Origin of the sequence: Mesorhizobium sp., from assembly GCF_004962245.1 — a bacterium.
GTDB lineage: Bacteria > Pseudomonadota > Alphaproteobacteria > Rhizobiales > Rhizobiaceae > Mesorhizobium.
Genome location: NZ_SUHQ01000016.1, coordinates 55,455 through 109,683, shown reverse-complemented (window position 1 = coordinate 109,683; position 54,229 = coordinate 55,455). Strand labels below are relative to the sequence as shown.

Annotated in this window: 56 protein-coding genes, 1 tRNA gene and 2 pseudogenes (1 of these 59 running past the window's edge); 25 read left to right on the top strand and 34 right to left on the bottom strand. The window is 62.9% G+C overall.

All coding sequences use genetic code 11. The annotated features are described in order from the left end of the window. Positions 1-801: 801 nt before the first annotated feature. Complete coding sequence (locus tag E5X88_RS18440) at positions 802-1,077, bottom strand: nucleotidyl transferase AbiEii/AbiGii toxin family protein (protein ID WP_206518441.1); 276 nt, start codon at positions 1,075-1,077, stop codon at positions 802-804. Continuing rightward, the gene (locus tag E5X88_RS18435; protein WP_206518440.1) at positions 1,074-1,361 is read right to left on the bottom strand and encodes a hypothetical protein; all 288 of its coding nucleotides are present in this window, start codon (positions 1,359-1,361) and stop codon (positions 1,074-1,076) included. The genes E5X88_RS18440 and E5X88_RS18435 overlap by 4 nt, the downstream gene beginning before the upstream one ends. A gap of 224 nt (positions 1,362-1,585) precedes the next feature. Between E5X88_RS18435 and E5X88_RS18430 the strand changes: the two genes are divergently transcribed. The 3 genes from E5X88_RS18430 (at position 1,586) to E5X88_RS18420 (ending at position 3,343) form a co-directional block, all read left to right on the top strand. Then, complete coding sequence (locus tag E5X88_RS18430) at positions 1,586-1,837, top strand: AlpA family transcriptional regulator (protein ID WP_127403658.1); 252 nt, start codon at positions 1,586-1,588, stop codon at positions 1,835-1,837. A 64-nt stretch (positions 1,838-1,901) separates the two neighbouring features. After that, complete coding sequence (locus tag E5X88_RS18425) at positions 1,902-2,153, top strand: DNA-binding transcriptional regulator (protein ID WP_245459697.1); 252 nt, start codon at positions 1,902-1,904, stop codon at positions 2,151-2,153. Further along, positions 2,153-3,343, top strand: a complete 1,191-nt coding sequence (locus E5X88_RS18420; RefSeq protein ID WP_127403657.1) for a site-specific integrase — start codon at positions 2,153-2,155, stop codon at positions 3,341-3,343. The genes E5X88_RS18425 and E5X88_RS18420 overlap by 1 nt, the downstream gene beginning before the upstream one ends. A 107-nt stretch (positions 3,344-3,450) precedes the next feature. Here the strand turns inward: E5X88_RS18420 and E5X88_RS18415 are convergent. Beyond that, a tRNA-Ile gene (locus tag E5X88_RS18415) sits at positions 3,451-3,526 on the bottom strand. Positions 3,527-3,785: 259 nt separating this feature from the next. Between E5X88_RS18415 and E5X88_RS18410 the strand changes: the two genes are divergently transcribed. Then, on the top strand, positions 3,786-4,496 hold the full coding sequence (locus E5X88_RS18410) for an SIMPL domain-containing protein (RefSeq protein ID WP_292163745.1): 711 nt from the start codon (positions 3,786-3,788) through the stop codon (positions 4,494-4,496). A gap of 266 nt (positions 4,497-4,762) precedes the next feature. On the opposite strand, the gene E5X88_RS18405 is transcribed toward E5X88_RS18410, so the two are convergent. Next, positions 4,763-5,116 carry a hypothetical protein gene (locus tag E5X88_RS18405; protein ID WP_292163743.1) on the bottom strand — a complete coding sequence of 118 codons (354 nt, stop codon included), beginning with the start codon at positions 5,114-5,116 and terminating at the stop codon, positions 4,763-4,765. Positions 5,117-5,447: 331 nt separating this feature from the next. Further along, positions 5,448-5,894, bottom strand: coding sequence for a YcgN family cysteine cluster protein (locus E5X88_RS18400; protein ID WP_292163821.1), 447 nt, complete (start codon positions 5,892-5,894; stop codon positions 5,448-5,450). A 210-nt stretch (positions 5,895-6,104) separates the two neighbouring features. Here E5X88_RS18400 and E5X88_RS18395 point away from each other — a divergent pair, with 210 nt between their 5' ends. Next, the gene (locus E5X88_RS18395) at positions 6,105-8,099 is read left to right on the top strand and encodes an OmpA family protein (RefSeq protein WP_292163820.1); all 1,995 of its coding nucleotides are present in this window, start codon (positions 6,105-6,107) and stop codon (positions 8,097-8,099) included. Between the two features lie 363 nt (positions 8,100-8,462). Then, positions 8,463-8,978 (top strand): TIGR00645 family protein, encoded by a 516-nt coding sequence (locus E5X88_RS18390; RefSeq protein WP_292163741.1) that lies wholly within the window; start codon positions 8,463-8,465, stop codon positions 8,976-8,978. Between the two features lie 120 nt (positions 8,979-9,098). Here E5X88_RS18390 and E5X88_RS18385 read toward each other — a convergent pair whose 3' ends face one another. The 3 genes from E5X88_RS18385 to E5X88_RS18375 form a co-directional block, all read right to left on the bottom strand. Beyond that, on the bottom strand, positions 9,099-9,965 hold the full coding sequence (locus E5X88_RS18385; protein ID WP_292163740.1) for an NAD(P)-dependent oxidoreductase: 867 nt from the start codon (positions 9,963-9,965) through the stop codon (positions 9,099-9,101). Positions 9,966-10,078: 113 nt separating this feature from the next. Then, positions 10,079-10,732 (bottom strand): helix-turn-helix transcriptional regulator, encoded by a 654-nt coding sequence (locus E5X88_RS18380; protein ID WP_292163739.1) that lies wholly within the window; start codon positions 10,730-10,732, stop codon positions 10,079-10,081. 8 nt (positions 10,733-10,740) lie between these two features. Then, positions 10,741-11,613, bottom strand: a complete 873-nt coding sequence (locus tag E5X88_RS18375) for a S1C family serine protease (protein WP_292163738.1) — start codon at positions 11,611-11,613, stop codon at positions 10,741-10,743. A gap of 265 nt (positions 11,614-11,878) precedes the next feature. Here E5X88_RS18375 and E5X88_RS18370 point away from each other — a divergent pair, with 265 nt between their 5' ends. Next, the gene (locus E5X88_RS18370) at positions 11,879-12,826 is read left to right on the top strand and encodes a trypsin-like peptidase domain-containing protein (RefSeq protein WP_292163737.1); all 948 of its coding nucleotides are present in this window, start codon (positions 11,879-11,881) and stop codon (positions 12,824-12,826) included. Here E5X88_RS18370 and E5X88_RS18365 read toward each other — a convergent pair whose 3' ends face one another. Both E5X88_RS18365 and E5X88_RS18360 read right to left on the bottom strand, forming a co-directional pair. Beyond that, a complete protein-coding gene (locus tag E5X88_RS18365; protein ID WP_292163735.1) occupies positions 12,827-13,627 on the bottom strand; it encodes an arginase family protein in 801 nt (266 codons plus the stop codon). It lies immediately after the preceding gene. 220 nt (positions 13,628-13,847) lie between these two features. Next, positions 13,848-14,270 (bottom strand): VOC family protein, encoded by a 423-nt coding sequence (locus E5X88_RS18360; protein WP_292163733.1) that lies wholly within the window; start codon positions 14,268-14,270, stop codon positions 13,848-13,850. Positions 14,271-14,336: 66 nt separating this feature from the next. On the opposite strand from E5X88_RS18360, the gene E5X88_RS18355 reads away from it, so the two are divergent. Continuing rightward, positions 14,337-14,969, top strand: coding sequence for a TetR/AcrR family transcriptional regulator (locus tag E5X88_RS18355; RefSeq protein WP_292163731.1), 633 nt, complete (start codon positions 14,337-14,339; stop codon positions 14,967-14,969). Here E5X88_RS18355 and E5X88_RS18350 read toward each other — a convergent pair. After that, complete coding sequence (locus E5X88_RS18350) at positions 14,896-15,858, bottom strand: LysR family transcriptional regulator (RefSeq protein WP_292163730.1); 963 nt, start codon at positions 15,856-15,858, stop codon at positions 14,896-14,898. The genes E5X88_RS18355 and E5X88_RS18350 overlap by 74 nt on opposite strands. 110 nt (positions 15,859-15,968) lie before the next feature. Here E5X88_RS18350 and E5X88_RS18345 point away from each other — a divergent pair, with 110 nt between their 5' ends. Beyond that, positions 15,969-16,604 carry an FMN-dependent NADH-azoreductase gene (locus tag E5X88_RS18345; RefSeq protein ID WP_292163729.1) on the top strand — a complete coding sequence of 212 codons (636 nt, stop codon included), beginning with the start codon at positions 15,969-15,971 and terminating at the stop codon, positions 16,602-16,604. 94 nt (positions 16,605-16,698) lie between these two features. Here E5X88_RS18345 and E5X88_RS18340 read toward each other — a convergent pair whose 3' ends face one another. The 8 genes from E5X88_RS18340 to E5X88_RS18305 form a co-directional block, all read right to left on the bottom strand. Next, complete coding sequence (locus tag E5X88_RS18340) at positions 16,699-16,992, bottom strand: HlyU family transcriptional regulator (RefSeq protein WP_292163728.1); 294 nt, start codon at positions 16,990-16,992, stop codon at positions 16,699-16,701. A gap of 117 nt (positions 16,993-17,109) precedes the next feature. Beyond that, a complete protein-coding gene (locus E5X88_RS18335; protein ID WP_292163726.1) occupies positions 17,110-17,775 on the bottom strand; it encodes a PadR family transcriptional regulator in 666 nt (221 codons plus the stop codon). 210 nt (positions 17,776-17,985) lie between these two features. Next, on the bottom strand, positions 17,986-18,366 hold the full coding sequence (locus E5X88_RS18330; RefSeq protein ID WP_292163724.1) for a thiol-disulfide oxidoreductase DCC family protein: 381 nt from the start codon (positions 18,364-18,366) through the stop codon (positions 17,986-17,988). A gap of 125 nt (positions 18,367-18,491) precedes the next feature. Further along, a complete protein-coding gene (locus E5X88_RS18325) occupies positions 18,492-19,127 on the bottom strand; it encodes a sulfotransferase family protein (protein ID WP_292163723.1) in 636 nt (211 codons plus the stop codon). Between the two features lie 98 nt (positions 19,128-19,225). Further along, positions 19,226-19,519 (bottom strand): GYD domain-containing protein, encoded by a 294-nt coding sequence (locus tag E5X88_RS18320; RefSeq protein WP_292163721.1) that lies wholly within the window; start codon positions 19,517-19,519, stop codon positions 19,226-19,228. Positions 19,520-19,728: 209 nt separating this feature from the next. Further along, positions 19,729-21,750: an RNA polymerase sigma factor RpoD gene (gene rpoD, locus E5X88_RS18315; RefSeq protein ID WP_292163719.1), complete on the bottom strand. Its 2,022-nt coding sequence runs from the start codon at positions 21,748-21,750 to the stop codon at positions 19,729-19,731. Positions 21,751-22,122: 372 nt separating this feature from the next. After that, complete coding sequence (dnaG, locus tag E5X88_RS18310) at positions 22,123-24,084, bottom strand: DNA primase (RefSeq protein WP_292163718.1); 1,962 nt, start codon at positions 24,082-24,084, stop codon at positions 22,123-22,125. Positions 24,085-24,244: 160 nt separating this feature from the next. Then, positions 24,245-24,613: an RcnB family protein gene (locus E5X88_RS18305; RefSeq protein ID WP_292163716.1), complete on the bottom strand. Its 369-nt coding sequence runs from the start codon at positions 24,611-24,613 to the stop codon at positions 24,245-24,247. A 389-nt stretch (positions 24,614-25,002) separates the two neighbouring features. On the opposite strand from E5X88_RS18305, the gene E5X88_RS18300 reads away from it, so the two are divergent. The 3 genes from E5X88_RS18300 to E5X88_RS18290 all read left to right on the top strand — a co-directional run bounded on the left by E5X88_RS18300 (position 25,003) and on the right by E5X88_RS18290 (position 28,330). Next, positions 25,003-26,667: a Na/Pi cotransporter family protein gene (locus E5X88_RS18300; RefSeq protein ID WP_292163714.1), complete on the top strand. Its 1,665-nt coding sequence runs from the start codon at positions 25,003-25,005 to the stop codon at positions 26,665-26,667. A 137-nt stretch (positions 26,668-26,804) separates the two neighbouring features. Next, the gene (locus tag E5X88_RS18295; RefSeq protein ID WP_292163712.1) at positions 26,805-27,017 is read left to right on the top strand and encodes a DUF2061 domain-containing protein; all 213 of its coding nucleotides are present in this window, start codon (positions 26,805-26,807) and stop codon (positions 27,015-27,017) included. A gap of 131 nt (positions 27,018-27,148) precedes the next feature. After that, positions 27,149-28,330: an MFS transporter gene (locus E5X88_RS18290; RefSeq protein ID WP_292163711.1), complete on the top strand. Its 1,182-nt coding sequence runs from the start codon at positions 27,149-27,151 to the stop codon at positions 28,328-28,330. A gap of 10 nt (positions 28,331-28,340) precedes the next feature. Here E5X88_RS18290 and E5X88_RS18285 read toward each other — a convergent pair whose 3' ends face one another. Both E5X88_RS18285 and E5X88_RS18280 read right to left on the bottom strand, forming a co-directional pair. Then, positions 28,341-28,898, bottom strand: a complete 558-nt coding sequence (locus tag E5X88_RS18285; RefSeq protein ID WP_292163709.1) for a GNAT family N-acetyltransferase — start codon at positions 28,896-28,898, stop codon at positions 28,341-28,343. Between the two features lie 58 nt (positions 28,899-28,956). Then, on the bottom strand, positions 28,957-29,406 hold the full coding sequence (locus E5X88_RS18280; RefSeq protein ID WP_292163708.1) for a GatB/YqeY domain-containing protein: 450 nt from the start codon (positions 29,404-29,406) through the stop codon (positions 28,957-28,959). A gap of 279 nt (positions 29,407-29,685) precedes the next feature. Here E5X88_RS18280 and carA point away from each other — a divergent pair, with 279 nt between their 5' ends. Next, complete coding sequence (gene carA / locus E5X88_RS18275; protein WP_292163706.1) at positions 29,686-30,891, top strand: glutamine-hydrolyzing carbamoyl-phosphate synthase small subunit; 1,206 nt, start codon at positions 29,686-29,688, stop codon at positions 30,889-30,891. Between the two features lie 9 nt (positions 30,892-30,900). On the opposite strand, the gene E5X88_RS18270 is transcribed toward carA, so the two are convergent. The 4 genes from E5X88_RS18270 to mntR all read right to left on the bottom strand — a co-directional run bounded on the left by E5X88_RS18270 (position 30,901) and on the right by mntR (position 34,339). Further along, the gene (locus tag E5X88_RS18270) at positions 30,901-32,148 is read right to left on the bottom strand and encodes a TCR/Tet family MFS transporter (RefSeq protein WP_292163703.1); all 1,248 of its coding nucleotides are present in this window, start codon (positions 32,146-32,148) and stop codon (positions 30,901-30,903) included. Positions 32,149-32,331: 183 nt separating this feature from the next. Beyond that, entirely contained in the window at positions 32,332-33,270 is a 939-nt protein-coding gene (locus E5X88_RS18265; RefSeq protein WP_292163701.1) for a neutral zinc metallopeptidase, read from the bottom strand. Between the two features lie 328 nt (positions 33,271-33,598). Next, positions 33,599-33,787 (bottom strand): hypothetical protein, encoded by a 189-nt coding sequence (locus E5X88_RS18260; protein ID WP_292163699.1) that lies wholly within the window; start codon positions 33,785-33,787, stop codon positions 33,599-33,601. Between the two features lie 96 nt (positions 33,788-33,883). Then, positions 33,884-34,339, bottom strand: coding sequence for a manganese-binding transcriptional regulator MntR (gene mntR, locus E5X88_RS18255; protein ID WP_189644408.1), 456 nt, complete (start codon positions 34,337-34,339; stop codon positions 33,884-33,886). A 242-nt stretch (positions 34,340-34,581) separates the two neighbouring features. Here mntR and E5X88_RS18250 point away from each other — a divergent pair, with 242 nt between their 5' ends. The 3 genes from E5X88_RS18250 to E5X88_RS18240 all read left to right on the top strand — a co-directional run bounded on the left by E5X88_RS18250 (position 34,582) and on the right by E5X88_RS18240 (position 37,681). Next, on the top strand, positions 34,582-35,949 hold the full coding sequence (locus tag E5X88_RS18250; protein WP_292163697.1) for an Nramp family divalent metal transporter: 1,368 nt from the start codon (positions 34,582-34,584) through the stop codon (positions 35,947-35,949). Positions 35,950-36,035: 86 nt separating this feature from the next. After that, on the top strand, positions 36,036-36,878 hold the full coding sequence (locus E5X88_RS18245) for a protein-L-isoaspartate O-methyltransferase (protein ID WP_292163818.1): 843 nt from the start codon (positions 36,036-36,038) through the stop codon (positions 36,876-36,878). Positions 36,879-37,027: 149 nt separating this feature from the next. Next, positions 37,028-37,681: a dihydrofolate reductase family protein gene (locus tag E5X88_RS18240; RefSeq protein ID WP_292163695.1), complete on the top strand. Its 654-nt coding sequence runs from the start codon at positions 37,028-37,030 to the stop codon at positions 37,679-37,681. A 69-nt stretch (positions 37,682-37,750) separates the two neighbouring features. Here E5X88_RS18240 and E5X88_RS18235 read toward each other — a convergent pair whose 3' ends face one another. Then, the gene (locus E5X88_RS18235; protein ID WP_292163816.1) at positions 37,751-38,620 is read right to left on the bottom strand and encodes a LysR substrate-binding domain-containing protein; all 870 of its coding nucleotides are present in this window, start codon (positions 38,618-38,620) and stop codon (positions 37,751-37,753) included. 97 nt (positions 38,621-38,717) lie between these two features. On the opposite strand from E5X88_RS18235, the gene E5X88_RS18230 reads away from it, so the two are divergent. After that, positions 38,718-39,317, top strand: coding sequence for a LysE family translocator (locus tag E5X88_RS18230; RefSeq protein WP_292163693.1), 600 nt, complete (start codon positions 38,718-38,720; stop codon positions 39,315-39,317). Between the two features lie 15 nt (positions 39,318-39,332). Here E5X88_RS18230 and E5X88_RS18225 read toward each other — a convergent pair whose 3' ends face one another. Then, the gene (locus E5X88_RS18225; protein ID WP_292163692.1) at positions 39,333-40,127 is read right to left on the bottom strand and encodes an SDR family oxidoreductase; all 795 of its coding nucleotides are present in this window, start codon (positions 40,125-40,127) and stop codon (positions 39,333-39,335) included. A gap of 197 nt (positions 40,128-40,324) precedes the next feature. On the opposite strand from E5X88_RS18225, the gene E5X88_RS18220 reads away from it, so the two are divergent. After that, entirely contained in the window at positions 40,325-40,783 is a 459-nt protein-coding gene (locus tag E5X88_RS18220; protein ID WP_292163691.1) for a MarR family winged helix-turn-helix transcriptional regulator, read from the top strand. Between the two features lie 30 nt (positions 40,784-40,813). Here the strand turns inward: E5X88_RS18220 and E5X88_RS18215 are convergent, their stop codons facing one another. Then, entirely contained in the window at positions 40,814-41,992 is a 1,179-nt protein-coding gene (locus E5X88_RS18215) for an MFS transporter (RefSeq protein WP_292163689.1), read from the bottom strand. 194 nt (positions 41,993-42,186) lie between these two features. On the opposite strand from E5X88_RS18215, the gene E5X88_RS18210 reads away from it, so the two are divergent. From E5X88_RS18210 to E5X88_RS18185, 6 genes and pseudogenes are all read left to right on the top strand, one after another. Further along, positions 42,187-42,543, top strand: coding sequence for a helix-turn-helix transcriptional regulator (locus E5X88_RS18210; protein ID WP_292163687.1), 357 nt, complete (start codon positions 42,187-42,189; stop codon positions 42,541-42,543). Positions 42,544-42,765: 222 nt separating this feature from the next. Beyond that, a complete protein-coding gene (locus tag E5X88_RS18205; protein WP_292163686.1) occupies positions 42,766-43,524 on the top strand; it encodes a metallophosphoesterase family protein in 759 nt (252 codons plus the stop codon). A gap of 307 nt (positions 43,525-43,831) precedes the next feature. Continuing rightward, entirely contained in the window at positions 43,832-44,755 is a 924-nt protein-coding gene (locus tag E5X88_RS18200) for an SH3 domain-containing protein (RefSeq protein WP_292163684.1), read from the top strand. Between the two features lie 197 nt (positions 44,756-44,952). Continuing rightward, positions 44,953-48,435, top strand: a pseudogene (carB, locus tag E5X88_RS18195) (carbamoyl-phosphate synthase large subunit); the annotation flags it as partial. A gap of 15 nt (positions 48,436-48,450) precedes the next feature. Further along, positions 48,451-48,749 (top strand): annotated as a pseudogene (locus tag E5X88_RS18190) (transposase); the annotation flags it as partial. Positions 48,750-49,194: 445 nt separating this feature from the next. Beyond that, positions 49,195-50,289, top strand: a complete 1,095-nt coding sequence (locus E5X88_RS18185) for an acyltransferase (protein WP_292163682.1) — start codon at positions 49,195-49,197, stop codon at positions 50,287-50,289. A 138-nt stretch (positions 50,290-50,427) separates the two neighbouring features. Here E5X88_RS18185 and E5X88_RS18180 read toward each other — a convergent pair whose 3' ends face one another. After that, entirely contained in the window at positions 50,428-50,892 is a 465-nt protein-coding gene (locus E5X88_RS18180; protein WP_292163680.1) for a DUF6644 family protein, read from the bottom strand. Further along, positions 50,893-51,282: a DUF6152 family protein gene (locus E5X88_RS18175; protein WP_292163678.1), complete on the bottom strand. Its 390-nt coding sequence runs from the start codon at positions 51,280-51,282 to the stop codon at positions 50,893-50,895. A gap of 379 nt (positions 51,283-51,661) precedes the next feature. Here E5X88_RS18175 and E5X88_RS18170 point away from each other — a divergent pair, with 379 nt between their 5' ends. Further along, positions 51,662-51,982, top strand: coding sequence for a DUF1476 domain-containing protein (locus E5X88_RS18170; RefSeq protein WP_292163676.1), 321 nt, complete (start codon positions 51,662-51,664; stop codon positions 51,980-51,982). 20 nt (positions 51,983-52,002) lie between these two features. On the opposite strand, the gene E5X88_RS18165 is transcribed toward E5X88_RS18170, so the two are convergent. The 4 genes from E5X88_RS18165 to E5X88_RS18150 form a co-directional block, all read right to left on the bottom strand. After that, a complete protein-coding gene (locus tag E5X88_RS18165; protein ID WP_292163675.1) occupies positions 52,003-52,554 on the bottom strand; it encodes a DUF4142 domain-containing protein in 552 nt (183 codons plus the stop codon). A gap of 140 nt (positions 52,555-52,694) precedes the next feature. Beyond that, the gene (locus tag E5X88_RS18160; RefSeq protein ID WP_292163815.1) at positions 52,695-53,438 is read right to left on the bottom strand and encodes a DUF899 family protein; all 744 of its coding nucleotides are present in this window, start codon (positions 53,436-53,438) and stop codon (positions 52,695-52,697) included. Positions 53,439-53,667: 229 nt separating this feature from the next. Beyond that, positions 53,668-54,156, bottom strand: a complete 489-nt coding sequence (locus E5X88_RS18155; protein ID WP_292163674.1) for a GNAT family N-acetyltransferase — start codon at positions 54,154-54,156, stop codon at positions 53,668-53,670. A gap of 5 nt (positions 54,157-54,161) precedes the next feature. Continuing rightward, a protein-coding gene (locus tag E5X88_RS18150; RefSeq protein ID WP_292163672.1) for a lytic transglycosylase domain-containing protein crosses the window boundary here: on the bottom strand, positions 54,162-54,229 show its 3' portion. The gene runs 838 nt beyond the window's last position; the window shows 68 of its 906 coding nt (coding positions 839-906); the start codon falls outside the window, past its right edge — the gene reads right to left on this strand; the stop codon is at positions 54,162-54,164.

Below are 54,229 nucleotides of genomic sequence, written 5' to 3'. Positions count from 1 at the left end.
AGTTCAAGGAGGCTGAACTTTGCAGCTGCGGATCAGGTCGGCGCTACGGCGAGTGCTGCCGGCCGCGCGACCTGAAACTGCCGTTCCTCTCGATTATGCAGGCTTTCAAAAGGCGTAACCTTGGCCGCAGCATCCTTGATCGCGCCGCCCCTGCCGAAATTATGGCGTCAGTGACCAGAGGTGGACGAAATGCCCCACCTCCCATGTTGGAGATTCACGATCCTCTGCGAGCGCACATCGCGGCCAGCGGGGGTGGGATCAGGACTAAGCCGTAGTTCCGCTCGCCTAAGAGCGAGTTCCCTGAAGGTCAGCTGCGTGCACCGCCCTTGAACTTGTCTATGCCGACACCTCAGGAAAAACCTGCCATAGGACTGACCAGAAGGGGCGAAGAGGGACGATCTCGTGAATTTACAGTTCGGGACTGCAGCGATCGGCAGCTGAAGCTATCATTTGTGATGATCCAACAGCTTTTATGTCCAGGGGCCAGCTTCCCATGTGTGATCGAACGCTGTGCTAGCCAGGGCCGCCCGCGTTGGGGGCATGACAAACTCAGTGACTGCCAGCATCAACTTAGGGAGCGGTGCAGGTGCATGCGTGATAGCTGTTCGTTGAAGAAAGGCGCGCCATTGAGCTTGTTTGGTCGGGGATTCAGAAAACTCTGACGTGAGCGCAATCGGCGTCTCGGCTGGGAGACGGGTGTTGCGTCGGTCGAAGGTTGGGCCCCCGAAGCCGATGTCGATCTGAACCAGCAAACGCGCACCAGAAATGTCCGCACCGACAGTGAGACGGACGCCGCTGTATTCATTCTCTGGCCGGGCTAGCTCCGTTCGCATGGTGTTTGGCTTGAATACGACGCCCGTCCTCAACATCGAGGGCGCAAATCTCACGAAAAGCGCTGGCTAAGCGCTGGGGATCTTCGTCACCAAATCCGAGAAGATCGAGATCGCCCGTCGATCGATAAGGCGTCTCGGACCAGAGGTTGAACAGCATCGCACCTTTTTCTTTTTGCTCACGTGCGCGATGACGCAATCGGGCCCGGACCGAAGCGCCAATATTCCGCAGCGACTTTCGCGTCATACGGTGGCCTCGAGGTAAGGCCGGATGACATTCTGTACACGATCGATTCCAGCAAAGTGCCAGAGCTCATCGATTGTCGCTCGCTTAAGCCGCAAACAATCGCGAAGCGCCTCGATGGCGATGTCGAGTCCAATCTTGTTGCGGTATTTGAAGCAATCGACGATGGTCTTTGCCGGATTGGTGATCCGCACCGGGGCCTGTTCATGCCGCGCTCGCGTGCAACCGCGAGAGCCCGCTGTTGAGGGTCGTTCCACCGGATTCTCGCCTGAGCGATAGCCGTCCACGGACTTGGCCCACGAGTCCGCTTAGAGACGCTCTCCTGCCGTGATTCATCCGGTTCACACGTTGCTACCAGTTTGCGCCGAACGGACCTAGTCAGGCCGCTTCCGCTTAACGGGATCCTCTTATTTAAGTGAGCACGATCTCGTCGCTGCGAAGCGGTAATCAGCATGAGGCTTTGTGCTTCGACACCAACCACGCCCAGAGTATCCGAGATGAGGCAGCGTCCATGAAGAGTGACGCAATCTCGTATCCCCCACGAGGCCTTTCTCGTGAGGAAGCAGCCCGTTATATTGGTGTCGGATCGACGCTTTTTGACGAAATGGTTGCCGATGGGCGCATGCCGAAGCCCAAACGCATCAACAGCCGCGCCGTCTGGGATCGTGTCGCTCTCGACATCGCTTTCACCTCTCTGCCGGACAAAGACAGCGGTTTGCAAGAACTGTTGAAACGAAGCAAGCGAGATGGGCAAAGAGGATAGCGCTACGCTCATTGCGTATACGCTGTAGGCGCAGTAGAGTGCTCGGCTGTAGGGAAGGCGTGGCGTGAACGAGAATGAGAAGCTTGCCCAAGAAGTGAAAGCCTGGCGGGCCAAGGGAGGATTCACTGCCGAAGCCGCAGCTAAGGTGCTGGGAATACCGAAACGCACGTTCGAAGGCATAGAGCAAGGCAGAGGCTTCCCTTACCCAGTGCTCCTGCGCGTTGCCATCGAAAGCGAAGCCCTTTCGCTACAGGCGATGCTGGAGACCTCCCCGCGCGTTGAGCACCGGCGGCAAAAGTCTGGAAGGAGCGTCTGATGGCTAGGCCCTTCAAGGATGCGCGATACCCTGGGGTCTCTTCGCGTCTCAAGAACGGCAAGCTAGCTTATCGCTACCGCGCGAAAGGCATGCCCGAAATCCGCCTTCCCGGTAAGCCCGGCGATCCCGAGTTCGAGGCGGCTTACGAGAAGGCCACGCAGGGTCAAGGCAAGAAGGCAGTTATCATCGATTTGCCCGGTCGGGCACTGCCAAAATCCTTTGGCCATGCCGCGCGCCGGCTTGAAACGACAATGGAGTGGCTGGATTTTGATGACGCCACGCAGCAGAAGAATGCGCGACTGATTGAGCGTTTTCTCAACCTGCGGGTCGATCCCAACTACCCACTCACCTGGCGCGATACTCCTGTCGAACATCTCGACGCGGATCGACTTCGCGCCATCATTGAAGGCATCTTCAGGACAAACCGCACAGTCGCCAAACACATGTTGGTCGCCATCAAGAAGCTTCTATGGGTCGCGACCGATGTCGAAAAATGGATCAAGCCGCAGGATGATCCATCGCTATCTATCCGTGTGCGGGTACCCAAATCGACCAAGAACCCAGCTTGGCCAATTGCGATGCGTGAAAGGTTCGAGGAGCGACACCCAATCGGTACAGCCGCACGCACCTGCTATGCACTCGGCTTCTGGCTTGGAAATCGTCGCGGCGATATCGCTGCTCTTGAGTGGGACGATCTTTTAACCGAAGAGATCGAACTGTTCGACGGCTCGCTGGTGCTAATCGAGGCCTTTGATTTCCGCCAGAAGAAGAACCGCAACCGCCATGGCGGGCGGGAGATGTTCATTCCAGTCGTAGACAAACTAGCAGCGGCCTTGGACCCGCTCGATCGCTCGAAAGGCGGCACTGTCTTAAAGAACGCCTATGGCAGGTCATTCTCGGAAAAGAGCCTGACCGGCATGATGCAGCACTGGACGCGGCAGGCGGGAATTCCTAGCGGCTACACGCTCCATGGCCTGCGCCGCACCTTCGGCACCTACCTCGCTGAATGCAACATCCAAGCGCGGGCCATTATGGAGGCAATGGGCCATTCCTCAATGGCCGTGACGGATGAGTATGTCCGCGAGGCCAATAAGAAGCGGATCGCGGTTGATATTGCTCGTGCCATCAACGAGCGCGAGGCCAAACGCGACGACATGAAGCGGCGGACAAACCTCCGCATTGTCAAATAACCAAATCGAGTCGGAACAAACCGGGACCACGGTCTTTGCTTTGGGCCCATAATGGGCCCAAAACGTTTTGGGCCGAGGGCACTTTTTATCAATGAAATCAAAGGTTATGGTGGGCCCGGAGGGACTCGAACCCCCAACCAAGCGGTTATGAGCCGCCGGCTCTAACCATTGAGCTACAGGCCCCACACGCGGCTGGATTAATGTTTTTCCCCGAAACGCACAAGGCTTTCCGGACGGGTTGGCCGAGATCGCCCAAATCAGCCCATATTCAGACATTAGAGCGACGCTCGTCCACTTGGACGCACAACGAAGTACGCTCTACCGCTTTGAACCTACGCATCGTGCTTTCCGAACCGGGTCGGCGCAGCAAAAATCGATTCCGATTTTCGGACCGATGCGGTAGTCGACAAGCGCGACTGGATCGCAGACTGAGGAGATTTTTATGACCAGACATCTTTTGCCCTTGGCGCTCGCCGCCGCAATCGCTTTTCCAGCGATGGCCAGCGCTGCCGATTCGCCGCCCCCGCCGCGCATCGTCGTCACCGGCGAAGGCGAAGCGACCGCGGCCCCCGATCTGGCGCTGCTGACGCTCAGCGTCATGCGCGAGGCCAAGACCGCGCGCGCCGCGCTCGATGCCAATAACGACGCCATGGCCTCCGTGATCGCCGCCATGAAGTCGGCTGGCATCAAGGAGCGCGATCTGCAGACAGCCGGCATCCAGATCAGCCCGCGCTACAACTACACCAACAAGCCGGACGGCAGCCAGGAAGCCGAACTCGTCGCCTATCAGGTGACCAACACGCTTTCGGTGCGCATCCGCGATATCGACAAGACCGGCGAGATTCTCGACAAGGCGGTATCGCTCGGCGTCAACCAGGGCGGCGGCATCTCGTTTTCCAACGAGGATCCGGCTGCAACTGTCACCGAGGCCCGCAAGAAGGCGGTCGCCGACGCCATGGCCAAGGCCAAAACGTTGGCTGAAGCCGCCGGCGTCAGCATCGGACGGGTGCTGGAAATCACGGACCAGAACATCGCGCCGCCGCCGATACCGATGAACGCCAAGGCCTTCGACGCCGCCCGTGCGTCGGTTCCGGTGCAGGCGGGCGAGAATTCCTACACGGTGCAGGTCACTGTCACGTTCGAGTTGAAGTGACCGTCTGAACTGTGCGGCGTGGTTCGGCTCTGCCGAAGCGCGGGCAGGACCAACCGGCAACATCGATGCTGCTGCATGAAAAACCCCGGAGGGCTGGTCCTCCGGGGTTTTTTGAGCCGCACCCGTCCGCCTGGCGGAAAGGGACTCTACTACTGCAGACTGACCTTCGCACAACGTCTCGAGCTGATCCCGCATAAGATCATGCTTAAACAACAAGGCCGTTGCCGGTCGGCAACCTGCCGAACGTTTCCCGACAGATGAACGTTTTACCGGTATATGACCGGGCAGCCGCGCTCATTGGCGAACACGACCACCACGCGGTCGCCGTACTGGCGGCCCGCGACCTTGACCGTGCGGCGGTTGATATCGACGATGCGAACGCGGCGCAGGCCCATGCGCTCCGCCTTGCCGAGGGCACGATCCGGCGAGCAGGACCGGCGCCAGTCGCGTTCGCGGTGGCGGTAGCGGTAGCGGTAGTCGTCCCCGACATAAACGCCGGCACGGGAATCGTCGTTGTTGCCGAAACCGAGATAGATGCTGTCTGCATGAGCGGGGACGGCGGCAAGCGTGCCAAGGGCGACAAGGGCCGAAAGGGTCGTCGTTTTGATCGTGTTGAACATTGTCTTCTCTCCTTGTTCAGGGCTTCCGCCCGTTTTCGTCGAAACGATGGGAGGAGAATGCGCCTGCGTATCTGAACTTTTTACGAACCAGCCGTTCATTTCGGGTTCAGATGCAAGCCGAGGGACAGTCGGTTGTCTTGCGCCTCCCGCGACCCGGTTCCGGATACTATGGATAGAGAACGCCCGGTTTTCCCACTGGTTCCGGCCTAATGCATGTCCCCAAAAGCATGCTCTCGGTCTTGAACCGAGGGTGCACAGCGGTTTTGGGACAACCACATGCGTAAAACAAGAAATTAAGCGCGTCGCAGAATCCCTTCAGACGCGACCCGCTTTAAGGCTCGTCGTCCAGCATGTGCGCGAAATAGTCGTCCGGCTCGGCAAGATCGGTTTCGCTGGCGCTAACCCGGTCGCGCATCGAAATGCCGGCCTCGTGCACCGTTTCGGCACTGCCCGAAACCAGCCTATGCCACCAGTAGAGATCGTGGCCATCGGCGACCAGCCGGTAGGCGCAGGTCTTCGGCAGCCAGCTGATGGTGCGCACATTCTGCGGCGTCAGCCCGACACAGTCCGGGACGCGCGCCAGCCGGTTGGCATAGTCCGAGCAACGGCAAGTTTTGGCGTCGAACAGCCGGCAGCCGACGCTCGTCCAGTAAATCTCGCCGGTGTCTTCGTCCTCGAGCTTCGACAGGCAGCATTTGCCGCAGCCGTCGCAAAGCGACTCCCACTCGGCCGGGGTCATCGCTTCGAGCGACTTGGTTTTCCAGAACGGTGTTTCCATTGCGGGGATGTGGCCCTCGCTGGCGTCAAGGTCAAGCACGGTAACAGTGCAATCCGGCAAAAGCCAAAGGCCGGGACCATACGAAAGACACGAAGTCGCCTTCAAAACGTCGGCCAATTGCCCTTCCCGGCAGCTAAAGCCAGCGGACAGGAACCAAATACGGTTGCTGAAAGTTTGGGCAGGGATGGGACGCCACAAGGAGAATTTCTGATGAAGAGCCGACCTAGGATACTGGCAGGTGCCGCTTTTGGCTTGCTGATGGCGTCTACGCCGTTGAGCGCATTTCCGCTGCAGGACAGCCCCACTTTCGGTTCCCCACGAGGTGCCGCAACGCCGTTGATTCTGGCCCAATCGGATTGCCCCGAAGGCGCGGAAGGCTGCGCACAAGACCAGCAGGCAGAACCTGAACAGAGGCCTCGCAAGAGGCGCGACCGGCAACAGCAGGAGGCCGCACCGGCCGAACAGCCCGCTGAGCGGGCCGCCCCTGCGAGCGACGAAGAGCAGCCCAGGCCGCGCAGAAAGAAGCGCGACCGGCAACAGCAGGAGGCCGCCCCCGCCGAACAGCCCGCTGAGCAGGCCGCCCCTGCGAGCGACGAAGAGCAGCCCAGGCCGCGTAGAAAGAAGCGCGACCGGCAACAGCAGGAGGCCGCACCTGCCGAACAGCCCGCTGAGCAGGCGGAACCCGAAAAGGCCGCGCCTGCAAATGACAACGAGCAGCCCAGGCCGCGCAGAAAGAAGCGGGACCAGGATCAGCAGATCGAGGCCACACCGTCAGAACAGCCGGCCAAGAGGAAAACACCCGCTCGTGAGCCTGACACGCAGGCCGAGCCGCTTCCCACTCCAGCTGACCGGCAAGCCGCTCCTGCCGAGGGCGAACAGCCTTTGGACCAGGCGAGGAAGCGCAGGAAGCCTGTTGAAGAACAGCCGGCAACGGGTGAGCAGCCCTCTACCGGTGAGCGGCCTGCGGAGGGCGAACAAGCCGCACCCGCCGAGGGGCAAGGTCCGGTCCAGGGCGAGGCTCCGGCCGATCCAAACGCGGCCCCCGTGTTCGACAGCCAGAAGGATGCCGTGCGCAAGCGCAAGGGCGGCAGGGACAGAGCGCAAGAGACCGGCCGCCAGGACGCAGGCGACCAAGAGGGCAATCAGCCTGCCCAGCAGGACGGCGAGCAAGCGGAGGCCCCGAGGCCGGCTCCGGTCGATCAGGGGCCACCACCCACCGACGACAGGGCGGCCCAGCAGGAAATCATCAGGTCTGAAAAGATCGCCCCGGTGACGCAGGAAAAGGGTACGCGCGTCGAACGTGCCCCGGATTTCGAAGATGTTCGCCGCCGTCCACGCCCGCAAGGCGCCAATATCGTCAGGGAATTCGGCGACCGCGTCATCCTCCAGTTCAACAACCAGACAATCGTGGAAAGCAACGATGCCCCGCGCCTGCATCGTGGCGCCAGGGAGGTCTACTATGAGGATCTGCCGGGCGATCGCACCCGGGAAATCGTCGAGCGTGAGAACGGTGTCCAGATCGTCACCATCCGCAATCGCTACGGCAACGTCATCCAGCGCTCACGCATCGCGCCGGACGGCCGTGAATATGTGCTGAGCTATGTCGACGAGCGGTACTACGAGGATGTCGACGACTGGCGCGATCCGGGCGACGACCTGCCGCCGATACGGCTCGACATTCCGCGCGAGGAGTACATTCTGGACGCCGAAGACATCGAGGATCCGGATGACTACTACACCTTCCTCGAACAACCGCCCGTGGAGAGAGTGCAGCGCCTGTATTCGATCGACGAGGTCAAGCGTTCGGCCCGCGTCCGCGACATTGCGCGCCGTGTCGACCTCGACACACTGAACTTCGAATTCGGTTCGGCATCGATCCCCGACAGCGAAGTGCAGAAACTGGAAGGCGTCGCCACCGCCATGGAGAGGCTGCTGGAGAAGAACCCCGCTGAAACCTTCCTGATCGAAGGCCATACCGATGCCGTCGGCAAGCCGGAGGCGAACCTCGCTCTGTCCGACCGCCGCGCCGAGGCGGTCGCCGAAGCCCTGACCAACGCCTTCAGCATCCCGCCGGAGAACCTGACGACACAGGGCTATGGCGAGGAGTATCTCAAGGTCAACACGTCGGAGCCTGAGCGCGAGAACCGTCGCGTCGCCATCCGCCGGATCACCTCGCTGGTGGCGCCGGTCGCCAGCGCGGAGTAGGCCATGGCCAACTAGGAGCAATGATTCCAAAAGCCTGAACTGGCTTTTGGAATCGACGCACGAAGACTTGGCCCATCCCGGTTTTAGCGGGATGGGCAGTTTCCCCAAAGGAGTATGCTCAAGAAGAATTGTCTCCCGCGATTTGACGGCACTCATTGAATCGTGTGGACGCCCACCCCAGATTCTGAATAGGGCGTTCCCTGCCCTGTCCCGACTCCAGCGGGACACATGAGCCCCGCCGGTCCCCCCTCGCCGGCGGGGTTTTTGTTTCCGGCTTCGATGGAGAACCATCCGCCTCAAACCCTCCCAAACAAAGCGACCTGGCCCGAAATATGGTGCTCAGACAGGAAAGTAGACCACTTTATGAAACGTCTCGAACTCGCCATCGAATCGATCATCCTCGCCACGCGCTGGCTGCTGGTCGCCTTCTATCTCGGGCTGGGCGGTGCACTTGCGATCTATGCGGTGTCTTTCGGCAAGAAGCTGCTCGAGTTCATTTCGACCGTCATGATGCTGGACGAAACCGATACCATCCTGAAGATGCTGGGCCTCATCGATGCGGCTCTGGTCGCCTCACTGGTGGTGATGGTCATCGTCTCGGGCTACGAGAACTTCGTCAGCCGCTTCGACGAAAATGACGGCAAGGTACACTGGCTGGGCACGATCGATGTCGGCTCGCTGAAGGTCAAGGTCGCCTCGACCATCGTCGCGATCTCATCCATCCACCTGCTGCAGGTGTTCCTGAACTCCGTCTCCTATACGACCGACCAGTTGATGTGGCTGACCGTCATCCACCTGGCCTTTGTCCTCTCGGCGCTGATGCTCGCCTATATCGACCGGCTGATGGGCCTTGGCAAATCCAATAAGGCCGACGAATGACGCTTGTGGAAGACAGCGACGGTCTTTTGCAACTCGAGCGGCTCGGCACGGCAATCACGAGGGCGACAAATCGGGTGAGCCGGAGCCATTCGAGGCAAAGCGTCAGCAGCGCGATTCTGGCTAATAAAGCCCTTTGATATTCGTATCCGACTTTGCAAACACCTCGTCGGGCACGAAGAAATCGCCGGCGAGCGGACCTGTCGCGCCGGGCGCATAGATCGAAAAATCGCTGACGCCCTCGGCGCGCAGCACCTCCTCGTCAATGTAGAAATTGCCGGTTGCCTCACGCGACGGCCTGAGCAGGATCGCATGCGCGGCGTCAGCCATGATATCGGGCGAGCGGCTCATCGCCGCGACCGTCGCCCCACCCAGAAGATTGCGCACCGCTGCCGTATCGATCGTCGAGATCGGCCACAGCGAATTGACAGCGATACCATCCCTGGCGAACTCCGCGCTCATGCCCAGCGTGCACATCGACATGCCGAATTTGGCCATTGTATAGGCGACATGGTTCTTGAACCATTTGGCCTTCATGTCGAGCGGCGGCGCCAGATTCAAAATGTGAGGATTATCGGCCAACTTCAGGTGCGGAATGCACATTTTGGAAACCAGGAACGTGCCGCGCGTGTTGATCTGGTGCATCAGATCGTAGCGCTTCATGTCGGTCTCCAGCGTGCCGGTGAGCTGTATGGCGCTGGCATTGTTGATGCAGATGTCGATGCCGCCGAATTTTTCAACGGTCCTGGTGACCGCCTCGGCCACCTGCCCCTCCTCGCGAATGTCGCACAACGCCGGCAACGCCTTGCCGCCGGCCTGCTCGATCTCCTGCGCCGCCATGTAGATGGTGCCCGGCAGCTTCGGATGCGGCTCGGCGGTCTTGGCTGCGATCGTCACATTGGCGCCGTCGCGCGCGGCACGTAGCGCGATCGCCAGCCCGATGCCACGCGACCCGCCGGAGATGAACAGCGTCTTTCCCTTGAGCGACATGTCTTGCGCCTCCCTTGCAACATCACAGGCGTGATCCTTGCGCGGCGGTTGCGTGCCGCGCAAGGCCCAACACGCCGGATGTGGGTTACGCTGCGTAGGCTTGGAAGGACACGTTAGACCAGCACCAGGCCCTGCCGCATGGCGATGGCGATCGCGTCGGTGCGGTTGGCCGCACCCAGCTTGATCAGGATCGCCGCGACGTGGAACTTCGCCGTGTGCACGGAAATGTTCAGCCGGCGCGCGATCACCTTGTTGGGCGCGCCTTCGGCCAGAAGCGCCAGCACTTCGCTCTCGCGCGGCGAAAGCGAAGGCCGATCGGATCTGTCGTCGACCGACCCCTCGTCGAACAGGTCGTCGTCATGGAAAGCGAAATCGTCATGCTGATCGGACAAAGGGCGACCCGCGCCCGAGATTCGATAACCCGCCGCCGCCAGCCGCACGGCGGCTGCGATCAGCAGATCGTCCGCTGCGGCCGGCAGCACGGCAAACACGGTGTCAGCCAGCCGATGCCGGCTCGCTCGTTGAGACAACAGCACCTGAGGTATGGCTAGATCGGTGGCCCCGCCTTCCTGCGCCCAGCCTTCCAGCACATTGTCATCGATGACCGCGACATCCGCCCTCTCGCCGCTATCGCTGCTGCCGGCTACGATCGGCAGCAGATCGTCGCTCGCGGCAAGGGTTGCGGACAAATGTTCGGAGCGCGCGGCATCGCCCAACGCGACCAGCACCGTCAATCGCCTCCCGGTCGTGATTTCGCCGCTTGCCATCGATCCTCTCAGCGCAGCGGCTTTTCGCCGATGGTCAGCACGACATCGCGCCGTTCGCCGCCGCGTACCACGCCGAGCGTCACTGACGCGCCGGCGCTGTCCGGCCCGAGCCTGCGGATCAGCTCGCGCGGACCATGTACGGCCTCGCCGTTCCACGATACGATGATGTCGCCAAGATGCAGGCCGGCCGCCTTCGCCGGGCCGTTGTCGTCGAGGCTCATCACCATGGCACCATGCGTGTCGCCATTGCGGATCGGGTGCAGGCCGGCGCCGAGATAGCCGCGCGCGACATGGCCCTTCTCGCGCAGCGTCGCCACCGCCCGCTCGATCGTTTCGTACGGCATGATCAGCGCCCGCCGGCGCGGCCCAAACAGGAGCATGCCGATCAGCGCGCCCCTGGCGTCGAGCACCGGGCCACCCTCGAAACGGCTGCCGGCATTGACGGCCAGATTGATGCGCCGGTCGATCGTGCCGCCGCGCATCGAGCGCCAGGCAGGGCCGACCTCGCCGACCGTGCCGAACACGGCGAGCGCCGCGCCGTCGCTATTGCCGACCGCAATGGCCAGATTGCCCGGCCGCACCGTGCTTGCCTTGGTCAGCGGCGGTAGGTCCGGCGCGCCGGCCGGCTGCAAAAGGGCGGTACCAGTGGATGGATCGCGACCGACCAGTTCCGCCTTCACCTTGTCGCCCGAAGAAAGCGTCAGCTCGATCTCCTCGCCGGCCTCCACCGCCTCCTCGGCGGTGATGAAATAGCCGTCGCGCCAATGAAAGGCGGTCGCCGTACGATGCTGATGCGTGGCGAAGCTTGCCGTCGCCGGGGCCGCCTTGGCAGCGGTATCGGCGATGGCGTCGGAAAATGCGCTCAGATTGAAGTCGCTCATGACTGTCTCCTGGGTTTTTATTGCATCGGCCCGAAAATCGGAATCGATTTTCGGAAAGCACGATGCGAGAGCTCAAAATCTTAGAGCGTACTTTGAGCGTCCAATGGACGCTCGTCGCTCTAACCCAGATATCGCGCGGCGGCGCGTTCGCGGGTACTCGCCTGACGGCTAGTCGGGCGTTGGACTGGCCATCTGGTCAGGTCGCGGCCGATCCGGCCGCTTCGCACATATAGGCATCCTCCAGACGAATGACACGGAGCCCCAAATGTCCCTCGCCGCCCAGCAATTGCAATTCGACGATGCCCTGCTCGATGCCTATTCGGCAACCGTTGCCGATGCAGTCGACCGCATCGGTCCCGCCGTCTGTCGAATCGAGCGCGTCGGTGGTGCTGGCGGCCATGGCTCCGGCTTCGTCATCACGCCGGACGGGCTGGTTGTCACCAACTTCCACGTCGTCGGCGATGCCCGTAGCGTCCGCGTCGCGATGCCGGACGGCGCCTCCCGCGAAGGCCGCGTGCTCGGCCGTGATCCCGACACCGACATCGCGCTGGTGCGCGCCGACGGCAGCTTTGCCGATATCGCGCCGCTCGGCGATTCCAAGCGCCTGCGGCGCGGCCAGATCGCCATTGCCATCGGCAACCCGCTCGGCTTCGAATGGACCGTCACGTCAGGCGTCGTCTCGGCGCTCGGCCGCTCGATGCGCGCCTCCACCGGCCGGCTGATCGACGACGTCATCCAGACCGACGCAGCACTCAACCCCGGCAATTCCGGCGGCCCGCTGGTGTCTTCGGCGGGCGAGGTCATCGGCGTCAACACCGCCATGATCCATGGCGCGCAAGGCATCGCCTTCGCGGTTGCCTCCAACACCGCCAACTTCGTCATTTCGGAAATCATCCGCTTCGGCCGCGTGCGCCGCGCCTTCATCGGTGTCTCGGCCGACACGACAAACCTGCCACGCCGCGCAGCCCTTCTATCGCAAGTGTCGAGCAGCACGGCCGTGCGCCTGCGCAGCGTCGAGAAGAACAGCCCGGCGGCCAGGGCAGGCCTCAGGGAAGGCGACATCATTGCCGCCATCGACGGCCGCCCGGTCACCGGTGTCGATGATCTGGTGCGCCTGCTCGACGCCGAGCGCATCGGCCGCGAAACGCTGTGCACGGTCGTGCGCCGCTCCGGCATTACTCAGGTCACGCTGATGCCGGTGGCGCGAAGCTGACTATCGTGGCGCATAGATCCGCCCAAGCAGCGAAACCAGCAGCCCTGCCAGCTCGCCGGTTGGATCGAGGTCCGGATCGAAAATGGTCATGTCCATTCCGGTGCAGCGCTGATCCGCCACCAGCGCCGCGAGAATGGTGACGAGATCGTCGGGATCGATACCGGGGCTGCCCGGCGAATCCACCGCCGGCATCACTGTCTGATCGAGCGCATCGACGTCAAAATGCACCCAATAGGGCCAGCCGCTTCGCGCCAGCGTGGTCCAGGTCTTTTCCAGGACCTTTGCCGCGCCGAACTCTCGCACGGCAAAGACGTCGATCAGCGTCATCGCGGTCGAATTGATGTCCGGCCAGGCAAAATCGGGGTCGCGGTTCTCGCGCTCGCCAATCTGAATCACCTGTTCGTCCGCGACAAGCGGGCTTGCGATATCGGGCCAATCGGTCAGCAACGGCTCGCCACGACCGGTGGCGAGCGCAAGGTCCATGCCAGCGGCCGAGCCAAGTGAGGCCTTGATGTCGTAATTGCCCGGATGGCGGAAATCGCTGTGGCCGTCGACATGCACCAGCGCCACCGGACCAGATCGCCGTGCAGCAGCCAGTGCGCCAAGCAGGACCGCGCAGTCGCCGCCGACGACCAGCGGAAACTCGCCTCGTCCCAGCGCGCCGGCAACGACTTCGGCGAGTTCGAGATTGAAGCTGCGTATCGCATTGCCGTTACGCAGCCGGGTGCCCGGCTGCGGCTCCGTGCGATAGGCGGGCCGATCGAGATCGACCACCTTGGCGGGCGAAAGCGTCTCGATCAAGCCGGCTTCGGTCAACGCCTGCGGCGCACGCCACGTCCCCGGTATATGACCTGGCCTCAGCGGGCGGAGGCCAAGGTTTGAGGGTGCGCGGACAAGGCAGATTTCACGCATGGAATGGGCCCGGGCTGACAAGTCTCAGCATAAGACCGCAAAGGCGTGACCGGCCACGCGGCAGAAGCCTTCACACCACAACTACAGACAGTTCCTGCCAGCGGCTATCTCAACCCGCCGTCCCCTCGGCAAACTGCGCCAGAAACTCTGGGCTCGGCGGGATCGGCTTGATCACATCGATCAGCACGCCATTGGGGTCTTTTGTAATGAAATGGCGCTGGCCGAATGGCTCGTCGCACAGCGTTCGCAGGACCGGCAGGCCGGCGGCGATGACCCGCTCATAAATAGCATCGGGATCCCTGACCTCGAAATTGATCAGCAGGCCGGAGGCCCGACCCCGCCCCTCTTCCGGGATCGTCTCGTGGTCGCCCTGAACGATGCCGAGATTGACGCGCTTGTTGTCGCTTGACTGCAGATGCACATACCAATCGCTCTCAAACAACGGCTTGAGGCCGAAATGCGCTACATAGAAGGCCTTCGTGCCGGCAACGTCGCCCGTCATCAGCACCGGATAGTAGCTCGTCGTCTTCATCTTTCCTTCTCCCGTCGAATAACATACAGTTTGCATGTAAATGCAACTAACATACAGGCTGCATGTATGCAACAGGAATCCACGCGCCGCTCGAACCGCGACCGCACCGAAGCGACGCGTGCCGACCTCATCGCTGCGGCCCAAAAACTGTTCACCGAAAAATCCTATGCGGAGACCGGCACGCCAGAGATTGTGGCCGCTGCCGGCGTCACGCGCGGCGCGCTCTATCATCATTTTGCCGACAAGCAGGCGCTGTTTGCCGCGGTGGTCGAGCAGGAAGCGGCCGCGGTGGCGGAAGAAATCGAGCGCGCCTCGCCGCCCTCGCTGTTTGCCCGTGATGCGCTGATCGCCGGTTCCGACGCCTATCTTGCCGCCATGCGCGCACCCGGCCGCACCCGGCTGCTGCTGCTCGACGGGCCGGCTGTGCTCGGCCGCGCCGCCATGGACGAAATCGACAACCGCCACGGCAATCGCTCGCTTCGCGAGGGCCTTGTCGCGGCAATGCGTGCGCAGACCATGGTGAGATTGCCGGTGGAAGCGCTGACGGCATTGCTCGCCGCCGCCTTCGACCGCGCAGCATTGGCCATTGAAGCGGGCGCTTCGACCGAGGACTACCGCGCCGTTCTCATGGCGCTGATTGACGGACTGTCTCCAGCTCCGGCTCGTCCTCAGGCACCTGGCCCGGCTCGAACTCGTTGAAGCAGCCAAGCTGGCGCTTGAACTCGTCGATCAGCCAGGCCGCGGCCGGTTTCGGGCTGCGGTCAGCGCGATGCATGGCATACAGTGGCGCCCGCACCTCGCTGTAAGGCTCCAGGTCAAGTTCCACCAATCGGCCGCTCGCCAGGTCGTCGGCGACCAGCCAGCGCGGCAGCCCGCCCCAGCCCAGCCCTTCCCGCATCAGCGCATGCTTGGTGCGTACATCGGTCAGCCGCCAGGTGCGGTAGGCAAACACGCCGTAATCGCGCCCGCGCGTGCGCTCCGACTGGTCGCTGACGACGAGTTGGGTATGTTCGCGAACATCCTCCAGCGGCACCGGTCCTGGCAGAAGCGCCAAAGGATGGCTCGGCGCGGCAACCGGCACCATCGACGTGAAGCCGATGCGCAGCAGGTTCACGTCGGCGTCGCCCGGAATGCCACCGATGCCGAGATCGGCCTGCCCGCTGACGACGTGCTCGACGATCAGTCCCAGCGAAGCGATGTGCAGGCGCAACGTCACGGTCGGAAACTGCGCCTCGAACGCCTTCAGCACCCGAACCAGCACCGGCGAAGCCAGCGTCATCTCGACCGACATGACGACCTCGGCCTCAAGCCCTTGCCGATGGCCATCGACGCGCGAGCGGATGCGCTGCAGCACGCCGACCATGCGTCGCGCATCTTCCAGCGTCGCCTTGCCGACATCGGTCAGTTGCGGCTCGCGCGTGCCCTCGCGCTCGAACAGTTTCAGCCCAAGCTGCGCCTCGAGATTCGCGATGGCATAGCTGATGACCGATTGCGCGCGGTTGAGCTTGCGGCCAGCGGCGGAGAAACTGCCGGTCTCGGCGACGGCAACAAGGATCTGAAGCTGGTCGAGTGTCGGATTCGGCTGCATCTTTCTATCCAAATTTTAGATGGGTCATATGTAAAATATACCAGTTTTTCAAATAGGTCGGAAGACACATATTTGCGGGGACATTCAACCCCAACCTGAGAGACACCGCCATGTCCATCCTTCTTGTCACCTCCAGCCCGCGCGGCGCCGCCTCGCATTCGACCCGCATCGCCACAGAACTTGCCGAGAAGCTGCTTGCCGCCGATCCCTCGGCCAAGCTGGTCGTACGCGATCTGGTGGCAAACCCGCTGCCGCACATCGATCCGGACTATTCGACCGGCATCTACACGCCCGTCGAGGCCCGCACCCAGCGCCAGGCCGAGGTCGTCGGCGTTTCCGACGGCGTGCTGGACGAGCTGTTTGCGGCCGACACCATTATCCTTGCCACCGGCTTCATCAATTTCGGCATCTCGTCGACCCTGAAATCCTGGGTCGATCACATCGCCCGCTCCGGCAAGACTTTCGCTTATGGCGAGAATGGCCCGAAGGGCCTCGTCACCGGCAAGAAGGTCTACATCGTCCTTGCCTCGGGCGGCATCTATTCGGAAGGCGCTGCCGTGCAGATGGACCACGCCATTCCTTACTTGCGCAGCGTGCTTGGCTTCATCGGCATGACCGATGTCGACGTCATCCGCATCGAGGGCGTTGGCATGGGGCCTGATGCCGTCACGGCCGCTCTGGCCAAGGCATCGGCCAAGGTGGATGCTGTGGTGGCCGGAAGTCGGCAGGTCGCGACGGCGGCTTAAAGCGTTAGCCACTGACTACCAAAAAATCAAAGAGGCAAGCACCGCATCAGGCGCTTGCCTCAATTCTCCGTCCAGGAACAGCGTCGAAAGCGGCTCAGCCGAAGATCTTCTCGCCCTGCTCATCGACCAGTTGGATGCCCTTCTTGATCGAGATGTCGACAGCGTCGTCGAGCCCGGCAAAGCGGTCGGCACGGATGAATTTGTGTTCCTTCATCACGCCGTCGATCTCCTTCGAAACCACGCCGCAGGTCTGGTATTGGCCCTCCGCCTTGTAGGGCGTGGCGCTGATCAAAAATCCCTTGTGCTCGACCTGCTTTGCCGGCGCGGCACTTTTTGGCTCGCCCACGTCACCGCCGCCACCGCCAAAAAGACGCTTCAGAAAAGACATGGGGTATCCTCCAACGGCACTCATCCCGCACTACATAGCGTGGCGCGGGATGATTTTCAGTACCGTTCCTCAGTCGAACGGGCAAGAGCCGCGTGCGGCCGGCCATTCGCAACAGGCTCAATCGCGCGACAGCGCCTCCAGGGCTTCGGCTGCCCCCTCCAGGATGCTGATCGCCTCGGCCTGTTTTTCAGCCGGCGCGTCGACGATGTCGCCGAGGGCTGCGCGCAGCCGGTGGCGCACGGCGCGGAATTCGTCGCGCTTTTCCGAACGGCCGCGCCGCCCGCCATCCTCGCCGTCGTCGTTCCATCCGAACCAGTCGCGCGCCCTCGCCATCTTGCGGCCGAAACGCTCAAGATGGTCGAGCACGTGGTCGACCATCTCGCGGTTTTCGTCGAGATGCGCCTGCCCGGCTTCGGTGATCGAAAACACCTTCTTGTTGCCTTCCGCCGACGAGACGGCATAGCCGGCCTCTTCCAGGAAGGTCAGCGTCGGATAGACCACGCCCGGGCTCGGGCTGTAGACGCCGCTGGTGCGCTCCTCCAGCGCCTTGATGATGTCGTAGCCGTGGCGCGGGGCCTCGGCCAAAAGCGACAGCGTGATCAGCTTGAGATCGCCGTCGGCCAGCATGCGCCCGGCGCGGAACATGTCGCCCGGCCCGCCGCGTCCGCCGCCCCTCATCCCGTGGCCGAATGGGCCGAAGCCGCCGCCACGGCCGCCGAACTTGCCGGCCATATGTATGAAAACGCGCTCGGCGCGCTCGCCGAAATGATGGTGTCTGTGCATTGTCTGCTCCTTGAGTTATGTCTTACGATATATCTTAGTTAAGTGAGCGAGGCAGTTGAGTCAAGATATATCTTACGATGTAACTTAATCCTGCGCCACAGGATTGAAAGCGCGCATTTGCGGCTAAGGCACGTGCCCTGAACCTTCCACAGTCCTAAAAAGGCCGGAGGCAACTCCGGACCTTTTCGATGATCAGGATGTCCGTGCCGCTTACCAGCGGCCCTTGCGCCGGTTCCAGGCGTAGAGAAGATCGGCGAAGCAATCATAGGCATAGCGCGTCAACGGCAGCGCGGTGCGGTTGCCGAACAGCGCTGCCAGCCAGCCCTCGCCAGGCGTTATCCGCCAGACGGCAATTGCGACGTCGGCGCCGACCAGCAGTTTGCCGTCCGCATCGGTTGCGTGCAGCCGGCGGCGGATGTCCTCCAGCGACACGCCGTATCCGGCCAGTGCCGACGGTTCGGCATTGATGTCGCGAAACGCGATCCGCCCGGCCTTGATCGCCTCGATCAGCCGCCGCTTCTGCCGGCTGATGCCGGCATCGCAGACCGGACAACGGGTATTGTACCAGATGGTCAGCAGAGGCTTGGGCATGTATTTCGAGACGCGACCTGACGGATGCGTCGACTATCCGGGAAATGCCTTCGCCCCGCAACGTTTCGGACCAGCCCTGTCGCGACGCGCGGCATCTGCCAACGAATTGCGATGTCTGGAAAAAATCAGAATTCGTAGCCGAAGCGCTCGAAATCCCTGGAATAGAGCCGTCGCACGATGCTTTTCGCCTCGTCATCGTAGACGGCGCGATAGTCGTAGGGTGCATTGACGTTTGTTCGGGGAAGCTTCACCTCGCCCGGCAGGCCGAGCCGTTCGACCAGGGCATTAAATTGCTCGGCCAGCGTTTCAAAACGCAAAACCTCGTCGATGATGAGGTTTCCGTGCCTGTCCGAAATCCAGCTCGTCTGGTCCACCCGCACAAAACGGTTCTTGCGTTCGAGATAGCGCAGGAAAGTCTTGAAATCCAGGACCCTGGCTCTGTTCCTTCGCCGGCCGGAGAGATGGTCCCGGCGGAAATAGTAGGCCGAGACCGCAAGTTCGAAGGGGTTGCGCACGACGGCGAACTTGTACGCCCTGTCATAAATCTCGGCCGGAAGCTTATGCTTCGCCCAGCTTGCTTTGTCATGCTGCCTGAGGAAAGCGTTTTGCGGCTTTTCGGGCACGGGAAGGTGAGACAGCAGGCGGCGCCACTGGGTTCGCTGCGGTTTCACGCACCATGGCCCTAGCGCACGCGTGACCGAACTTCCGGCCGTCTTCGGGATATGGATGAAAATGAAGTTCTTTTCGAGCGAGAGGAGCATTCTCCCTCATGATGGGATGATCGGGCGCCGTCAAGCGGCGCCTGACCTTCCGATGTCAGGAACTCGGCAGCTTGCGCGGTCTGTAGCCGCGCAGCGCCTCACCCGAGCGAGGCGATGATCTCGCGATAGGCCAATTCCGGGAACGCCTTGAGCGTCCGCGTCCTCACGTTACCGCCTGTCGCCAGCATCAGCGCGAAACGAGCAAGCACCGCATCGTCGGGCGCCTCGACGACCGCCACCATATCGCATTCGCCCATGGTGAGATAAAACGCCTTGAACGAGCCGCCCATGTCTCCCAGCAGCTTCTTGGCGGCATCGAGCCGCTTCGGCGACTCGCGCACATTTTTGGCGCCCTGCTCCGTCCAGTTGATCAGCACGATATAATTAGTCATGCACACCTCCCTCCGGGCCTCGGAGCACGGCGTGATAGCCGGGGCGGGCATCCGGGTTTGTCGCCCTGAAAATGCATCCGACGCGCAATTATCCTCCCACGGCAGGTGCGCTGCAAGGACAACCGCACCGTCGGCGAAACAATCCTTGTGCCACGAACGAAAAAGGGCGCCGCAGCGCCCTTTTTAAATTGCTTGTCCGTTACCCGGCATCAGCTGTCGAGGAAGCTCCGCAGCTTGCGCGAGCGGCTCGGGTGCTTGAGCTTGCGCAGCGCCTTGGCTTCGATCTGGCGGATGCGCTCGCGGGTGACCGAGAACTGCTGGCCGACTTCCTCCAGCGTGTGGTCGGTGTTCATGCCGATGCCGAAACGCATTCTGAGCACGCGCTCTTCGCGCGGGGTGAGCGAAGCAAGCACCCGCGTCGTCGTTTCGCGCAGATTGGCCTGGATCGCCGCGTCGATCGGCAGGATCGCCATCTTATCCTCGATGAAGTCGCCGAGATGCGAATCCTCCTCGTCGCCGACCGGCGTTTCGAGCGAAATCGGCTCCTTGGCGATCTTCAGCACCTTGCGCACTTTTTCCAACGGCATGGCGAGCTTTTCCGCCAGTTCCTCCGGCGTCGGCTCGCGGCCGATCTCGTGCAGCATCTGGCGCGAGGTGCGCACGATCTTGTTGATCGTCTCGATCATGTGCACCGGAATACGGATGGTGCGCGCCTGATCGGCGATCGAACGGGTGATCGCTTGCCGAATCCACCACGTCGCGTAGGTCGAGAACTTGTAGCCGCGGCGGTATTCGAATTTATCGACCGCCTTCATCAGGCCGATATTGCCTTCCTGGATCAGGTCGAGGAATTGCAGCCCGCGATTGGTGTATTTCTTGGCGATGGAAATGACGAGGCGCAGATTGGCCTCGACCATTTCCTTCTTGGCGATAGCGGCTTCGCGCTCGCCCTTCTGCACCTGGTTGACGATCTTGCGGAACTCGAGGATCGAGATCGCCGTTTCGGTGGCGAGGTTCTGGATCTCGGCGCGCAGGTCGCGGATCGCGTCCTTTTCGTTCTTGGTGAATTCCTTCCAGCCGCGCGAGGTCAGATTGCCGATCGAGCGGGTCCAGTTCGGATCGAGCTCCGACCCCTGATATTCCTTCAGGAATTCCTCGCGGCGCACGCCATAGCTTTCGGCCAGCCGCAACAGCTTGCCTTCATTCTGCACCAGGCGCTTGTTGATGTCGTAGAGCTGCTCGACCAACGCCTCGATGCGCGCCGTGTTCAAGGACAGCGACTTCACTGCCTTGATCAACTGGTCCTTCAGCTCCTTGAGCCGGCGGTCCTGGCTGGGCGATAGCGTACCGGCGGCGGCCAGTCGGTTCTCGACCTGCTGGTCCTGCAGCTTCCTGAGCTTCTTGTAGGTATCGGCGATGACGTCGAGCGTCTCCATCACCTGCGGACGCAGTTCCGCTTCCATCGCCGCCAGCGACAGGCTGGCCTCGTCCTCGTCTTCCTCGTCATCGTCCGTCAGACCGCGGGTGTCGCTGCCGACATTGGTGATATCGTCTTCGTCTTCGCGCGAACGGCGCGGCTTCTCATCGACCTTGACTTCCTCGATCCGCTCGACCACCGGCGCCTGCTTGGCCTCCGGTCCGGCATAGGTCGCTTCGAGGTCGATGATCTCGCGCAGCAGGATCTTCGATTCGTTGAGCTCGTCACGCCAGATGATGATGGCCTGGAAGGTCAGCGGGCTTTCGCACAGGCCCGCGATCATCGTCTCGCGACCGGCTTCGATGCGCTTGGCGATCGCGATTTCGCCCTCGCGCGACAAAAGCTCGACCGAGCCCATTTCGCGCAGATACATGCGAACCGGATCGTCGGTGCGATCGGTCGGTTCTTTCTTGGTGGTCGTCGCCGCAACGGCAGTGCCGGTCTGCTCCGCCAGCTCGTTAGCATCTTCCTCGGCATCGGCGGCTGCGTCGGCGGCTTCGGGCTCCTCGCCCTGCTCGTCGTCCTCGACCACGTTGATGCCCATGTCGGAGAGCATGGCCATCGTGTCCTCGATCTGCTCGGAGGTCACTTCCTCCGAGGGCAGCACCGAATTCAGTTCGTCCATGGTGACATAGCCGCGCTTCTTGGCGGCCTTGATCATCTTCTTGACAGCATCGTCGGAAAGGTCGAGCAGAGGGCCATCGGTGGCGCCTTCACGTTCGGTCTCGACCTCTTCCTTTTCTTTTGTCGCCATTCTTTATTTTCTCCAAGCGGCCAAGTATCAAAGCCGCGTAAGCCGTCGTACCGGTTAAATCAGATGCGCTCGCTCTAGAACGCGCTTCCCCGGGCCAGTAACCGCATCTCTCGTTAAGTCCAGATTAACCCTGGTATCTGTGGCAGACTGACTGCCTGTCCAGTGACCGGTATTTCACATCGCTGCATTTCACGTCGACGCCGGTGCGGGTTAACGTTTCGAATCGACCTGATTCCGTCATTCTGCCAGAAGGTCAAGCGCCTCTCGCATGATTCGCATGAAAAAAGCGAATCAATTACCCGACTAGGGCTCCGCGCAACCGATTCGACGCGCAAGCAGATTCTTACACTTCACTCCAATGCAGACTTCAACCTATACGCGCCCGGCCCTGCCCGAAGACACGCCGAACCCTTCGATCAGCGCCTCCGTTGCTTGCACATCACGAAATTGCGCCTGGATCTCAACGAGATGCCGGTAGTTTTCGTCCGTGGGATCACTGGCGAGCGCCGCTTCCGCCTGTTTCAGCTCCTTATGTAAGGTGCGCGCGCTGCGCTGCAAGTGGAGCGCCTGACTGAAGGCATCGCGGGCGTCGTCAAGCCCGGCTGTTTCCAGCGCCGGCCATTGCCGCGCCCGCTTGATCAGCGCCACCGCACGCGCCCAGATTTCACCGCAGCCGGCCCGTTCGATCGTCGCGATCACAGCGTTGCGGTCGTTGGCCATGTCATGCGCCATCGCGTCGAGAATGGCTGCGTGCAATCGCTTCAGATCGGAGTTGGCGAGGTCGAGAAACTCGACATGCGCGAAATTCTCGTCGATCAGCGCCGGATGGTTCACAAGGGCCGCGATGATCGTTGCCTCGCGCACCGACATCCCCTCGTTGCCGCGTTTGACCAGCGCTGAGCGGCCGAGGCTCTCGGTGATCGCGGTGCGCCCACCGGCGCTGCCGCCGCGCGCGAACTGCCCGCCAGGAGCTGAGCCCTTGCCCTGAAAGCGCTGGCCGGGCCGCCCGTCCTGACGCCCCCCTTGATAACCATGGCGCGCGCCGCGCTGGGCGCCGAAAAAGCTCAGCACCCGCTCGCGCATTTCCTGGCTGTAGTGATAGCGCAGGCTCTCGTCGCGGATGCGGCTGGTCAGTTCGCGCAGCGTCTTTTCCAGTTCCGCCCGCCGCTCGGGCGTGTCGAAGATACCGCCGGCCGTTTCGCGCATCCACAAAAGGTCGGCGAGCGGCCGCGCTTCCGAAAGCACGGCGCGAAACGCGTCCGGCCCGTCGGCCTTGACCAGATCGTCGGGGTCCTTGCCTTCGGGCAGCAGCGCAAAGCGCACCGAGCGGCCTGCCTGAACCGCCGGCAGCGCCATGTCGGCGGCGCGCCATGCCGCCTTCAGTCCGGCCTGGTCGCCATCGAAGCACAGTACCGGCTCGCCGGCCATACGCCACAAAAGCTCGAGCTGGTTTTCGGTCAGAGCGGTGCCGAGCGGCGCCACGACATTCTCGAAACCGGCCTGCGCCAGCGCGATCACGTCCATATAACCTTCCACGGCAATGACCGTGCCGCCCTTGGCCAGCGCCTTGCGCGCACGGGCGAAATTGTAGAGCACGTTGCCCTTGTGGAAGAGCTCGGTGTCGGGCGAATTCATGTATTTGGCGAGCGCATCGGCTGCCAGTGCCCGCCCGCCAAAGGCGATGATCTTGCCTCTGGAATCCGGGATCGGGAACATGATGCGGTCGCGGAACCAGTCGTAGGAAACCGGAACGTCGTCGCCATGGCGCACCAGCCCGCATGCCTCGATATCGGCCTTGCCGACACCCTTGGCGGCAAGATGCTCCTTCAGCGCGTTGCGGCTGTCCGGCGCGTAGCCGAGCCGGAACGACTGCTGCGTCGCCGGCGTCAGCCCTCGGTCGCGCAGATACGCGCGGGCTTTTGCGCCTTCCGGTCCCTGCAACCGCTCCTGGAAGAAGGTGGTCGCCATTTCCATGATTTCGGTCAGGCTGGCGCGTTCCTTTTCGCGCCGTTCCTCCTGGGCATCGCGAACCGGCATCGGCACGCCGGCCATCTCGGCGATCTTCTCGACTGCTTCGGGAAAACTCATCCCGTCGAGTTCGGTCAGGAATTTGAAATGGTCGCCCGAAACCGAGCAGCCGAAACAATGGTAGCGGCCCTTCTTGTCCTCGCAATGGAAGGACGGGCTCTTCTCACCATGGAAGGGACAGCATGCCCAATAGTCGCCACGCGGCGCGTTGGTCTTCTTCCTGTCCCACGCGACGCGCTGGCCGATCACCGATGAAATCGGCACGCGGTCGCGTATCTCGTCGAGAAAGGCAGGTGGAAAGCGCATCGGGAACGGCTCGTTTGCCCTTCATATAATCACGCAGGCGAAAGCCGACGACTCCTAATGCTGAACCATACCCGGTTTTCACAGGGCAAAAAGAAAGGCGGCCGTTGCGGGCCGCCTTCTTTCATGTGTTCGGCGCTGTGCCGGTCGACGATTGCGAGGCTCAGTGCGCGGCGATCGCGCCGAAGATGATGCCGGAGACGACGCTGACCAGGAGATAGTCGTTGCCGACGCGGATCCATTCCTGGCCACGGCCCGGACGATGCAGGCCATAGTGGCGGTAGTCGCGGATCGGCCGGTGGCGCTTCCAGCTGGAATATTTCTGGCCGTGCCGCCAGTGGCTCTTCCTCACGACCTTCTTCTTCACCACGACGCGCTTCTTCACGTCGACATGCTTGCCGGGCTTATTCCAGTCGACATGGCTGTAGGTTGACTGTGGCGCGTTCGGCGCGTTTAGCGGCGCTGCCTGGCCCTGCAGGGACGTGGCAGCCAGCATCGAGAGGGCGACTGCGGAAAGAACGATGCGTTTCATGACGGGGTACTCCTTGGTTGTCGATGCCCAAGCAATAGAGCTCGAAGAATGAACTGAAACTGAACACGCAGATTACGTTTTTGTAATGATTTCTTATATTTAGACCACCTAATTCAACGCTCCTCACAAACAGGATCTGAAGGTGTCGCCTGCACTTGACGGCGCGGCCATCCGGAAGCCGGCCGGCAATGCAACCATTTTTCGATCCATCCATTTCCGACACGCCCTGTCGCGTGCCAACAGCCGCCGGAATTGGGTAAAATTTATTATCCGGCTAAAAGTAATCGGAGTAATATCGGCCTTTGCAATGTCCTTGATTCGCGCCCTCTTTTGCCCCTTTGCCGTCACGGTGCCCGCATCGCTGGCATCTATTTGTGTACGAGCCTGATATGAGCGGTTCGGTCGTTTTGCTGCATCTTGCCGGCGCGGTGGCGCTGATGCTGTTTGCCACCCGCCTGGTGAAGACAGGTGTCGAGCGTGCCTATGGCGATGTGCTGCGCCACAAGCTGCGCGCCACCATGCGCAATCCTTTCATGGCGGTTCTCGCTGGCTGCGGCCTGGCGATCGCGCTGCAAAGCTCCACCGCCGTCACACTGCTGGTCGGCTCCTTTGCCGGCGCCGGCATCGTCAGCGGCATGTCTGGCCAGCTCGCCGTGCGCGGCGCCGAGATCGGCTCGGCTTTGGTGGTCAAGCTGCTGACCTTCGATCTGTCGCTGCTGGTGCCCGTCTGCCTTGTCGCCGGCACCGTCATGTTCATGGCCACCGAGCGGCGCGACTGGCGCCAGTTTGGCCGCATCCTGGTCGGCATCGGTCTGCTGGTATTGTCGCTGGAAATGATCGGCCAAGCGTCGGAGCCGCTGCGCCAGAGCACGCTGATGCCGGTCATCGTCAATTACTTTTCCGGCGACCCGATCACAGCCTATCTCCTGGCGGCGCTGGTCACCTGGCTGTTCCATTCCTCGATCGCCGCGGTGCTGCTGATGGTGACGCTGGCCGGCCGCGGCTTTATCCCGCCCGAACTCGGCATCGTCCTGGTGCTCGGCGTCAATCTCGGGTCGTCGATCATCGCGCCGCTGCTCACCCGTAACGCGGAGCCCGGCGTGCGTGTCGTGCCGATCGGCAATCTTTTGATGCGCGGCATGGGCTCGCTGACCATGCTGATCCTGTTCCTGTCGTTCGAGCCGCCGGTCGCCTTTCTCGGCGCCACCGTGCCCGACCAGATCGTCAACGCGCATATCCTCTTCAACATCTTGATCCTGGTTGCCGGCCTGCCACTGGCCAGTCTCGTCTACCGCGCTTCGAAGAAGATCGTGGCGCTCGGCACCAAGCCGGCGCCGGCCGAGGCGCTCGACATCGTCGAGCTGTCCGCGCTCAACGACAGCGCCCTCGACGTGCCGAGCCAGGCGCTGGCCAACGCCACCCGAGAGGTGGTGCGGGTCTGCGAGACCGTCGAGATCATGCTGAAGCGCATCATCGAGCTCTATGAGAGCGCCGACGCCGACAAGATCAAGGCACTGGCCGCGCTCGACGACCGCGTCGACAAGAAGCACGCGGCGATAAAGCTCTATCTGGCCAAGGTCACCAGGAACCCGTTGAGCGAGGACGAGGCGCTGCGCTGCCAGGAACTGATCGGCGCCTGCGTCAAGCTCGAACAGGTTGGCGACATCATCGTGCGCAACATGCTGGTGCATGTCAGGAAGAAGCTCGAGCGCGGACTGGAATTCACGCCCGAAGGCTGGCGCGAGCTTTGCGCCTTCCACGCCTCGGTGCTCGCCAGCGCACGGCTTGCCTTCAACGTGCTGGTCTCGCGCGACCCGGAAACCGCCCGCCAGCTGGTACTGGAAAAGGACCGGCTGCGCGACCGCGAGAAGGAGACCAGCGCCAGCCATTTCGTGCGACTGCGCGACGGTACCGCCAAGAGCGTCGAGACCAGCTCCATCCATCTCGACACCATCCGCGACTTGAAGCAGATCAACTCGCTGCTCGCCTCGATGGCCTATCCCGTACTCGAGGAACGCGGCCTGCTCACCGGCTCGCGGCTGAAGGCCGGATAGGCTGGGCCCTCAGGCGGAAAGCCAATTGCCAGAACATCAGTGCGGAAATGGCACCAAACCGGCGCAAAAATTAACCTTTGCTCCGTCTCCCGTCTATCGGCTAAGGATCGGGCTCAAATCCGCCGGGAGGAAAGTCGATGGATACCCATTCGCGCAGTTTTGCCAAAGCGCTTTCCTGGCGCGTCACCGGAACCGTCGACACGATAATCATTTCGCTCGTCGTGACAGGCAGCATCAAGCTCGCTGCGGCGATCGGCCTGACCGAAGTCATCACCAAGTCGCTGCTCTATTATCTTCACGAACGGGCGTGGTTGAAAATCCCTTATGGGAGAAGGAAGATGACTGTCTAGCCTTGCCGGCATGCCGCCGGAGCCGAGCTACACCGACAAGAAAACCTAAAGCGGCGTCGACAATTTCTGGATTGCCCGCGGCTCTCGTTCGTGATTTGAGGCCATCTCATTCAAGGATCGCCTTCCGCGCCATGCTTCCCCTGATCGCCCTGTTCATCGCTGCGTTCGCATTCGGCACCACCGAGTTCGTCATCGCCGGCGTGCTGCCGCAGGTGGCCGACGGCCTTGGCGTCTCCATTCCAACTGCCGGCTACCTCGTCTCCGGCTACGCCGGCGGCATTGCGATCGGCGGACCGCTGTTGACGCTCGCCACCAAGACGCTTTCCCGCAAGGCCTTGCTGCTTGGCCTTGGCCTTGCCTTCACCATCGGCCAGGCCGCTTGCGCGCTTGCACCCGACTTCGCCTCCATGTTGCTGTTGCGGATCGCGGTGGCGGTGGCACACGGCGCCTATTTCGGCGTCGCGATGGTGGTGGCCGTCGGCCTGGTCCGCCAGGATCAGCGTGGAATGGCCGTTGCGCTCATCCTGTCGGGCCTCACGGTCTCCAATGTCATCGGCGTGCCGGCCGGCACGGCGATCGGCACAATATGGGGGTGGCGTGCGACATTCTGGGTGATGTGCGCGCTTGGTGTGGTTTCCATCGCCGCCATGGCCGCCCTGCTGCCGCGCAGGACGGGATCGTCGCACCGGCCCGTCAGTCTCGGCAGCGAGGTTCGCGTGCTCGCGCGCCAGCAGGTCTGGACGTCGCTGATCCTCATGCTGATGCTGATGATCGGCCAGTTCGGCCTGTTCACCTACATCACGCCGACGCTGCTCGAAATCACCGGCCTCGACGAGGACCTGGTGCCTTGGGTGCTCCTGCTCAATGGTGTCGGCGCGACGATCGGCGTCTTTCTCGGCGGACGGCTCGCCGACTGGAACCTGATGCCGTCGCTCATCACCATGCTTTTCATGCAGGCGGTGACGCTTGCCGTCATTTACGCGGTCAGCCCGTACCCAGTGCCGATGGTCGCGGCGATCATCGTCTGGGGCGGCCTCAGCTTTGCTATCGGCACGCCGATCCAGACCCGTATCCTGACCTGGACGGCGGATGCATCCAACCTTGCCTCATCGCTCATCCCCTCCGGCTTCAATGTCGGCATCGCGCTTGCCGCCTCGCTCGGCGCCGCCATGCTCAACGCCGGTTATGGCTATCGCAGCCTGCCGGTGGTTGGCGCGATCGCCATGCTGGTCGCCGTGGCGGTGGCGCTTGCCTCGCATATCAGGGAGTGGCGCAGCAGGGCTGCACCGCCACTGCCGGCCGCAGCCGAATAGACGACAGACCCTACAAATCGATCTGATAGCGCAGGCTTTCGGACCCGCCATAGGCGGCGTCCTCGAAGAAACGCCCGACGAGCCGCCCGCCATTGGCCAGCGCTACCTTCTGCGATGGCAGATTATCCGGTTTGGCGGTGATCTCAACAAAAGGCAGGCCGAGCGCCCTCGCCTCACCGAGCATCAGCCGCAGCGCCTCGGTCGCATAGCCGCGCCGCCGCTTCCACGGCACCACCGCATAGCCGATATGGCCGAGCACATGCGGCGGCAACTCGGCGGTGCCGTGCTGCCAACGAAAGCCGATCGAACCGGCGGCTTCACCGTCCCAGATCCAGCGCCGGAATCCCGGTAGGCGCGGCACCTGCGTCCCATCGGGCAAGGTGATCGGACCACCCTTGGCCTCGGGATCGTCGAGATCGGCGAGGAAGGCCGCTGGGTCCCTTTCGATTGCCGCTAGCTGCTCGCGCGTCGCCTCGATCAGCCGCACATTGTCCGGCGACCAGCCGCGCTCAAGCGCGGCCTTGTAGGACGGTAGATGTTCACGCGCGGGTTTGACGATTTCGACCATGACGTGCGACCGATCCGCTGCCCACCCTCAAAGATGGGGCTTGCGGCGGGGAAAATCCCTACTGCAGCAGTCCCTTGACGATGCCGCTCGCCTTGGAGAAATCCATCTGGCCAGCGTATTTCTCCTTGAGCGCGGCCATCACCTTGCCCATGTCCTTGACGCCGCTGGCGCCAGTCTCGGCGATGGCGGCGCGGATCGCGGTTTCGGTCTCGGCCTGTCCCAGCTGCGTCGGCAGGAAATCGCGGATGATGGCCATCTCGTCGCGCTCCTGCGCGGCAAGCTCCGGCCGCTTGCCGTCGTCGAACGCCTTGGCCGACTCCTCGCGCTGCTTCACCATCTTGGCCAGGATCTGCAGGATCTCGTCGTCGCTGGCCGGCTCCTTGCCGGCGCCACGATTGGCGATGTCGCGATCGTGAATGGCCGCCTGGATCAGCCGCAATGTCGGCAGCCGGCGCTTGTCCTGCGCCTTCATCGCACTCTTCAGGGATTCAGCGATTTTGCCGCGCATGATGCTTTCTCCTTCGATCCGGCGCGGACAATAGCCTTGCCCAAAGCCCAAGGCAAATCCGGTACTGACCGGCAAATGCCTGATATCGTTCAATGAAATAAATCCGCGCCGTATGGCGCGGCCTCATTGACCGCTCTGGCGCCTTATCCTATGTACTGGGCCTTGCATGAGCTGAATTTTTGTTGCGCGCGCTGGCTGCGAAATCGCCGCTGCGCGCGGTTTGCTGCGCACAGTGTTCGCCAGACCGGTTGAAGGTCGCAGCCTATTAGGAGTGCCGCCATGGCAACGATGACCGCCCCCTGGGCTACCGAGAAGCCCACCGCCTTGCTGGTGCTGGCCGACGGCACCGTCATCGAGGGCCGCGGCCTTGGCGCCACCGGTTCCGCTGCCGCCGAGGTTTGCTTCAACACCGCGCTGACCGGCTATCAGGAAATCCTCACCGACCCTTCCTATGCCGGCCAGATCGTCACCTTCACCTTCCCGCATATCGGCAATATCGGCACCAATGACGAGGACATCGAGGATCTCAATCCGGCCGCCCGCGCCGGCGCCGTCGGCGCGGTATTCAAGGCAGACGTCACCAATCCGTCCAGCTATCGCGCCACAGCCGGTCTCGATCAATGGCTGAAGAAACGCGGCATCGTAGCGCTTTCGGGCATCGACACGCGCGCGCTGACCGCGTTGATCCGTGAAAAGGGCATGCCCAACGCCGTCATCGCGCACGCACCCGACGGCATCTTCGATATCGACGATCTGAAGCGTCGCGCCGCCGCCTGGTCCGGGCTGATCGGGCTTGATCTGGCCAAGGAGGTGACTTCCGGCCAGTCCTCGGTCTGGCGCGAGACACCCTGGGTCTGGGATGAGGGTTTTGGCGAACAGATTGATCCGTCCATGCACGTCGTCGCCATCGACTACGGCGTCAAGCGCAACATATTGCGCCTGCTGGCCGGTCTTGGTGCCAAGGTCACCGTGGTGCCGGCCAGCACCGGCGCCGAGGAGATCCTTGCCATGCGGCCTGACGGCATCTTTCTCTCCAACGGTCCCGGCGATCCGGAAGCCACCGGCGACTATGCCGTTCCGGTCATCCAGGACCTGCTGAAGACCGACATCCCGGTCTTCGGCATCTGCCTCGGGCATCAGATGCTGGCGCTGGCGCTGGGCGGCAAGACCGCCAAAATGCATCAAGGCCATCATGGCGCCAACCATCCGGTCAAGGATCACACCACCGGCAAGGTCGAGATCGTCTCGATGAACCATGGTTTTGCCGTCGATGCCGACTCTTTGCCGAACGGCGTCGAAGAAACCCATGTCTCGCTGTTCGACGGCTCGAATTGCGGCATCGCGCTGACCGGCCGGCCGGTGTTCTCGGTCCAGCATCATCCGGAAGCCTCGCCCGGCCCGCAGGATTCGCACTATCTGTTCCGCCGCTTCGTCAATCTGATCCGCGAAAAGCGCGGCGAACCGGCGCTGGCGGAGCGCGTTTAGCCCGATCGATCATACCGTTGCGGTGCTGACCTCCTTCACTGCGGCTGGTCTTTCGACCCTGAGCACGAACGCGATCAGCGACAGAGTGAGAAAAATACCGCCGAGCACAAAGGGCGCGCCGCCGAACACCACTGGCGCGCTCGGCCCGGTGAACCACGCGAAAATTCCGGTGTAGAGCAGCGGCGTGATGATGCTGGTGATCGAAAACACGCTCGTCATCGCGCCCTGCAATTCGCCTTGCGCGGAGGGAGGCACCTTGGCCGCCGCCAGGCTCCGCAACGGCGGGTCGGCCAGCGCCTCGAGGCAGGTCGCCACGATCACCGCATAGATCATCCAGCCCTTCCATGCCGCGGCATAGCCGAAGGCGGCGAGCGCGGTAAAAGCCAGACCGATGGCGGCGGTCCGCCATTCGCCGAGCCGTGGAATGACACGCGGCAAGACAAAACCCATCACCAGTGCTCCGCCAAGACCGAAGACGCCGAGCGAGAGGCCAATCTGCTGTTCGCTCCAGCCGTAGCGGTAACTGCCGACGAACGACCACACGGCAGGGTACATCATGTGGCCGAGCGTCATCAGGAAGAACACCAGCCCGATCCAGCCGATTCCCTTGTAGTTGCGCATCTGCTTCAAGGCGCCGAGAGGATTGGCGCGGCGCCACTCGAACCGCCGCCGGTGGTGCCGCTCCAGCGTTTCCGGCAGGAAAAACCAGCCGACGATGAAGTTGATGAGAGCAAGCACCGCCGCGCCCCAGAACGGCACGCGCGGCCCGAATTCGCCGAGCAACCCGCCCAGCACCGGGCCGATGATGAACCCGACACCGAAGGCGATGCCGAGCAGGCCGAAATTCTTCGCCCGGTTCTCGTCGGTGCTGACGTCGGCGATGAAGGCGGACGCGGTCGAGTAGCTGGCGCCGCTGATGCCGGCCAGCACCCGGCCGATAAACAGGACCGAATAGGACCAGGCCACCGCGCAGATCAGATTGTCGACGGCGAAGGTCAGCACCGAGGCCAGCAGGATCGGGCGGCGCCCGAAGCGGTCGCTGAGGTTGCCGACCAGCGGCGCGAACAGGAATTGCATGGCCGCATAGACGAAGAACAGCCAGCCGCCCTCGATCGCCGCTTCGCTGACACCGACGCCGGTCAATTCCTGCAGATAGGCCGGCAGCACCGGCATGATGATGCCGATGCCGGTGATGTCGAGGAGCAGCGTGGTGAAAACAAGCGCAAGGCCCCGCCTGGCGGTTTTGGCTTCGATCATGACGGTATCGACTCCTGGAGCCGCCTCCAAGAAGGCGGGAGGTTCGTTATAGATGAGTCAGCCGCATGGAACAATAAGAGAACACGCCAAGGATTTTTCATCCTGACATCAACGGTCGACAAGGATGCGGCCACATCGCCGCCTGCGCTTCGACGGTCGTTTCAACAGGAAAGTCGCAACACCTCAGATCGGGGTGTTGAACGTATCGCAATCCGAAAGCTTGCCGCTCCTGTAGCCGCGCGCCAGCCAGGTCTGCCGCTGCTGCGAGGTGCCGTGGTTGAAGCTTTCCGGCACGACGTAACCCTGCATCTTCTTCTGCATCGTGTCGTCGCCGATCTGCTGGGCGGCGTTCAGCGCCTCTTCCATGTCGCCCTGTTCCAGGATGCCTTTCTGCCCGGTGAAATGCGCCCAGACACCGGCAAAGCAATCGGCCTGAAGCTCGACCTGCACCGACATGTGGTTGGCGTCGGCCTCGCCCATCTGCTGCCGCATCTGGTTGAACTTGGGCAGGATGCCGGTGAGGTTCTGCACATGATGACCGACCTCATGCGCGATCACATAGGCCTGGGCGAAATCGCCCGAAGCGCCGAATTGCTGGTCGAGCTGTTGGAAGAAGGTGGTGTCGAGATAGACCTTGCGGTCGCCGGGACAGTAGAACGGTCCGGCCGCAGACGAGGCGGAGCCGCAGGCCGAGCGGATCTGCCCGCTGAACAGCACCAGCTTCGGATCCTCATAGGTCAGGCCCTCGGCCTGGAAAATGCCGGTCCAGGTGTCTTCCGTCTCGGCCAGGACCGTGGAGACGAACTGCTTCATCTCGTCGGAGGCCGGTGCACCGGTGCCGCCCCCCTGCCCGCCGCTGTTGTCGGTGATCTGACCGCCGCCGCCCGGCACCAGGCCACCACCGCCGCCGGCCAGGATCTGCAGCGGGTCGATGCCGAAGGCCTTCAGTCCGAAATAGAGGACCACGAGAATGACGATGGTCGACAGCGACATTCCGCCGCCGGAGCGGCCGCCTACCGGGATGCGGAACTGGCCGGACCTTCCGCCCGGCAGGTTGAACCCGCCGCTCTGGCCGCGTTCGTCCTCGACATTGTCACTCTGACGACGACCCTTCCAGAGCATGGCAAATCCTCGTGGTGCAAATTTCCAATGATCAGGCATTATCTTCGCCCCGATCAGACCCGATAACAATTATCCCAACGGTTGCGCCAAGTCACAGAATTTTTCATGGCGCAGCAGCGCTGCAGGCGCCCCCCGCATAGCGCCGCGCCCTTCTTCCATTTCCCTCCTTGCAGCGTCGTGCTTGTGTACGACGTCCACCCGGACTATCGCCATGCTCCGTCGCCCCGCTCGCCGACCTGAGGCACGGATTACACCATCGGCCATCCGATACCCGGCTCCACGCTGCCAGCGGATCTGCAGGCGCTCTTCTGGCTTTTGGCAGCTACGCTCAGATCTTCTGCTTGGCGCCGGCGCTCTTGCCGTCCGAGCTTTTCGAGCGCTCCTCGAAGCGGGCCGCACCCTTTTTGAGCGGGCGGCCGGTGTCCGCTTCCGTCTTGCGCTCGTCCTTCGCCGCAGCTTGCTTCAATCCCTTGGCCGCTTGCTTGCCCTTCGCTGTCGATGCCTGTTCAACGCCCATGATATCCTCCTCGGCCTCGCGCCAATCGCGTGGCACGGTCTCAAACGCAGCGGCAACGCGGCGGTTCCGGCAGGACTGTCGGCAAGGGTGGTAGACTTAGCGTGTCGCCGTCATCGCCTTGCGGAACGCTTCAAGCGTCTCGGCACTGACATGGTGCTCGATGCCCTCGGCGTCGATACGCGCCGTCTCAGCGCTGACGCCGAGCGAACGCAGGAAGGCTTCCACCGTCTGATGGCGAATGCGGCTCTCTTCCGCGACCTTGCGGCCGGCATCGGTCAGGAACACGCCACGGTAGGGTTTCCTGGAAACGAGCCCGTCCGCGCACAGCCGCGTCAGCATTTTGGCCACGGTCGGCTGGGCAACGCCGAGGCGTGCCGCGATATCGACCTGGCGCGCCTCGTTGCCGTCCTCGATCAGGTCGGCGATGAGCTCGACATAGTCCTCGACCAGCGCACTGCGGCGCGCTTCGCGCGTCTGCCTGAACCCTTCCGAGTGAATTTCGGCATCAAGCAGCGGCTTTTCGCGTGGGACCGGTCTGTTCTTCAGCGCCAATACGCGCTCCTCCTCGACTTTCGCAGATGGCCCGGCATTTGTACATTCATAGCACGGGCTTCCATTCTTCTGGCCGTTTATTTGCATTCGACGGCAGGCGCAACCGGCGTTTCCGTTCCCCCGCGCCGCGCCAGCAGGGTGTCACTCAAAAGCATAAACAATGAAATATAGCATATTGCATAATGTTCAGCCCTGCCATAGATAGAGTGGCAGCATAGACCGATCCAACGGACATCCCCCCAATGTCAGAAGCCGAAGCCGCAGCAGCATCCCGAACCATGTGGCGATTTGCTCGGCCGGAAGACGACGAGCAGCCAAGCCTGCGCGAGGTCAACGCCTCGATAGCGGTGCCGCAGTCGGGGATATGGTTTCGCCGGCTGTTCGCCTTCATGGGGCCGGGATACATGGTCTCGGTCGGCTATATGGATCCGGGCAACTGGGCGACCGATCTCGCCGGTGGCGCCCAGTTCGGCTATACTTTGCTTTTCATCATCATGCTGTCGAACCTGATGGCGATCCTGCTGCAGGCGCTCGCCGCCAGGCTCGGCATCGCCACCGGCCGAGACCTCGCCCAGGCCTGCCGTGCCTATTATCCGCGGCCGGTCAATTTCATGCTGTGGATCGCCTGCGAACTGGCCATCATCGCCTGCGATCTGGCCGAGGTCATCGGCACTGCGATTGCCCTGCAGCTGCTGTTCGGCATTCCGCTGGTCGGCGGCGCCGTCATCACGGCCCTCGATGCTTTCCTGCTGCTTCTCCTGATGAACAAGGGGTTCCGTTTCCTCGAAGCCTTCATCATCGCGCTTTTGATCATCATCTTTGGCTGCTTCGCCATCCAGATCTTTGCCGCCGCACCGCCGGTCGGCTCGATCCTGCATTCCATGTTCGTGCCGTCGTCGGAGATCGTCACCAACCCGGCGATGCTCTACATCGCCATCGGCATCATCGGCGCCACCGTGATGCCGCACAATCTCTATCTGCACTCCTCGATCGTGCAGACCCGCGCCTATGAACGCACCGACAAAGGCAAGCGCGACGCCATCAAATGGGCAACGACGGACTCGACCATCGCCTTGATACTGGCGCTGTTCGTCAACGCCTCCATCCTGATCGTCTCGGCGGTGGCTTTCCACGGCACCGGCCATCAGGACGTCGCCGAGATCGGCCAGGCCTTCGAGCTTTTGTCGCCGCTGCTCGGCCTCGGCATCGCTTCGATCCTGTTTGCCGTGGCGCTGCTTGCCTCCGGCTTGAATTCCACGGTGACGGCGACGCTCGCCGGGCAGATCGTGATGGAAGGCTTCCTGCGCCTGCGCATCCCGCAATGGGCGCGCCGCCTGCTGACGCGTGGCATCGCCATCGTCCCGGTGGTGGTCGTCACCGCGCTCTACGGCGAGAAGGGAACCGGCCAGCTCCTCGTTTTCAGCCAGGTGATCCTGTCGATGCAACTCCCCTTTGCGGTGGTGCCGCTGGTGCAGTTCGTCTCCGACAAGCGCAAGATGGGAAATCTCGCCATCCCCAGAGGCGTCGCTATCCTGGCCTGGGCGGTCGCAGCCCTCATCCTGGTGCTCAACTTCAAGCTGCTTTACGACACCGTCGTCGGCTTCGGCTGAGGGATTCTCTTGTGCATCGAGGACAGATCGTGGGCTCATGAGGCCAGCGCGACAATTCGGTGAATTGCGCTATCCTCTCACGCATCATGACCGGAATTGCCGAAGCCCGAAAATTCTACGCGCGACTGATGGCTGCCAATGCAGGCTCGGCCGATCCGCGCCTCGAAGAGGTGTTCGCCGAAGTGCCGCGCGAGGCCTTTCTCGGCCCCGGACCGTGGACCGTGGTCGCCAACGGCGGCAAGGTCGAAACACCGAGCGCCGACCCGGTGCACATTTATCAGAACGTGCTGGTGTCACTCGACACCGATAAGGGCATCAACAATGGCGAGCCGTTCCTGCACGCAATGTGGATCGGCAAGGTGGCGCCAAGGCCCGGCGAGGCCGTCACCCATGTCGGCGCCGGCACCGGCTACTACACTGCCCTGCTGACAGAGCTGGTTTCGCCGGGCGGCACAGTCACCGCCTTCGAGCTGGAACCCAGTCTCGCCCACCGCGCGAGAGAGAACCTCGAAGCCTATGGCAATGTGACCGTCATCCATGGCGATGCGGTCGTCGGCGGCCTGCCGCCGTCCGACATCATCTATGTCAATGCCGGCGTCGCGGCACCCCCGGCTGAATGGCTGAGGGCGCTGAAGCCCGGCGGCCGCATGGTCTTTCCGTGGCGTCCGGCCGAGCGCGTCGGTCTGGCGGTAATGGCGATCCGCACGGACAAGGGATTTGCCTGCGACCAGTTCATGCGCTCATGGTTCATCCCCTGCATCGGCGCCTCGCTGGCAAGCCCCGCGACGAAAATCCCGGACCGCGACAAGGCGGCACGCGGCCGCTCGATCTGGCTGACGGCCGACAAGGCACCGGACAGCACCGCCACCGCGATCATCGGCGACGTCTGGTTTTCGTCGCAAAGTGTTGGCGGCAGGCGGTCGCAATGATTTGCCGAGGCGAGGCATCCCGTGCTTGTCGATCGACGCCGGCTGGAGCGTCGGAAATTTTTCCGATCCCTGTCGGGCAGGCGTCCGCCCGCGCGTCCTTTGGCCGAAATCCGGCTCCAACGGCACGGACGATGAGAAGGGAGAATCCGATGAGGAAGATCATCACTGCGACATTCGTCAGCCTCGACGGCGTCATGCAGGCGCCTGGCGGACCGGACGAAGACCCGGTCGGCGGCTTCGAATTCGGCGGCTGGACGTTCCATTACTGGGACGACGTCATGGGCGCCTTCATTGGCGAGACGTTCTCGAAGCCCTTCGCGCTGCTCCTCGGCCGCAAGACCTACGACATCTTCGCCGCCCATTGGCCGTACCAGGAGAGCAGTCCGATCGCCGACAGCTTCAATGCCGTCACCAAATATGTGGCCACCCACAGGCCCGATACGCTGTCATGGCAAAACAGCCAGTCGCTCGGCGACGATGTGGTGGCCGCGCTGCGCCAGCTCAAGCAGGAGGACGGGCCGGACCTGCTCATCCAGGGATCGAGCGAACTCATCCAGACCTTGCTCGCCAACGACCTGATCGACGAGATCAGCCTGCTGATCTTCCCGTTGGTGCTGGGCAAGGGCAAGCGGCTGTTCGGCAGCGGCGCAATGCCGGCGGCCTTCAAGATGAACCGTTCGCAGGCTTCGACCACCGGCGTCATCATGGCGACTTACGAGCGCGCCGGTGAGATCAAGACTGGCTCCTTCGCCCAGGAACAGCCGTCCGAAGCCGAGCTCGAGCGGCGCCGGACCTGGAAATAGACGACCGCGCCACTGCGTTAGCGACAAGGGGATGGCCGGGCATCGGCCGTCCCTTTGCTGTTTTGCCGATCACGCCGCCTGTTGCCGCCGCGCCAGCCTCTCGCGGATGTGAGCTGCAAACTCCCGCGCAGCCGGCCCGACACCATGCTTCGGCAGGTGCAAATTGATCGAGAAATTCGGCAAGGCCGGCAGCTCCGGATCGGCGGGCAGAATATCGAGATCGGCAGGCACGGTGGACGCCAGCCAGGTGGTGACGGCCAGGTCCGAACGCACCGTCGCCGTCGTCACGTCTAGGTTGCCGTTCTCGAACACGGTCCGCCATTCCAGCCCATGCTCGTTGAGCGCCGCCAGCACCGCTGGGCGGAAGGCGCAGGTGTCGGCCACCATCGAAACCGGCAAAGGCCTCTTGCGGCGGGCTATGCCACCTTTGGCGCCGACCCAGACCAGCCGGTCAATGGCAAGACATTCGCCGGCAGTCGGACCGGCCGGTTCCTCGATCACGGCAAGGTCTATCGTGCCAGCCGCCAAGGCCGCCGCCAGCTTCGGCGACGAGGCACAGACCAGCGAAATCTCGACCTGCGGATAGGTCTCGGCATAAGTCTTTAACACAGGCGCAAGCATGGTGCCGACAAGGTCGTATGGCACACCGAGCCGCACCTCACCCGCGACCACGCTGATCGCCATCTCGGCCCAGATCTCGTCATTGAGGCTGAGCAGGCGCTTGCCCTTGCCGAACAACCGCTCACCGGAACGGGTCAGCCTCAGCCCGCGCCGGTCGCGATCGAACAGGCTGCAGCCAAAAACCTCCTCCAGACGCCTGATTTGCTGGCTGACGGCGCCTTGCGTCAAATGCAGCGCGTTCGCCGCCGCCGTCATGCTGGCCTTGTCGGCGACGGTGACGAAGGTCCGGATCAGGGCCGTGTCGAGATTGCGGATCATCATCAGTATTATATTCTCTAATGCTGACCATGGCAAACATTGCATTTACTGATTCACGACAGCGCCTAACATACCGGCTCCCAACAGAGGAGACAGTATGTTTGAGGCCATCCTTCCGCTCGTCCTGTTCGCGCTGGTCTCGACCTCCACGCCCGGCATGGCCACCACCTTGTCGACGGCGTCCGGGGCACAGTTCGGCTTTCGCCGCTCTGTTCCGCTGATGGCCGGCAGCGCCACCGGCCTGGCCACGGTAACAGCGGCCGGTGCCGCCGGGCTCGCCGGCCTGCTGGCGGCTGCCCCGTCCTTGCAACTGGCAATGAAGATCGCCGGATCGCTCTATCTGATCTGGCTCGCCCTCAAGATCGGCCGCAGTGGTCCACCCAATCTGGACGTGACCATGGCCAAACCGAACAGCTTTTTCGGCGGCGCCGGCCTGCAATGGATGAACCCCAAGGGTTGGGCCATGGGGTTAGGAGCGGCGGCATCGTTCGCAGCACTTGCCGACGGACCGCTGCAGCTCGCGCTTTTGCTCGGCGCGGTCTTCGGCCTGGCAGCCGCGCTGTCGCTGTCGGCGTGGTGCGTGGCGGGCACGCTGCTCGCCCGGCTGCTTAGAACCGAGCGGCAGTGGCGCGTGCTCAACATCACGCTCGGCCTGCTGCTCGCCGCCTCGATCATCCCGATGTGGCGAACAGCGTAGGGCCAACCGTAGTACTCAGGCGGCGTAGCGCGCCGCCGGCTTGCCCGCCAGAAGGCTGCCGAAAAACCCTTGCCGGGCACCGAGAAAGGCGTCCAGTCCCGTCGCGTCGGCAAGACCTGGCGCGGTGACGGGCTCGCCCCTGGCCAGGCCGACAAGCGCTGCATCGACCAGGTCGTCGGCGCTCATGACGATCTCTTGCGGCACATTCGCAAGATCGCTTCCGGCAACTTCCCAGAATTCGGTGCGCGTGGCCCCCGGTAGTACCACCTGCGCCTTCACTCCGGTGCCGGCGACTTCGCGCTGCAAGGCTTCGGTGAAGTTGACGACATAGGCCTTGGTGCCGCTGTAGATGCCGCCGAACGAAGTGTCGAAGGCGAGCACCGAGGCGATGTTGACGATGGCGCCGCGATTGCGCGACAGCAGTCCCGGCAGCACCGCGCGCGTCAACCGTGTCAAGGCGACGATATTGACCTTGATCATGCGCTCGGCGAGGTCGGCATCGGCTGTCGCCACCACTTGCGCCCCGCCGAGGCCGGCATTGTTGACCAGCAGCGTGACGCTCTCGTCGGCCGATATCGCCTGCTCGACGCGGCGGACATCGTTATCGTCGGCGAGGTCGGCACTGATGACCCTGACGTTGCGGCTATAGGCATAGCGCAACTTCTCCGCCAGTTCCTCGAGCCGGTCGGCGCGGCGCGCCACCAGCACGAGATCATAGCCCTGCCCCGCCAGCCGATCCGCATAGATGGCACCAATACCCGACGAGGCGCCGGTAACGACAGCGGTGCCCCTGTTTTCCTGTTTGCTCATTGTCCTAATCCTTTTGTTCGTTCCTGGCTTGCCCGGTCGGCAACCGCCCTCGCCTTGCTGGAAAGCCGCAGGTTGAATTTAGTGGCATATGCCGCTATCAGAACATAGGCATATGCCACTATCTTGTCAATCAGCCTGCCAAAGATTATTTCTGGTGGAGCTGGGCGAACGCCGTTCGCCCTTTCAGGGAAGTCGCCATGACGCAAGCCACCCTGCCCGGCCTGACCCTCTGCAACAACGCCATGCTGCGCCGGGCGACGCGCAAGCTCGGCCAGTTCTATGACGATGTGCTGGCTCCCTCCGGCCTGAAGGCCACCCAGCAGGGCCTGCTTTACCAGATCCATATCGGCGACGAGCCGGCCATGGGTGCCATTGCCGCGGCCCTCGTCATGGACCTGTCGGCACTCGGCCATACGCTGAAGCCGTTGATCCGCGACGGTTATGTCGAGACCTTCGCCGATCCGGACGACCGCCGTATCAAGCGCGTGCGGCTGACGCCGCAGGGCCTGATCAAGCTCGATGAAGCCATGAAGCTGTGGCGCGTCGCCCAGCAGCGTTTCGAGGATATGGTCGGCAGGGAGCAGGCGGCGAGGTTGCGCGCGGCGCTGGATGATATCGCCGCGCTGGATTTGGACATGCCGCCGGCAGCGACCTGAGATCTCAGGCGGCCAGCAAGCAGCCGGACTCTATTCGGCCGGCATGGTCACCGCCCGGGCGGCCCGGTGGCCGGCCAGCACGACGCCGAGCCCCACGATCGGGAACACTGCCGCGACCAGGCCCAGATCGGCCGGCGCGCCATAGCGCAGCACCGCGCCGCCGACGACGGCGCCCAGCGCCACACCGAGATAGAGCGCCGAGGCGTTGAGCGACAGCACGATGGGCGCTGCGTCGGGCGCCAGCTTGATGATGCGGCTGGCCTGCGCCGGCGGGAAGGCCCAGCCGACGATGCCCCACGGCACCATCATGGCCATCAGCGCCGGTCCGGCAATCTCGCGCGGCAGGAATGTCGGGATAACCGAAAGCATGACCAGCATGACCGCGCTCAACGCCAGCGACCAGCTGACGGTGCGCGTTGCGCCGAAGCGGTCGGCGGCCTGCCCGCCGGCGATGTTGCCGATGACGGCGCCGACACCGAAGGCGAGCAACATGCCGGGCAGCGCGATCGGGCTCAAGCCTCCGCCTTCGATGGCCAGCGGCGCGACAAAGGCAAAGACGGTGAAAGCGCCGGTGAGCGCCAAAAGCGTGGTCAGCAGGATCGATGGCACGCCGGGGCGAAGGGCTGCGGCCAACCGTTGCCTGAGCGGTAGCTTGGTGCCGACGATGCCGCGCGGCAGGCGGTACCACAGAATCGCGCCGGCCAGCGCGCCGAGCCCGGCGATGGCAAAGAACGTGCCGCGCCAGCCGGCGACGGCCGCGACAAGCGCGCCGAGCGGCGCGCCGACCGCCACCGCCACCGTGGTGCCGCCGACAACGACGGCAATGGCGCGGGCGCGGTGATGATCATCGACAAGCGCCACGGCCGTCCCTTGCGCCGTTGCCGCGAACAGGCCGGACGACAGCGCCATGACGATGCGCGCGATCAGCAGCAATTCGAAGGACGAACTCAGCGCCGCCGCCAGATTGCCCAGCACGAAGAACACCAGCGTCCACAAGATGACGCGCCGCCGGTCCCATTCGCCGGTCAGCGTCGCCAGGATCGGCGTACCGATCGCATAGGCGAGCGCAAACGCGGTGATCAGCGTGCCGGCGAGTGGAACGGAGATCGCGGCATCGGCCGCGATGTCGGGCAACAGGCTGGAGATGACGAAGCCTTCGGTCGCGATCGTGAATGATCCGAGCGCAAGCCAGATGAGGCGCTTGTCCATGGATTCTTCCTTAGTTCAAAAGTTATTGAACAATTGGACATAACAGGGCATGATGTCAATGAAGCCTTGCGAAAATAGCTGACCCCTGCTGACAGCCCTGTGTCAGGACAGGCCGCGAATGGAGAGAGACTGTGTGCGTCCACCAAAGGAGGAGATGCGTTGAAATCGGCCCCGATTGCGCTTAATTCTCCGGCATGACCTTGCCCCATCCCACCGCCGAGCAGATCAGCCTGCCGAACGTGCTTGCCGTGCTCGGCGATCCGACGCGGTTGGCCATCGTGCGCTACCTCGCCAGCAAGGAGGGCGTGCCGCTGAATTGCAGCCAGTTCCTCGATCTCGGCTCGAAGACCAATCTGAGCTACCATCTGGCCAAGTTGCGCGAGGCCGGCGTCACCCGCGCCGAAGTGGTCGGAACCAGCCGGCTGATCACGCTGCGCCGCGACGATCTCGACCGCCGCTTTCCAGGCCTGCTCGACAGCGTGATTGCTGCCGCTACTGGGGATACCGCGCTGCCCATGGTCGGCGGTCACGAGGTCGAAGTGCACTCCTGAGTGTGACGTTGTAACCTCGCAGGACTTGGGTCCTCGCCCCCGCATAGCGGGGGAGAGGTGGCCGCGAAGCGGTCGGAGAGGGGGACTTCCGAAGCGAAAGAACGATCCGCTCAAAGCTCAAGCTTGGTGCGTGCAAAATCCCCTCTCCGTCCGTGGGGGCGAGGAACCAAAGTCCTGCAGGGTCCGCCGACCAGTCATTCGTCAAACCAACGGAGCTACCATATGCGCATTGCCGTCCTCGCCGATATCCACGGCAACATCCTGGCGCTGGACGCCGTGCTCGACGATCTCAGGCAGCGCGGCGGAGCCGACCTTGTCGTCAATCTCGGCGATTGCGTCTCCGGCCCGCTCTGGCCGCGCGAGACGATGGAGCGGCTTGAAGCGCTTGACCTGCCGACGGTGCGCGGCAATCACGACCGCCGTGTCGCCCGCGATCCGCTCGACGACGCGATGTGGCCGTCGGACCGCTATGCGTATGACCGGCTGAAGCCGGCACAGCGCGAGGCGCTGTTCGCCATACCTCTCACGCTGGAGATCGCGCCTGGCGTCACCGCCTTCCATGCCCGGCCCGACCACGACGAAAAATATCTGACGGATACGATGGCCGATGGCCGGCTGGTGCGCGCACCGCTGGCCGCCATCAAGCGACGGTTGGCCGCGCTCGATCCCGCTTGCCGCATCGTGCTGTGCGGCCACAGCCACCGCAGCGAACTGATCCGCATCCCCGACGGCCCGGTCGTCTTCAATCCGGGCAGCATCGGCTGCCCCGCCTACGACGATCCAACACCGCCGGCGCATGTTTCCGAGCAAGGCTCTCCGCACGCACGCTACGGCATCATCGAACTGGGCGAGCCGGGCCGCCCCGACCGCTTCGAGGCCATAGCCGTCGACTACGACCACGAGGCGGCGGCGCGGCAGGCCGAGCAGGCGGGACGGCCGGAATGGGCCCACGCGCTGCGCACCGGATTTATATCAGGCTGAACGCGGAACGCGTTCATGCCTCAGGCTGAGCGAGGGCTGAACCCCTTCATGCCCGGCTGAACGCGGAACGCCTTCATGCCCGGCTGAACGCGGAACGCGTTCATGCCGCCCGGGCTGAGCTTGCTCATGCCCCAGCCGAGCGAGGCACGCGCTCATGCCGCCCGGGCTGAACCTCTTCATGCCGGCATCGCATTTTCGGGGTTACCTAGCGCCGTGTCGTCCCTTATAAACCGGCTTGGCATGCGGGTGGCGCTTCCGTGCCTGGCCGCGCCCTTCGGTAATGCAATCTATCGCCCACGGCCAGGTGATGAGGCGCACAATTTCGCTCCGAACGACGCTGCACGTGCTGATTGCCATGCTGCTGACGGCGCTGCTGCCGGCCAGGGCCGAGGAGGCGCCGGTCGTTTCGATCGTGACCGACCTCGCTCCGGGCGATCTCCTGAACGTCCGCGCCACGGCATCGGCGATGGGCAAGATCAAGGCCCGGCTGCCGAATGGTACAAGCGTCAACAATCTCGGCTGCAACGACGTCAACGGCTACCGCTGGTGCAAGGTTGCAGAGGTTGACAACCCGCAACTGACCGGATGGGCGCCTGCGCGCTACCTGGACCCCGACAATCCGGCGGCAGTTTCGGATGACGATGCCGAAACGACCGGCGAAAGCGCTGCCCCTGCAGCCGAGGCCTCGAACCCGACAGCCGCAGATCAGCCGCTGCCCGACCTGACAGCGCGCCTGGGCGCGACCGGTCCCGAAACCACGATGACGGCCGCTGAGGCCATCGGCAGGGCCGCCATCGAGGATGCTTACCGCCTGGCGCTCGCTGCCAGTGGGAACCCGTCGGCCGGGGAGATGCAGGCGCCTGTGGCGGAGGGAGCAGCCCGGAATCGCGCGGCCAATGCGGCGCCTCCGGCCGACGCACAGACCGTTGCGCGGCTGCAGCCGCCAGGGGCGCCAGCCCCTGGCGCCGGTAACCTGATTCCTTGCGCGCGCTATGTCGGCCAGCCGATGACCAGCTGCAGGGCAGGCGTCGTGCACACGGGCGACAAGGCCGAGGTGACGGTGACCTGGCCCGATGGCGGTACCCGCGTCATCAGCTTCCAGGCCGGCCTGCCGGCCGGTTCGAACGCACCCGGCGAATTCCGCTACACGCGCGAGGGCAGCCTGAACATGATCCGCGTCGGCGTTTCCGAACGCTTCGAGATTACGGACCAGCTTGCGCTGGGGGGTTAGGTGTTAGGCAGTAGGGAATAGGCGTAGGCGCTTGAACCTTCAATCCCTACTGCCCTACTCCCTCATTTTCGGGGTTACATCAAGCAAAACTCTTCCCTATAAGGCCCTCCTAGCCTGATACCAGAATCGCGAGCACAACCGGCCGGGTCTTCCCGTCCGGTTTTTCGTGCAAGCCGCCTGCCGAACGGACCTTCGATATGCCAAGACGCACCGACATCAAGTCGATCCTGATCATAGGGGCCGGCCCCATCGTCATCGGTCAGGCCTGCGAGTTCGACTATTCCGGCACCCAGGCCTGCAAGGCGCTCAAGGAAGAGGGTTTCCGCGTCATCCTGGTCAATTCCAACCCGGCCACCATCATGACCGACCCGGAGCTGGCCGACGCCACCTATATCGAGCCGATCACGCCCGAAGTGGTGGCCAAGATCATCGCCAAGGAACGGCCGGACGCGCTGCTGCCGACCATGGGCGGCCAGACCGCGCTCAACACCGCATTGTCGCTGCGCCGCATGGGCGTGCTCGACCGCTACAATGTCGAGATGATCGGCGCCGACGCCACGGCCATCGACAAGGCCGAGGACCGGGCGCTGTTTCGCGAGGCGATGAGCAAGATCGGGCTGGAAACGCCGAAGTCGATGCTGGCCAACGCCACCGACGTCAAGAACGCCGACCGCAAGACCCATGAGGCGGAGCGCGCCGCGCTGAAGGCCGAGAAGCCTGACAATCTCGACGCCGCGCTCGATGCGCTGGAGACAAGCTGGAACCTCGGCGAGGGCGATCGCAAGCAGCGCTACATTAGCCACGCCATGGCGATCGCAGCGCAGGCGCTCGACCATGTCGGCCTGCCCGCCATCATCCGCCCGTCCTTCACCATGGGCGGCACCGGCGGCGGCATCGCCTACAACCGCGCCGAATTCTACGAGATCGTCCAGTCCGGCCTCGACGCCTCGCCGACCACCGAAGTGCTGATCGAGGAAAGCGTGCTGGGCTGGAAGGAGTACGAGATGGAGGTTGTCCGCGACAAGGCCGACAACTGCATCATCGTCTGCTCGATCGAGAACATCGACCCGATGGGCGTGCACACGGGCGATTCGATCACCGTCGCTCCGGCGCTCACGCTGACCGACAAAGAGTACCAGATGATGCGCAACGCCTCGATCGCGGTGCTGCGCGAGATCGGCGTCGAGACCGGCGGCTCCAACGTGCAGTTCGCCGTGAATCCTGCTGATGGAAGACTCGTGGTGATCGAGATGAACCCGCGCGTCTCGCGCTCCTCGGCGCTGGCCTCCAAGGCGACCGGTTTCCCCATCGCCAAGATCGCGGCCAAGCTCGCCGTCGGCTACACGCTGGACGAGCTGGAGAACGACATCACAGGCGGCGCCACGCCGGCCTCGTTCGAGCCGTCGATCGACTACGTCGTCACAAAAATCCCGCGCTTCGCCTTCGAGAAATTCCCTGGCGCCGAGCCGGTGCTGACCACGGCAATGAAGTCGGTCGGCGAGGTCATGGCCATCGGCCGCACCTTCCAGGAATCGCTGCAGAAGGCGCTGCGTGGGCTTGAAACCGGCCTGACCGGATTGGACGAGATCGAGATCCCCGGCATCGGCCACGGCAGCGCGCCCGCCAGCCACGCCGACGACCGCAACGCCATCCGTGCCGCGCTCGGCACGCCGACGCCCGACCGGCTGCGCATGGTGGCGCAGGCGATCCGCATGGGCACCTCGCTCGAAGACGTGCACGCCATGTGCAAGATCGATCCGTGGTTCCTCGAGCAGATCGCCGGCATCCTGGCCATGGAAGACCGCATCCGCGAGCACGGCATCCCCGAGGACGCCGCCAATCTGCGCATGCTGAAGGCGATGGGTTTTTCCGATGCACGCCTCGCGTCCCTCGTCAGGAAGGACGTGGAAGAGATCCAGAAGATTCGCGAAAAACTCGACGTTCATCCGGTTTATAAGCGCATCGACACCTGCGCCGCCGAGTTCGCCTCGCCCACCGCCTATATGTATTCGACCTATGAGACGCCCTTCGCCGGCGCGCTCGCCAACGAGGCGCAGGTCTCCTCGCGCAAGAAGGTCGTCATCCTCGGCGGCGGCCCGAACCGCATCGGCCAGGGCATCGAGTTCGACTATTGCTGCTGCCACGCGGCGTTTGCGCTGCGCGACGCCGGCTTCGAGGCGATCATGGTCAACTGCAACCCGGAGACCGTGTCGACCGACTACGACACGTCGGACCGGCTCTATTTCGAGCCGCTGACACCGGAGGACGTGCTCGAGATCCTGCGCGCCGAACAGGCGTCGGGCGAGCTGGTCGGCGTCATCGTCCAGTTCGGCGGCCAGACGCCGCTGAAGCTCGCCGACGCGCTGGAGAAGGCCGGCATCCCGATCCTCGGCACATCGCCCGACATGATCGATCTGGCCGAGGACCGCGACCGCTTCCAAAAACTCTTGCACAAGCTCGGCCTCAGCCAGCCGAAGAACGGCATCGCCTATTCGGTCGAGCAGGCCCGCCTCGTCGCCGGCGAGCTCGGTTTCCCGCTGGTGGTGCGCCCGTCCTATGTGCTCGGCGGCCGCGCCATGCAGATCATCCACGACGAGAGCATGCTGCAGACCTACCTGCTCGATACCGTGCCCGGCCTGGTGCCGGAGGACATCAAGCAGAAATATCCCAACGACAAGACAGGCCAGATCAACACGCTGCTCGGCAAGAACCCGCTGCTGTTCGACACCTATCTCTCGGGCGCCATCGAGGTCGATGTCGACTGCCTGTGCGACGGCAAGTCGACCTTCGTCTCCGGCATACTGGAACACATCGAGGAGGCCGGCATCCATTCGGGCGACAGTGCCTGCTCGCTGCCGGTGCACTCGCTGCCCTCGGAGCTTGTCGACGAGCTGGAGCGTCAGACGGCGGCCCTTGCCCGTGCGCTCAATGTCGGCGGTCTGATGAACGTGCAATACGCGATCAAGGACGGCACGGTCTATGTGCTGGAGGTCAACCCGCGGGCGTCACGCACCGTGCCCTTCGTTGCCAAGACCATCGGCCGTCCGATCGCGAAAATCGCCGCCCGCATCATGGCCGGCGAGAGCCTGGAAGACGCCTTCGCCCATTACGGCGCCATGCCCGACCCCAGAAATCCCGGCCACATCGCGGTCAAGGAAGCCGTCTTCCCCTTCGCCCGCTTCCCCGGCGTCGACATATTGCTCGGCCCGGAAATGCGCTCGACCGGCGAGGTCATGGGTCTCGACCGCGACTTCGCGCTGGCCTTCGCCAAGAGCCAGTTAGGGGCGGGTGTTGATCTCCCCCGCGCGGGCACGCTGTTCGTCTCGGTGCGCGACGAGGACAAGAAGGGCATATTGCCGGCGGTGAAGCGCCTCGCCGGCCAGGGCTTCAAGGTGATGGCCACGTCAGGCACCGCCCGCTTCCTCGCCGAAAACGGCGTCGTCGCCGAGAAAATAAACAAGGTGCTGGAAGGCCGCCCGCACATCGAGGACGCCATCCGCAACCGCCAGGTCCAGATCGTCTTCAACACCACGGACGGCCAGAAAGCGGTATCGGACTCGAAATCGCTGCGCCGGGCGACGCTGATGCAGAAAGTGCCGTATTACACGACGCTGTCGGGCGCAGCCGCCGTGGCCGAGGCGATTGCGGCGCTGAGAGCGGGGAGCCTCGAGGTTCGGCCGCTGCAGGAGTATTTTGCGTAAGAAGGCGACTTTGCCAGTCGCGGCAATCTGGCCACAGCGCAGGCCTTGGGCGTTCGCGACATGGCCTTCCACAAGAAGGCCGGCCTCAGATCGAGGACATGGTCCGCGGTAATTGGGTCCATCGCAAGCTGCGTAACTTCCGGGCCGGCATCGAAGCTGGCATCTCATGCCTCAAGCGCGCTTACGGCTTGGCGCGCTGCACATGGCGCGGCCTTGATCACTTCAAGACTTACGTCTGGTCCTCGGTCGTGGCCTACAACCTCGTCCTCTTCACGCGCCTCAAGCCGACCTGATACCACCGACCCGGCATCGCAGCTGCGTCGCCGACCAAGCCGGCCTCGTGGCACGCCCTTCAGCGTGTCAACAACGCCTTTCCGCCGATACCAGCGTTCGTCCCTCAACGGCCTCTCTCGACGATCGACAAGTGCTTGCAAATACTCGCAAAAAGAAGACGTTTGTGGACGGAAACTAGACTAGCCCTCGGAGCCGCAACGCCGCCGGTTCAGCCGGATGGTACGCCCGAAAGCTGCCTTCTACCACCAAAGTGTAACGTTCGGTCCCCGCTTCAAGGTGGTAACTTGCGAAAGCGACGTGCGCGGGGTTGAGCATGCACCTCGCGACGCAAGCCGACATAAACAGCCGATCCAGCGACGGGAGCAAAGACACCGCTCCCGGCTCCACACTGATTCGTCCATTAGTCATCCGGACAGGGCTCCTACGAGATCGGGATTTATTCCAGTGGTACTCAATATTCAGATACTACGTGGAATTGCTGCCGCCTTGGTTATTTGGGTTCACGCCCAAGAATTGATCGTTAGAGATGTGCTTCCTCATTCAATCAAACAATTTGGCTACGGTGGGGTCGATTTATTTTTTGTTATCAGTGGATTTATTATGGTTCACATTACAAAAAATAGAAATATAAATATTTTTGAATTAATGAAGAAAAGAATATATAGAATAGCCCCATTATACTATCTTTTTACACTTGCAGCGCTGTCGGCAATTTTATTGAAAGGGCTTGACAATGGACCGATGGTTGATATCGGTGATACTATCAGATCTCTTACCTTTATTCCCTTTGAGAAAGAAGACGGGAGGTTGTATCCTATATATTATCTTGGATGGACGCTAAATTATGAGATGTTCTTCTACTCTATTTTTGGGGTATCACTACTATTTCATAAACACATCAGAGTTGCATTTATCTCAATAATTTTAATTATACTCTCAATTGTCGGCATTTTCATTGAAAATCTGTCTGACCATGGGGTGTTGGCTTTCTTCTATACCCGACCCATCGTGCTGGATTTCGTTGTCGGAATGCTGATCGCCGTGTGCGTCCCGGTCCCTGGGCGAAGCTCAAATGCTGTACCGTGGTGGGGTTGCCTCGCCGTCGGGACAGCTTGGTTTGTCTTCGGAGGAGAGTTCTTCGTGATTGGCAGCATCCCCGTCGCCCCCCCGACCGACACGTTTTTCAGGTTCGGCGTTCCCTCCGGGCTGATTGTAGCCGGGGCGGCGGGACTTGAACGATCTCAAACTAGGATCGGTACCGCGCTGATGCAGCGTGCAGGCGACGCAAGCTACTCGATCTACCTTTCACATTACTTTTTCGTCGCGTCAGTTATCGCCGTAGTGGACCAGTTAGCGTTGGGCGACCCTCTTCGCCTCTTACTCGCGCCCATCACGACGATGTTGTCGATTGCCGTCGGTTTCTGCACATACCATCTCCTCGAGCGTCCCCTCGCAGGCGACCTTGGCATTTACCGACGCTTTTGGAGACACGGTCGCGCGACCGTCAAGTCCAAGGAAGAGCGTATTTCGGATGGCTAGACCAATGCTCCCCGCTGCAACCTATTCAACCTTCAATTTCAACCTGTTTGGAAAATTCCAAGAACGTTGGCTGATGGACGCGTCCTGCCGCCTGCCCGGGATCGATCGCCAAATCGCCCAATCTTGTCGTCACTCGGCTTAGTTGAGAAACCCAATAAACCGTCCGGCGAAAAGCACGGATGTCCACAGCACCAGCGAGAGCACCGCCAGGATGGTGACGGCTCCACCAGCCGGCTCATCCCCGCCCCTTGCGCGGCGCATAAAGACGAGGAAGTTGACGCCGGCGAGAAGGATGAGTGTCATCTTGGCGAGGAAAATCGGCATCGCCGCATACCCCCTCGCCCTCACCGAAAAAAGCAGCGCACCGGTGACAAGCGCACCGGCGAACGCGCCCAACGCCGTGCGGCGCAGCAGCGCGACGAACGCCGCACGCGGCAGCGAGCGGAAGGCGCCGATGATCCTGAAATCCATGAGCATGACGCTGGTCAGCAGCGCGCCGATGGACATGATGTGCAGTGCATTGACGATGGGGTAGGCGACGAAGGAGGCCTTCAGTCCCCGCACAAAGGCGAGTTGCTCGATGCCGGCGAGGAACTCGTCCATTCAGGCCGGCGGCACGCGGTCGGGATAGACATCGTAGGTCTTGCCGCCGACGATGACCCGGACTGCTTTCATGCGCTTTTCCTGCTCGTCGAGCGAGCGGTTGCCGATCGCGGTCACCTCGTCGCCGACCTTGGCGACCTCCTCCGTGAAGCCGGCGGCGATCGTGCGGGACGGCGGCGCCATCTCCACCCGCCAGGCTTCGCCCTCCGCGTCAACATCCAGCGTGGCGTGCGGATTGCCGATATAGATGGCCGTGATCTTGCCCCTGAGTTCGAAAAACCCGTCTTGCGTCCACGACCAGCCGTGATGGGCGTAAGCCGCGGTGCCGGCGGCAAGCATCACTGCCGCTGTCAGCGCGACGCTCCAAACCCCGTTGAAAGGTGACTGCATCGCTCGTCTCCTCCGCTCATCCCGCCAGTATTCGAGAGTAGGTCACGGCGCGGCAACGTCAAATCACATCGGTGCGAAGGCCATCGGCCATGGCGATCGATTGCCAAAGTCGGCTCCGCCCCTCAACCCCCTGCCGGGACCTTCTCCCCGTGAAGGACGGGGAGAAGGGGCTTGGCCGCAACGCTGGCGACCCCCTCTCCCCGTTTTTCGCGGGGAGAGGGCCGGGGTGAGGGGCAGCGCAAACCTGAAGCGATTGCGCTGCGACATGAACGGTCCGGCCTTGCTAATGACATCCATGCACGCCATGTTCGGCCTCCACCCGCCGCTCTTCTAGTCCACCGGATGAAGGTCGGAGACTCACACCTGAACGAGGCAAACCATGAGCAGTATGAGAGACCGTCAGGAAGGCTTCGAAAAGAAGTTTGCGATGGACGAGGAGACGAAGTTCAAGGCCATGGCGCGCCGTAACAAGCTGCTCGGCCTGTGGGCGGCTGAAAAGCTCGGCAAAACCGGTGAAGACGCCGACGCCTATGCGAAAGAGGTGGTGCGCGCGGACTTCGAAGAGGCAGGCGACGATGATGTGTTTCGCAAGGTGCGCGCCGATTTCGACGCGGCGGGCGTGACCCAGTCGGATCATCAGATTCGCGGCGCCATGGCCGAGCTGTTGGTGACGGCGGTCGAGCAGATCAAAACGAGCTGAGAACTCGGCAGCAGTGCGGCCTAACTGTGCGCGGCCGCCAGATTCTTCAGGCGTTTTTCGTGCATCCGCAGCGTCGGTAGCGTCTTCTTGGCGAATTCCTTCAGCGCCGGGTCTTCGCCCGACTGCGCATAGGTGGAAAACAGCGCCAACGCCTGCTTGTGCGCCTCGGTCTGCAGGAGGATGTATTTCGCCTGGAATTCATCGCCGTCGAGCTTCTTGAGCTGATCCAGCATCGCCTGGTCTTTCGGCTCCAGAGCCGGGCCGCTCGGTGTCACCGAGGCCGTGGTCTGGCTCTGCTCGAGCGCTGTCTTGAGATCCTCGCCAGCCTTGGTGTGGTCCTTGACCATCAGCGCGGCGAATTCCCTGACATCGGCGGCGACGTTCTTTTGTTCGGCCAGCCTGCTGCTTTCAATCTCGAACCGGTTGGCGCTGGCGGCCGTATTCGAGAAAGTCTCGGTGTCGATCCTGGTTTCCTCCACAGCAGGGATGTCGGCCGGCGCGGCGGATTGGGCGAAGGCCGCCGGCGCGCCGGCAAGCAAAGCGACCATGGCGATGGTGAGATGCGTTTTCACAGGAAATCTCCTGACTTGTGATCCTCGGAGTCTCCAACGCGACACAAGCTGCGAAGTTGCGCGACGGCAACGGGAATGAGGTGCTGGCGATCCCGCCAACACCCCCCGCTCGGCGCCGAAAATGTGCCTGGCTGCCGAGATCAGTGGCAGCAGGCGCCGGCATATTGCAGCTGTTCGTCCCAGTCCGGCCGGCCCTCCGGCGTGAAATCCATCAGGTTCCACAAGGGCTCGCAGGTGCCGACGGCACGCGGGTCCTGGCCGGGCTCGGACGGCGCGAAGCCAAGCTCCGACGACCAGAAATGGCGAATGCCGTCGGCGTCGCGATGGAACACCGACAGAACCGGAAGCTGCGCGCCATCCTCCGCCTCGGCGTGATAATCGCGCTTGAAGCTGTTGCCGGCTGAGGAGACCAGCCGCATGTTCGTCCAGCCGCGGTCGCGGCCAAGCGTGATCAGGTTTTCGAGCGCGGTCTTGCCCACCACGGCGAAATTGAAGCCGGCGGCCTCGAGATGGCCGATGGCGCCGTCGAACTGATCGAGCAGCGCCGTGCAGGACGGGCATGGCTGATCGGCCCGCGCGAGCTTCGCGGTGCCGCCGCTCGTCGCCACGTCGCGCGTCTCCTGCGGATGGCGCGGAAACATCATCGAGTAGACGATCAGCGTGTCCTTGCCAGGCGCAAACAGCTCGGACAGTTTTATGCGGGCCGGCTTGCCATCGGCGCCAAGCCCGTCGAACACATAATCCTCAGGCACCAGTCCGCCCGGCGGCAGAGCGCGGCGGGCGACGGCCACGTCCTCCATGGCGCGGCGCAGCTCGATCTCCTTCTGCAACAGGGTTTCGCGGGCGGCGCGATATTCAGCGGATTCGTTGGGAAAGGTGATCATCGTCATCTCCATCATCCGTGCTTTTGGCGGCGCGCGGCAACGCGCCTTACCTCTCAAGGACGTATCGCGAAGGAGGGTTCCGACATTTTGCGCAAGCGAGGAGCAATCGCTTCAGGTTTGCGCTGCTCGGCTTCATTCCAGCTTGGGTTCCTCGCCCCACGAAAGTGGGGAGAGGTGGCTCGGCGAAGCCGAGATGGAGAGGGGAAACCGCGCCCTCCGATAGCGCCCCTCACCCCGCCCAGTCGACTTCGAACATCCCCAGCCGCTCGTAGAGCCTGACGGCGGCGGCGTTTTCCACCGTGTTGGTTTTGAGATCGACATGCGCGGCGCCGCGTGCGCGAAAGGCGGCGAAGATGTGCCACATCAGCGCTTCGGCGATGCCGCGGCCGCGCGCCTCGGGATGGACGGCAAGGTCTTTCACGAACGCCCTCGTCCAGCACAGCGCCGCGGCCGCCAGCCGACCCTTGTCGTCGATAACCAGGAAACACAAAGCCGGGTCGAATTCCGCGTCGCTTGAAATGCGCGCCCACCATTCGTCGAACGGCCCGTCGGCGCCATCGTCGAACACGGTGGTCAGCAACGCATGCAAGGCGCCCGCGTCGGTGGCTTCGAAGCCGCGCATGACGAAGCCTTCCGGCCAGCGCGGCGGGGCAAGCGTATCGTCGAGGATCTTGCGCAGCCTGATGTCGTTTGGCGCCGGCGGGCGCGGCTCAGCCATAGTGTTCAGGCATCGGGCTGCAGGCGACGCCGAACGCGGTCGCGGCCAAGGCCGGTTTCTTCCAGCATGCCCT

Excerpts from the sequence above, each read along its gene's own strand:
- E5X88_RS18440 (WP_206518441.1), bottom strand. The coding sequence starts at position 1,077 with ATGACGCGAAAGTCGCTGCGGAATATTGGCGCTTCGGTCCGGGCCCGA.
- E5X88_RS18430 (WP_127403658.1), top strand. The coding sequence starts at position 1,586 with ATGAAGAGTGACGCAATCTCGTATCCCCCACGAGGCCTTTCTCGTGAG.
- E5X88_RS18420 (WP_127403657.1), top strand. The coding sequence starts at position 2,153 with ATGGCTAGGCCCTTCAAGGATGCGCGATACCCTGGGGTCTCTTCGCGT.
- E5X88_RS18410 (WP_292163745.1), top strand. The coding sequence starts at position 3,786 with ATGACCAGACATCTTTTGCCCTTGGCGCTCGCCGCCGCAATCGCTTTT.
- E5X88_RS18405 (WP_292163743.1), bottom strand. The coding sequence starts at position 5,116 with ATGTTCAACACGATCAAAACGACGACCCTTTCGGCCCTTGTCGCCCTT.
- E5X88_RS18400 (WP_292163821.1), bottom strand. The coding sequence starts at position 5,894 with ATGGAAACACCGTTCTGGAAAACCAAGTCGCTCGAAGCGATGACCCCG.
- E5X88_RS18395 (WP_292163820.1), top strand. The coding sequence starts at position 6,105 with ATGAAGAGCCGACCTAGGATACTGGCAGGTGCCGCTTTTGGCTTGCTG.
- E5X88_RS18390 (WP_292163741.1), top strand. The coding sequence starts at position 8,463 with ATGAAACGTCTCGAACTCGCCATCGAATCGATCATCCTCGCCACGCGC.
- E5X88_RS18385 (WP_292163740.1), bottom strand. The coding sequence starts at position 9,965 with ATGTCGCTCAAGGGAAAGACGCTGTTCATCTCCGGCGGGTCGCGTGGC.
- E5X88_RS18380 (WP_292163739.1), bottom strand. The coding sequence starts at position 10,732 with ATGGCAAGCGGCGAAATCACGACCGGGAGGCGATTGACGGTGCTGGTC.
- E5X88_RS18375 (WP_292163738.1), bottom strand. The coding sequence starts at position 11,613 with ATGAGCGACTTCAATCTGAGCGCATTTTCCGACGCCATCGCCGATACC.
- E5X88_RS18370 (WP_292163737.1), top strand. The coding sequence starts at position 11,879 with ATGTCCCTCGCCGCCCAGCAATTGCAATTCGACGATGCCCTGCTCGAT.
- E5X88_RS18360 (WP_292163733.1), bottom strand. The coding sequence starts at position 14,270 with ATGAAGACGACGAGCTACTATCCGGTGCTGATGACGGGCGACGTTGCC.
- E5X88_RS18355 (WP_292163731.1), top strand. The coding sequence starts at position 14,337 with ATGCAACAGGAATCCACGCGCCGCTCGAACCGCGACCGCACCGAAGCG.
- E5X88_RS18350 (WP_292163730.1), bottom strand. The coding sequence starts at position 15,858 with ATGCAGCCGAATCCGACACTCGACCAGCTTCAGATCCTTGTTGCCGTC.
- E5X88_RS18345 (WP_292163729.1), top strand. The coding sequence starts at position 15,969 with ATGTCCATCCTTCTTGTCACCTCCAGCCCGCGCGGCGCCGCCTCGCAT.
- E5X88_RS18340 (WP_292163728.1), bottom strand. The coding sequence starts at position 16,992 with ATGTCTTTTCTGAAGCGTCTTTTTGGCGGTGGCGGCGGTGACGTGGGC.
- E5X88_RS18335 (WP_292163726.1), bottom strand. The coding sequence starts at position 17,775 with ATGCACAGACACCATCATTTCGGCGAGCGCGCCGAGCGCGTTTTCATA.
- E5X88_RS18330 (WP_292163724.1), bottom strand. The coding sequence starts at position 18,366 with ATGCCCAAGCCTCTGCTGACCATCTGGTACAATACCCGTTGTCCGGTC.
- E5X88_RS18325 (WP_292163723.1), bottom strand. The coding sequence starts at position 19,127 with ATGCTCCTCTCGCTCGAAAAGAACTTCATTTTCATCCATATCCCGAAG.
- E5X88_RS18320 (WP_292163721.1), bottom strand. The coding sequence starts at position 19,519 with ATGACTAATTATATCGTGCTGATCAACTGGACGGAGCAGGGCGCCAAA.
- rpoD (WP_292163719.1), bottom strand. The coding sequence starts at position 21,750 with ATGGCGACAAAAGAAAAGGAAGAGGTCGAGACCGAACGTGAAGGCGCC.
- dnaG (WP_292163718.1), bottom strand. The coding sequence starts at position 24,084 with ATGCGCTTTCCACCTGCCTTTCTCGACGAGATACGCGACCGCGTGCCG.
- E5X88_RS18305 (WP_292163716.1), bottom strand. The coding sequence starts at position 24,613 with ATGAAACGCATCGTTCTTTCCGCAGTCGCCCTCTCGATGCTGGCTGCC.
- E5X88_RS18300 (WP_292163714.1), top strand. The coding sequence starts at position 25,003 with ATGAGCGGTTCGGTCGTTTTGCTGCATCTTGCCGGCGCGGTGGCGCTG.
- E5X88_RS18295 (WP_292163712.1), top strand. The coding sequence starts at position 26,805 with ATGGATACCCATTCGCGCAGTTTTGCCAAAGCGCTTTCCTGGCGCGTC.
- E5X88_RS18290 (WP_292163711.1), top strand. The coding sequence starts at position 27,149 with ATGCTTCCCCTGATCGCCCTGTTCATCGCTGCGTTCGCATTCGGCACC.
- E5X88_RS18285 (WP_292163709.1), bottom strand. The coding sequence starts at position 28,898 with ATGGTCGAAATCGTCAAACCCGCGCGTGAACATCTACCGTCCTACAAG.
- E5X88_RS18280 (WP_292163708.1), bottom strand. The coding sequence starts at position 29,406 with ATGCGCGGCAAAATCGCTGAATCCCTGAAGAGTGCGATGAAGGCGCAG.
- carA (WP_292163706.1), top strand. The coding sequence starts at position 29,686 with ATGGCAACGATGACCGCCCCCTGGGCTACCGAGAAGCCCACCGCCTTG.
- E5X88_RS18270 (WP_292163703.1), bottom strand. The coding sequence starts at position 32,148 with ATGATCGAAGCCAAAACCGCCAGGCGGGGCCTTGCGCTTGTTTTCACC.
- E5X88_RS18265 (WP_292163701.1), bottom strand. The coding sequence starts at position 33,270 with ATGCTCTGGAAGGGTCGTCGTCAGAGTGACAATGTCGAGGACGAACGC.
- E5X88_RS18260 (WP_292163699.1), bottom strand. The coding sequence starts at position 33,787 with ATGGGCGTTGAACAGGCATCGACAGCGAAGGGCAAGCAAGCGGCCAAG.
- E5X88_RS18250 (WP_292163697.1), top strand. The coding sequence starts at position 34,582 with ATGTCAGAAGCCGAAGCCGCAGCAGCATCCCGAACCATGTGGCGATTT.
- E5X88_RS18245 (WP_292163818.1), top strand. The coding sequence starts at position 36,036 with ATGACCGGAATTGCCGAAGCCCGAAAATTCTACGCGCGACTGATGGCT.
- E5X88_RS18240 (WP_292163695.1), top strand. The coding sequence starts at position 37,028 with ATGAGGAAGATCATCACTGCGACATTCGTCAGCCTCGACGGCGTCATG.
- E5X88_RS18235 (WP_292163816.1), bottom strand. The coding sequence starts at position 38,620 with ATGATCCGCAATCTCGACACGGCCCTGATCCGGACCTTCGTCACCGTC.
- E5X88_RS18230 (WP_292163693.1), top strand. The coding sequence starts at position 38,718 with ATGTTTGAGGCCATCCTTCCGCTCGTCCTGTTCGCGCTGGTCTCGACC.
- E5X88_RS18225 (WP_292163692.1), bottom strand. The coding sequence starts at position 40,127 with ATGAGCAAACAGGAAAACAGGGGCACCGCTGTCGTTACCGGCGCCTCG.
- E5X88_RS18220 (WP_292163691.1), top strand. The coding sequence starts at position 40,325 with ATGACGCAAGCCACCCTGCCCGGCCTGACCCTCTGCAACAACGCCATG.
- E5X88_RS18215 (WP_292163689.1), bottom strand. The coding sequence starts at position 41,992 with ATGGACAAGCGCCTCATCTGGCTTGCGCTCGGATCATTCACGATCGCG.
- E5X88_RS18210 (WP_292163687.1), top strand. The coding sequence starts at position 42,187 with ATGACCTTGCCCCATCCCACCGCCGAGCAGATCAGCCTGCCGAACGTG.
- E5X88_RS18205 (WP_292163686.1), top strand. The coding sequence starts at position 42,766 with ATGCGCATTGCCGTCCTCGCCGATATCCACGGCAACATCCTGGCGCTG.
- E5X88_RS18200 (WP_292163684.1), top strand. The coding sequence starts at position 43,832 with ATGAGGCGCACAATTTCGCTCCGAACGACGCTGCACGTGCTGATTGCC.
- E5X88_RS18180 (WP_292163680.1), bottom strand. The coding sequence starts at position 50,892 with ATGGACGAGTTCCTCGCCGGCATCGAGCAACTCGCCTTTGTGCGGGGA.
- E5X88_RS18175 (WP_292163678.1), bottom strand. The coding sequence starts at position 51,282 with ATGCAGTCACCTTTCAACGGGGTTTGGAGCGTCGCGCTGACAGCGGCA.
- E5X88_RS18170 (WP_292163676.1), top strand. The coding sequence starts at position 51,662 with ATGAGCAGTATGAGAGACCGTCAGGAAGGCTTCGAAAAGAAGTTTGCG.
- E5X88_RS18160 (WP_292163815.1), bottom strand. The coding sequence starts at position 53,438 with ATGATCACCTTTCCCAACGAATCCGCTGAATATCGCGCCGCCCGCGAA.
- E5X88_RS18155 (WP_292163674.1), bottom strand. The coding sequence starts at position 54,156 with ATGGCTGAGCCGCGCCCGCCGGCGCCAAACGACATCAGGCTGCGCAAG.